Below are 57671 nucleotides of genomic sequence, written 5' to 3'. Positions count from 1 at the left end.
TCTTTAAAGATATCTCATGGCATACACTATTTTTAATTGGTGGTTTAACGCCTTTAATCTTGATTCCATTCATGGCGATTATCTTAAAAGATAAGCGTACAGAAAAAGTTCAGGCAGAAACCAAGGAAACGGTTCCACCGATGGGGCAAATCCTTTTTGCTGAACAGCGTTATAAGTATACATTGCCGCTCTGGCTGAGTTTCTTCTTTACCTTAATGGTGAACTATATTCTGATCAGTTGGTTGCCTAACTTGCTTATGGAACAAGGGTTGGAAAAGCAACAAGCTTTTATGATCATGTTGATGTTCCAAGTGGGCGCAGTGATTGGTACGCTGGGTTTAGGCTACTTGCTGGATCGCCTAAAATTATGGCAAATGGCAGTGATTATCTATTCAGGTTTGTTTGTGGCATTGTTTGTGCTGTTTACAACAAATTCCATTCCTGTACTCATTGCTGCAGGCATCATGGGCGGAATTTTCTCTACAGGTGGTCAATCGATTTTGTATGGGATCTCTCCAATTTTCTATACACCAGCTGGGAAAGTGACAGGTGTGGGAAGTGCAATTTCATGGGGACGTTTGGGTGCAATGACAGGTCCATTACTTACAGGCAAGATTTTGGCGCTAGGTCTAGGAACGACAGGTATTTTAATTGCAAGTGCGCCGGGTATTGCTTTGTCGGCTATCGCGGTGGCTGCATTATCTGCCTATAAATCATCCCTCAAGAAATAATCGAAATCAGTCATATTTAAAGGAGCTACGGCTCCTTTTTTATTGAATAAATATCTTTAGCTGAAACTAAGTTTTGTTAGAATAAATCTAATATTCATGAATAAATTTACTTCTATGTCTTATCAATTGATCGAACTTGATATTTCTCCTTCAGATAACATTCAGTGTCCACATTGTCAGCAGCAAGTGATTGATTGGTCAGAAGAGCAGTATGTACAGCCATGTGAGCATGTGCTGTTTATTGCAATGGATATTGGTTTTGAGTTTATTACCGATGAATTTGAGCAAACTATGCAGCATACAGTCGATGACTTGCATGCCAATGATGATCAATATCATATGTTTACTGAAATTACCGCCTCAAGTTTCCCTGAGTTTCTGATATATAAGTCTGATTTAGGGGTGGAAGGTTATTCACGTTATGTCGGCTTTACGGCATAAAATATTGCTAAAAAATCTCAAAATAAAAAAGCCAGTTAAGTGACTGGCTTTTTTAATGAAAATCAGAAAATTAACTTTCTAATTCTTCTTCGACATCATCTTCGGCACTGTCCATACCGAGTTCTTTAAGTTTACGGGTTAAGGTATTACGACCCCAACCTAAAAGTTCTGCAGCATGGCGCTTACGCCCACGTGTTTGCTGTAGTGCTGCATTGATGAGGGTGCGTTCAAACATTGGTGTGGCAATGTCGAGAATTTTCATCTCACCATTTTTAAGTTTTTGTACGGCCCATTGACCAAGTAACTCATCCCAGTGATGCACACCAATACGATCAATCCCTTGAGCAGCAGGGTTGCCATCTGTGCCTTGAATTGGAATCTGTTTTAATTCAGACGGTAAATCTTCTGGATAAACTTCACGGCCTGTGATCATAACCGTTAACCAACGACAGGTATTTTCAAGCTGACGCACATTACCTTGCCATGGCAGTTTTTGCATGTATTCTTGCGTTTCAGGACGCAGAATCTTCGGACTTACCCCAAGTTCTTTGCCTGCACTTGCAAGGAAATGCTGTGCAAGCATCGGAATATCTTCACTACGATGTGCAAGTTTTGGAATATGAATACGAATCACGTTTAGACGGTGGTACAAGTCTTCACGGAAGCGACCTTCATGTACTAACTTTTCTAAGTCTTGGTGCGTTGCAGCAACGATACGGACATCCACCTTGACTGGGATGTGACCACCGACACGGTAGAATTCGCCATCCGCTAAAACACGCAGTAAACGTGTTTGAGTTTCAAATGGCATGTCGCCAATTTCATCAAGGAAAAGAGTCCCGCCATTGGCTTGTTCGAAACGCCCTTGACGCTGTGTGTTAGCACCGGTGAATGCGCCTTTTTCATGACCAAATAATTCAGTTTCGATCAAATCTTTTGGAATTGCTGCCATATTGAGCGCAATAAAAGGTTTGTTGCCACGTGGTGAATGCTTATGCAGCGCATGCGCAACCAATTCTTTCCCTGTGCCTGATTCACCATTAATTAATACAGTAATGTGTGATTGAGAAAGACGACCAATGGCACGGAAGACTTCCTGCATAGCAGGAGATTCACCAATAATCTCTGTAGATTGAATCGGTTGAACGGTTTTAGCAGATTCTTGTTGTTGTAATTTGGCGATATGTAAAATTGCACGGTTTACAAGGGCTAAGGCTTCATCAATATCAAAAGGTTTTGGTAGATATTCAAATGCACCCGTTTGATAGCTCGACACAGCAGATTCTAAATCTGAATGTGCGGTCATGATGATCACAGGTAAGTCAGGGTAGTTGCCTTTGACTTTACCTAAAAAGGTCAGTCCATCAATACCTGGCATACGGATGTCCGTCAAAATAACATCTGGCGCATCGACACTTAACTGATCTAAAGCGGATTGTGCTTCTTCAAAACTGGTAACATCAAAACCTTCTTCTTTGAATGTTTTTTCCAGCACCCAACGCATGGCGCGATCATCATCGATGACCCAAATCTTATTACGCGACATGATCTGACTCCCAAGGTAAATATAGGCTAAATACTGTTTTTCCTGGAACTGATTGGCATTCAATCATTCCGTTATGTTGATGCATAATATTTTGTGCAATGCTAAGGCCGAGACCTGTGCCTTTCGCTCGTCCTGTCACTAAAGGATAAAATACGGATTCTAATATTTCTTGTGGGACACCCGGTCCATTGTCCTCGATGTCAATGCGTACCGCAGAACGTTTTAATACACCATTGATGGTGACTAAGCGTTGAATACGTGTGCGCAAGGTCAGTTCTGGTTGATGCTCAACAAAGAACTCTTTATTTTCAGTCATCGCCTGAACAGCATTAACACTGATATTCAGCATGACCTGAATTAATTGATCACGATCTGCCAGTACATCTGGTAAAGAAAGGTCGTAATCACGGGTGATTTTAATTTTCTTTTTAGTTTGGTTGACGATCAGTGAACGAACACGTTCAAGGGGTTCATGGACATTGACTGGTTCGTAACTTGGTAATTGTCTTGAACCAAGCATAGTGTCAGCAAGATTACGTAATCGGTCTACTTCACTAATAATAATGTCGGTGAATTCGCTGTACTTCGGATCATTTAAACTACGCGCTAAAAGTTGTGTCGCCCCACGGATACCACCAAGTGGATTTTTAATTTCATGAGCAACACCACGAATCAGTTGTCGTGCAACTTGATGTTGTTGAATCAGGTTTTCTTCTTTAGAGATTTTTAACATTCGGTCGATTTGATTCAGCTCAATCAATAGCAAAGGGTGGTAGGGTTTACCTGAGTTGAGCTGTGACACGGTGTAATCAACATGAATGTCTTTAAAGTTGACATTAATCGTTGCTTCTCGGCGCGTATAGTGCTGACCGGAAGTTAGTGTATTCATTAATGCATCATGCGTATTGAACTCATCATCGGGCATATGGAGTAAATTTAATACAGGCTGACCTGATGCACGAAGTAAGCTGATGTCAAAAAGCGCTTCACAAGATGAATTTAAATAAAAAATATTCAGGTTGCTATCGACCAATAAAATGGCAGTGGTTAAATTATCCACTAAAAGCCGGTAATCAATCGTCATAGTCTGATCCATTAGCGAGAGGTTCCTGTCTTAAAATGGCGCAATGGCATCTTCATAAAGCAAATCGTTCAATCTAATAAGGTTCGAATTGATGCAAGTTATGCAAGATATAAGCCAACTATTTCAGAAATACGCTAAGTTTTGATGCTTATTTGAATAAATGCGCTTATTTAAGACTTTAAATAAAGTGTATAGCTGATTAAAAACAGGCTGTAAATCTAAAATGCATTAAAATGGTGCAAATGAAATTATATGGATGAATTTATAGCATTATTTTGGTGCGTGATATAAAGAGTGGCCTTTTCACCTGTTTTTATGTTTTGAAAAGACATACAATACGCGGATTATAGTGGAGCGCAGATTCATGAAATCCCCCAAAGTCGGTTTTGTTTCTTTAGGTTGTCCTAAGGCATTGGTAGATTCCGAACGAATTTTAACTCAGTTAAAGACTGAAGGTTATGATGTAGCATCAGATTATGATGGTGCCGATTTAGTAGTTGTAAATACATGTGGTTTTATTGAATCTGCAGTACAAGAGTCGCTAGATGCCATTGGTGAAGCGATGAGTTCAAACGGTCGCGTAATTGTGACTGGTTGTTTAGGTAAAGACGAAGACAAAATTCGCCAAATGCACCCAAATGTCTTAAAAGTGACAGGTGCTGCGGCATATCAAGAAGTGATGGAAGCTGTGCACGAATACGTGCCTGAGCCACCGAAACACAATCCGTTTATTGATCTAGTACCTGAACAAGGTATTCGATTAACACCAAAACATTATGCTTATTTGAAGATTTCAGAAGGTTGTAACCATCGTTGCACATTCTGCATTATTCCGAGCATGCGTGGTGATTTGGTTTCTCGTCCAGTAGGTTCAGTATTGACTGAAGCTCAAGCGCTGAAAAAAGCAGGCGTAAAAGAAGTCCTTGTGATTTCTCAAGATACATCGGCTTATGGCGTAGACACCAAATACAAATTGGACTTCTGGAACGGTCAGCCCGTTAAAACCAAATTCTATGACATGTGTGAAGCATTGGGTCAATTGGGTATCTGGGTGCGTCTGCACTATGTATATCCATATCCACATGTAGACGCTGTGATTGACTTAATGGCACAAGGCAAAATTTTGCCGTATTTGGATATTCCATTCCAACACGCAAGTCCTAAGATTCTAAAACTCATGAAGCGTCCTGCGCACAGTGAAAATACACTAGAGCGTTTAAAAGTTTGGCGTGAGAAATGTCCTGATCTTGTGATTCGTTCTACATTTGTTGTGGGCTTCCCGGGTGAAACTGAAGAAGACTTCCAAATGTTGCTTGATTGGTTAAAAGAAGCGCAGCTTGATCGTGTGGGTTGTTTTACTTACTCACCAGTTGAAGGCGCGACTGCAAATGATTTGCCAGATCATGTGTCTGAGGAAATCAAACAAGAGCGTTATGAACGTTTCATGCAAGTTCAGCAAGAAATCTCTGCTGCGAAATTGCAAAGCCGTATCGGTCAGAAAATGACAGTACTGGTGGATGATCTTGAAGAAGAGTTCCCAGTTGCTGTTGCACGTTCTTATGCAGATGCACCTGAAATTGACGGTAATGTTTTTGTTGAAGATATCGATAAGTCAGTGATTAAAGCAGGTGATTTACTTGAAGTAGAAATCACAGATGCAGATGAATATGACTTATTTGCAAAACTAATCTCGGTTAAGTCTGCTTAAACGATTCATTAAAAATAATTGAAATTAAATAATTCGGAGTTGATGATGCTTGATTCTAAAAAACCACGTTTTGGTCGCATCCTGCTTAAGCTTTCAGGTGAAGCTTTAGCGGGCAATAAAGAGATGGGTATCGATGCACAAGTGCTCGATCAAATGTCACTCGCAATTGCGCACCTTGTTGGTTTGGGTGTTCAAGTGGGTATCGTTGTCGGTGGTGGTAACCTTTACCGTGGCAGCCAGTTACAAAAAGATGGTTTGGTTGGCCGTGTAACAGGTGATCAAATGGGTATGTTGGCCACTGTAATGAACGGTTTGGCACTTCGTGATGCTTTGGTACGTCGTAATATCAAAACTCGTCTAATGTCAGCTTTACCCATTGGTGCTGTAGTTGAATCATATTCTAGCCGTGATGCAATTCGTCATTTAACTCGTGGCGAAGTTTGTGTATTTGTTGCAGGTACGGGTAACCCATTCTTTACGACAGATACAGCAGCATGCTTACGCGGTATCGAGATTGAAGCCAATCTTATCCTTAAAGCGACGAAGGTTGATGGTGTTTACAATAAAGATCCAAGCAAATATGAAGATGCAGTGAAATACGATGCATTAACATTTGACCAAGTTTTAGATGAAAAACTGGGTGTGATGGATTTAACTGCGATCTGCTTGTGCCGTGACCACAACGTTCCACTTCAAGTATTTGATATGAACAAATCTGGTTCATTACTTTCAGTGGTAATGGGTGAAAAAGAGGGTACTCACGTTACGAACTAATGTACGTGGGCCCTAAAGCTCTTTATACTACAAGCTATTTTAGAATTTACATCTTTTCGAATTAAGTAAGGAAGATCACATGATTAACGATCTTAAAAAAGACGCAGAAGACCGTATGAACAAATCTCTAGATTCTCTAGAGCATGGTTTTGCCAAAGTTCGTACAGGGCGCGCGCACCCATCAATTTTAAATGGTGTTATGGTTCCTTACTATGGCTCTGATGTGCCATTAAACCAAGTGGCGAACGTAGGCGTAGAAGATTCACGTACGTTACTTGTTCAGCCTTTTGAACGTTCAATGGTTGCTGCAATTGATAAAGCAATCCGTGAATCTGACTTGGGCTTAAACCCGATTACTGCTGATGCCATTCGTGTTCCTATGGCTGCATTAACAGAAGAAACACGTAAAGACATGCAGAAAGTTGCACGTAACGAAGCTGAAAATGCAAAAGTTGCGATCCGTAACATCCGTCGTGATGTTTTGGGTGATATCAAAGCATTGTTGAAAGAAAAAGAAATTTCTGAAGATGATGAGCGTCGTGCGGGTGATGACATTCAAAAAATCACAGACAAATTCGTTGCTGAAGTTGAAAAACGTCTGGCTGCAAAAGAAGCTGAATTGATGAAGGTCTAAGTTTTAATGACCTCATCTGAAGAAACTTCCCGTCTTCCAAAACATGTTGCCATCATTATGGATGGCAACAATCGTTTTGCCAAAAAGAATCAAATGCAAAAAGGTGAAGGGCATCGTTCTGGAAAGGACATCCTAGATCCCATCGTTGAACATTGTCGTAAAAGAAATATCCAAGCACTGACCGTTTTTGCTTTTTCGAGTGAAAATTGGAATCGTCCTCAGTTTGAGGTTGATCTGTTGATGGCTCTTCTCGAAGAAACCATTCATGAGCAGTTGCCGCGTATGGAAAAATTTAACATTTCCCTACGTTTTATTGGTGATCGTTCTCGTTTATCTCCTAACTTACGTGACTTAATGTTGCAAGCCGAACAAAGGACTGCTAATTTCGACAGCATGACTTTAACTATTGCAATTAGTTACGGTGGTATGTGGGATATGGCACAGGCTGCAAAACAAATCGCAGCAGATGTTTTAACTAACAAAATAAATCTTGAAGCAGTGGATGCTGAAGTCTTTGGTCAATATGTCAGTTTAAGTGATCTACCTCCGGTAGATTTGTTAATTCGTACAGGTGGTGATTTCCGTCTTTCGAACTTCTTGCTTTGGCAAGCTGCTTATGCAGAACTTTATTTTACCCAGACATTATGGCCTGAATTTACCATTGAAGAATTTGACGATGCACTAGCGGTATTTGGTGGTCGTGAACGTCGTTTTGGTAAGACCTCAGAGCAGATTCAACAAGAGCAGTTTGAGAATAAATAAATGTTAGAGCGGATAATAACCGCATTGGTACTGGTTTCAGTTGTATTGAGTTGCATGTTTGCAACCGAGTCTAAATACCCAATGCTTGTGCTGATGATTATTGCATCAGCTGTCGCGGGTTATGAGTGGTTTAAACTCATGCCGCGTAATACACAAAATGTGATTAAACCTTTCGCTTGGGGCTATGGTCTAGTCACTGCTATTCTTTCAGCACTAGCATTGCATTTTACTGATGTTGCATTACTGCTTTGGGCAGCTTCAATCTTTACTTGGATCTTAAGTGTCTATTGGGTGAAGTCTTATCCTGAATACGACAACTGGTATAACCCAAGTCTGAGTGGTATAGGCTTAGTCTTGGTTCCTGCTGCGGTAACTGCTATTTTTTCTGTGTGGATGAACTCACCTTGGTGGCTCATGTATCTGTTCCTGTTGGTATGGGGTGCAGACAGTGGTGCATACTTCGTGGGACGTAAATTTGGTAAGAAAAAACTTGCACCAGATGTGAGCCCAAATAAATCGATCGAAGGTTTATATGGCGGTCTATTCACTGCAATGCTAATTGTTATTGTTGTTGAAATTATTTATCTTGATTTAAGCATCGCTGAACATATTTTATTTTTAATACTTTCAGTAATAACGGTATTTAGTTCAGTACTTGGTGATTTATTTGAATCGATGATCAAGCGTCGTGCAGGGATCAAAGATTCTGGTCGTATTCTTCCGGGACATGGTGGTGTGCTGGACCGTATCGACTCGTTGCTTGCTGCAGCACCTATCTTTGCAGCAGGTATGTATGTTTTAAAATTAATTGGCGTAGATTTATAGATGTCACAATCTGTTTGTATATTGGGTGTAACAGGATCCATTGGTCAAAGTACTTTAAAGATTCTGCAACAGCACCCCGAAGAGTATTCAGTTTTTGCAGTCACTGCACATAGCCGAATTGTAGAACTTGTCGAAATATGCAAACAATATCGACCGAAAATCGCAGTTGTTCCATTCAATAAAGTGGATGAACTGCGCCAATTACTCGTAGCTGAAAAATTAACTGATATTGAAATCCTGCATGATGAAGCCGGATTAATCGCAGTAGCAGAACATCCACAGGTTGATGTGGTCATGGCAGCTATTGTGGGTGCGGCAGGGTTGCTACCTACATTGGCTGCTGCGAAAGCAGGTAAACGCGTGTTGCTTGCAAATAAAGAAGCGCTCGTGATGTCGGGTGACATCATGATTCAGACCGCACGTGAAAATAATGCTTTGTTGTTGCCAGTCGATTCTGAACACAATGCAATCTTCCAATGCTTGCCTGAAGCTTATCTACAAGGTGAACGTCATGGTCAGCCAAAACTAGGTGTCAAACAAATTTTACTCACCGCGTCTGGTGGTCCATTTTTACATCATAGTTTAGAACAATTACAAAGTGTGACGCCTGCACAAGCCTGTAAGCATCCAAATTGGTCGATGGGGCAAAAAATTTCTGTTGATTCTGCAACGCTGATGAATAAAGGCTTGGAATTGATCGAAGCCTGTCATCTTTTTGCAGTTGAAGAACAATTTGTAACAGTTGTTGTCCATCCACAGAGTATCATTCATTCAATGGTTCAATATGTAGATGGTTCGACTTTGGCGCAAATGGGTAATCCTGATATGTGTACGCCTATTGCTCATGCATTAGCATGGCCGAAGCGTATTCAAACACATGTGCCTCCATTAGATTTATTTATTCATTCTCAGTTAAATTTTGAACAGCCTGATATACAGCGATTCCCAGCGCTAAAATTAGCACGTCAAGCCATGAAGGCTGGAGGCTTAGCTCCTACGATTTTAAATGCAGCCAATGAAATCGCCGTGGCAGCATTTTTGCATGAGAAAATTGGCTTTACTCAAATCCCTCAAATTGTTGAACATGTGTTGGGGCAAGTTGAAAACTCAGCTGCAAATAATATTGATGTTATTTTGCATGCAGATAAATCGGCACGTATGGTTGCTGAAAAAGCAGTATTGAATTCAGGAAGTTAAGACATGAATGCCTTGTTTATGATTATTGCAGCAATATTGCTACTTGGACCGCTGATAGCGATTCATGAATTTGGGCATTATTTCGTTGCACGTAAACTGGGCGTAAAGGTTTTGGTGTATTCGATTGGTTTTGGCCCAACACTACTTAAGTGGACGTCAAAGAAGTCGGGTATTCAATATCAACTGTCTGCATTACCACTGGGTGGTTATGTCAAAATGTTGGATGAACGAGAAGGTGATGTCGCAGCAGAAGACTTACCAAAAGCATTTAACCGACAACACCCTTGGAAACGTATTGCAATTGTTGCGGCAGGGCCACTCATCAACTTGGCTTTTGCAGTAGTGTTGTTTTGGATTTTATTTTTACCAGCTCAGGAACAGCTGAATACGCGCGTAGGTAAAATTTTACCGAATACGCCTGCAGCAGCTGCGCAAATGCAGTCTGGTGATAAAATTACTGCCGTAGATGGCACTCAAGTATCCACTTGGGAGCGCTTGAATTATGCCTTGGTTGATCGTGTAGGTGAAACTGGCAATATTCAAATTCAAGCTGAACGAGCAGGGCAAATTCAAAACTTCAGTTTACCTATTCAAAGTTTCTTACGTGATCAAACTCAGTCACCACTCGATGTTCTAGGTTTTACACCGTATCGTCCTGAAATTCCTGCAGTGGTTTCAAAACTCAGTGAAGATGGCGCAGCGATTCGCCAAGGGATGCAAGTGGGTGATCGAATTGTTTCGATTGATGGCGTAAAAATGAAAGACTGGTTTGATGTTGTACAAGTTGTACAAGCTTCTCCAGAAAAGTTACTTAAAATTGATGTTTTACGACAAAATAAAATTGTGCATTTAAGCGTGATGCCGCAAGGTAAGCGTGACCAAATGGGTAAAGTCACAGGGCTTTTAGGTGTACAAAGTGATCCGGGTAAAGTCAATATTCCAGCCGAATACAAACAAACCATTCAATACACGCCTGTAGAGGCGATGGGCAAAGCGGTAGAAAAAACAGGTCAAATATCTAGTATGATCCTGAATTCTATTGTAAAAATGGTGCGTGGTTTGGTTGGTTTAGATAATTTATCTGGTCCGATTACTATTGCGAAAGTGGCTGGACAAAGTGCTGAGATGGGGTGGCAAACCTTCATTTCATTTATGGCACTGATGAGTGTAAGTTTGGGTATTTTAAATTTACTACCGATTCCTATGCTCGATGGCGGTCATTTAATTTACTATTTTATTGAATTAATTCGTGGTAAACCTGTTTCTGAACAAATACAATTGGTTGGATTAAAAATTGGTATGGTATTGCTGGGTAGCATGATGCTACTGGCTCTATTCAATGACATTATGCGTTTATAAGAACGTTATACGAAATAAATTAACAGCGGAAAAGACTGGCATGCAGCACAAACATTTATTTATGCCATTGGCACTGGTTAGTGCTATGGCCGTAGCACAACAAGTATATGCAGCAGATGATTTTGTAGTACAAGATATTCGTGTTGATGGCTTAGTGCGTTTAACTCCTGACAATGTAGCCGGAATGATCCCATTCTCCGCTGGTGATCGTGTCAATGATCAAATCATTTCAAACTCAATTCGTAGCATGTTTGCATCGGGTTTGTTTGATGATGTGAAGTCTACACAAGTCGGTAATACCCTTGTATATACAGTGGTTGAACGTCCAGTTATTTCTAAAGTTGAGCTAAAAGGCAATAAACTTATTCCTAAAGAAGCCTTGGAAGAAGGCTTAAAGAAAATGGGTCTGTCCGAAGGTGAAGTTTTAAAGAAATCATCTTTGCAAACGGTTGAAACTGAATTAGAACAACAGTACATGCAGCAAGGTCGTTATGATGCTGATGTCAAAGTTATTACAACCGCTCAACCAAACAACCGTGTTAATGTCTTAATCGAGTTTGAAGAAGGCCAATCTGCCAAAGTATTTGATATCAATATCATTGGTAATACGGTCTTTAAAGAAAGCGAAATTAAACAAATTTTTGCATTAAAAGAAAGTGGTTGGAACTCGATCATTTCTCGTAATGACCGTTATGCACGTGAAAAGATGGCTGCGAGTTTAGAAGCTTTACGTGCGATGTATCTCAACAAAGGTTACATCAACTTTAACATTACCAATTCAAGTCTGAATTTGAGTGAAGATAAAAAACACGTCTTTATCGAAGTTTCGGTGGATGAAGGTGAACAATTTAAGTTTGGTAAAACTCATTTCTTAGGTGATACGCTTTATACGCAAACTGATTTAAACGCTTTAAAACTCTATAAAGATGGCGACTTATATTCACAAGAAAAAGTGAATGGTGTGAAACAACTTTTACTTCGTAAATACGGTAACGCAGGTTACTACTTTGCAGAAGTGAACATTGTTCCTGAAATCAATAAAGACACCAAATTGGTCGATTTAAATTACTATGTGAATCCGGGTCAGCAAGTCACTGTTCGCCGCATTAATTTTACAGGTAACTCGAAAACAGCTGATGAAGTTCTACGTCGTGAAATGCGTCAAATGGAAGGCGCATTAGCAAGTAACGAAAAAATTGATTTGTCTAAAGTGCGTTTAGAGCGTACAGGCTTCTTTAAAACCGTTGATGTTAAACCTGCACGTATTCCGGGTACGCCAGATCAAATTGATTTAAATGTGAATGTTGAAGAACAGCATTCAGGTACAAGTACTTTGGCTGTTGGTTTCTCACAAAGTGGCGGTGTAACTTTCCAAGCAGGTTTGAGTCAAACCAACTTCTTGGGTACAGGTAATGCAGTTTCTATCGATTTGTCACGTTCTGAGACTCAAGATTACTACAACCTCAGTGTAACTGACCCGTATTTCACTATTGATGGTGTACGTCGTGGTTATAATATGTACTACCGTAAAACCAAGTTAGATGACGACTATAACGTTAACAACTACGTCACTGACAGTTTTGGTGGTGGTATCAACTTTGGTTATCCGATCGATGAAAACCAAAGTATCAGTATGGGTTTAAATGTAGATCAAACCAAGGTAACAACAGGTGAGTATGTATCTACATATGTGCGTGATTATTTGAAGGCAAATGGTGGTAAAACCATTGATTCTAATTCATTTAATACATGTTCAATTGTAAATCCTGATCCTAGCAATCTTGAATGGACATGTCCTGAAGCGAACATAGTTAATAATGATTACGAAAGTGCGTTTGAAGGAAAGTTTTTAACCTATAACTTAAACCTAGGTTGGTCGTATAACACGCTTAACCGTCCTGTATTCCCAACATCAGGTATGTCGCATCGCGTAAATACTGAAATTGCTTTACCAGGTAGTGATGTTGAGTATCAAAAAGTCACTTACGATGCACAAGCTTATTTCCCACTAGGTAAAGACTTTGTGCTCCGTGGCTATGGTAAGTTGGGTTATGGTAATGATTTACCGTTCTATAAAAACTTCTATGCAGGTGGTTTTGGTTCGGTACGTGGTTATGACAACAGCACCTTAGGTCCAAAATATGACGGTGTCTATTATGATGCTCGTGGTGAAAAAGATTATGACCCAGAAGAAGTCGGTGGTAATGCTTTAATTCAATTTGGTACTGAATTAGCTTTACCTGTGCCATTTAAAGGCGATTGGGCGCGTCAAGTTCGTCCAGTATTATTTGCTGAAGGCGCACAAGTATTTGATACCCAATGTGACGTTCCTAAATCTAGTGAAGACCGTCAATACTGTAAAGATAACTACGGCTTTGATATGAATAACATGCGTTATAGCGTTGGTGCAGGCTTTACTTGGATCACGATGATTGGTCCAATTTCACTGAGTTATGCATTCCCGCTTAATGACAAAGCTGGCGATGAAACAAAAGAAATTCAATTCGAGATTGGTCGTACCTTCTAAGTACGACCCTTCTGGGAATAACAAAATTACAGGTTGATAAGATGAATAAATTATTTACTGGTTTGGCGGTATTGGGTATGTCATGTTCTGCTGTGGTACATGCAGCAGGTTACGGTGTGGTTGATTTAGAAAAGGTGGTGGATCAAAGCACTTATATAAAACAACAAAATGCTCAAATTCAACAGCAATTGAAACCACAAACCACTAAAATTGAATCACTGGCTAAAGAGCTGGAAGCAATGCAGCAAAAAGCTCAGCAGGGTGGTGATAAGTTGACTGCTGCGCAAAAGCAGCAAATGGGTCAACAGTATCAAACTAAACTTAAAGAGCTGACTGATTTACAGCAAAAAGTTCAAGCTTCGGTTCAAGGGAATATTCAGTCTTTAAATCGCACGATGGATACACGAATCAAGCAAGTTGCAGAACAATTGCGCACAGAAAATAAGTTAGATGTTGTTTTGAATAAAAATTCAGCACTTGCGTATGACCCTAAGTTTGATTTAACTGATAAAATGATTCAAAAGGTTAATGCAATTAAATAATCAATGAATTCTCAAAAATTCAGTTTAGAAAAGCTTGCTCAACTTGTTCAAGGTCAATGTATTGGCCAGCTAGATTTGCTATTCAGTGGAATGGCAAGTTTAGAGAGTGCTCAACCGCATCAGCTTGCATTTTTAAACGCAGATAAGTATCTGAATGAAGCTCAACAGTCTCAGGCTGGTGCGCTGATTGTGACTGCAGAGATGCAGTCACAAATCCCTTCACAGCAAAACTTCATTGTTGTACCCAATCCGTATCTGGCTTTCGCTATTCTGACGCATGTTTTTGAAAAAAAATCTGTAGAAACAGGAATTGAAAGTACTGCCCAAATTCATCCTTCAGCAATCATTTCTGATACTGCTTATATTGGGCATTATGTGGTGATTGGTGCGAATAGCGTGGTGGGTGAAGGAACTCGCATTGAATCACAAGTGAAGATTGATCATGGTGTTGAAATTGGTAAAGATTGTTTTATCGATTCGCATGTGACGATTACTGGTGAAGCTAAGTTAGGTGATCATGTACGTATCCATGCAAATACGGTGATCGGTGGTGAAGGGTTTGGTTTTGCGCCTTATCAAGGGAAATGGCATCGTATTGCTCAATTAGGTTCTGTACGCATCGGGAATGATGTGCGTATTGGCTCAAATTGTAGTATCGACCGTGGTGCTTTAGATGACACAATTTTGGAAGATGGTGTCATTATTGATAACCTTGTGCAAATCGCGCATAACGTCAAAGTTGGTGCAAATACAGCAATGGCTGCGAAATGTGGCATTGCAGGTAGTACAACTATTGGCAAAAATTGTGTGCTAGCAGGGGCTGTTGGTATCGTAGGTCACATTAATATTGCAGATAATGTGACAATTACTGGTATGTCAATGGTCACAAAAAGTATTTCCGTTGCTGGGAGTTATTCTTCAGGTACGCCAATGCTTGAAAGTGGTTCTTGGAAAAAGGCAGCAATCCGCTTTAAACAATTAGCAGATGTGCCATTGACCCAATTGGTCAAACGACTTGATCATATGCAGTCTCAAATTGAGTCCCTTGAATCAACATTTAAATTGCGTAAATAATTATGATGACAGAGTCGAATACCCCAGCTTTCACAAAACCTGAATTACCAATGACTATTCAGACTATTCGTGAATATTTGCCACATCGTTATCCGTTTTTATTGGTTGATCGTGTTGTTGAAGTGACTGACAACGGGATTGTAGGCTATAAAAATGTAACGATTAACGAAGAATTTTTACAGGGTCATTTCCCTGAATACCCAATTATGCCGGGTGTGCTGATTGTTGAAGCATTGGCGCAAGTGTCGGGTATCTTAGGTTTCATCATGAATAATGAGAAACCTTCAGCGGGTTCGTTGTTCTTATTTGCTGGTGCAGAAAAGGTCCGATTTAAAAAACAAGTCGTTGCAGGCGATCAACTTGTATTAAAATCAGAATTAGTGATGCAAAAGCGTGGCATTTACAAATATAATTGTGTTGCCACTGTAGATGGCGTAGTCGCAGCAACCGCGGAAATTATGGTTTCGCATCAGAAAACAGAGACAGCATGAGCAATAACGAATTAATTCATCCTACCGCCATTATTGACTCATCAGCAGTAATTGCTCCGGATGTGCAAATTGGACCATATTGTATTATTGGTCCTCATGTCACAATTGGAGCGGGTACTAAACTGCATTCACATGTTGTGGTGGGTGGTTATACCCGTATTGGTCAACATAACGAAATTTTTCAATTTGCCAGTGTTGGTGAAGTTTGCCAAGACTTGAAATATGCTGGTGAAGAAACGTGGTTAGAAATCGGGGATCATAACTCGATTCGTGAACACTGTAGTTTACACCGTGGTACTGTTCAAGATCAGGGTCTAACTAAAGTTGGAAGTCATAATTTATTGATGGTCAATACACATATTGCACATGACTGTGTGGTAGGTGATCACAATATCTTTGCTAATAACGTCGGCGTTGCAGGCCATGTCCACATCGGTGATTATGTCATCGTAGGTGGTAACTCTGGTATTCATCAATTCTGTAAAATCGATTCTTACAGTATGATTGGTGGTGCATCTCTTATTTTGAAAGATGTACCTGCTTATGTCATGGTATCTGGTAATCCAGCCCATGCTTTTGCCATGAACATTGAAGGAATGCGTCGTAAAGGTTGGTCTAAAAATGTGATTCAAGGTTTACGTGAATCCTTTAAATTGATCTATAAAGATGGATTAACGACGAATGAAGCGATTGAACGTATTCGTACTGAAATTTTGCCTGAAGTGGCAGAAGCGCAATTGTTGATCGACTCACTTGAGCAGTCTAAGCGCGGTATCGTACGCTAAATGCTGCGAATAAAAAAAGACACCTTATAAGGTGTCTTTTTTTTTGCGTTAAAAAAAAGTCCTATTTTTTAACAAAGCCTGCTTCTTCAGATTTTGGATACTTTTGGGTAAGCTTGGTTTTGAGCTGCGTTGCTAAACTGCTGTTTCGATCTACGTCTTTTGCAATGCTATACAGTTGATATAACGCTCTAGGCGCGCGGGTCGACTCAGGGTATTGATTTACCACGATACTATAGTTCTTTTTCGCTTCTGCGTAGTTGGTCGGTTCAACAGCAAGGTTGAACTCAGCTAACCAAAAATATGCATTGCTGATGTAGACGCTATTAGGATTATTCTTAATAAAGTTTTTCATTGGTGCAATGGCTTTTTTCGCACCACCTTGTTTATATGCATCTAAAGCAACGGTATAAGCTGCTTTCTCAAGCTCAAGTGAGTCACCACCTGCATTTACAGGTTGTTTTGCAGATGAGCTTAATGTTGCTTGGGTCGTAGGTTGTTTAGCTGGTGTAGGGGTTGTATTAGCTGCTGCTGGGTGCAGTACCTTGTTGGTTATCCTCCGCAGCTTCTGTGTCTTCACTCGGATCTACTTTTTGTTGGAGTAGCTCTAAACGTTGATCTAAATCTGCATAGCGGTTTGTAAGTTCACTTTTTAATTGTTCGATAATATTGTCTTGCTCTTCCATTTTACCGCGTAAGCTACGCAATTCATTTTCGAGCTGTTGGTTCTTCTGCATGAGCTGCCAATTTAAATTTGTTGGCGTAGGGGTAGAGCCAGCACCTGTTTGAATGGCTGTATTATTTGCTGTATACACAGTGCCATTATCTGCGCCACTCAAACCGCGAGATTCAATTGGAATATTGGCAAATAGCGTACCTGAGCAAGTCAATGTAAGGGCACACAATACATGCTGTTTAAACATCATAAAAATTCCATGTAGTTGCAAGCATGTCCGTATTGAATAGTTTTATTACAGACTGCTTTAGATAAAACGATAAGCACATTAAAAACGCCAAAGTTCTGAATTGCAATAAGCTTTTACAATCTTGTTGTGTATTAAAGTAAAAATATAGTGATGATGTTTCACGTTTTCTACATCATCGACCATCATATTGATTTATAAATAATCAAACAGTGTTTTCTACTCAGGAATTCTTGGTTTTAGTCTTGCATGTTTATCAAAAATCTCTATACTCTGTTCTTGCAATGGTAGCCCTGCCGGTTACTTCGCAATTGTACTCTACAAACCCCGCCAGGACCGGAAGGTAGCAACGGTAGTAGAAATATGATGTGCCGAAGTCTTGCTGGTAGGGTTGCCACCAGTTTCAATCATAATAAATTAAACGTCCTCTCATTTTTTTTAATCCTAGATTCTTCTTTATTTTAGTTTTATTAATTCTTTATTTAGATCTATATCTTTGTTATTCGGCATCAAATTCTTTACGTGCAATCACTTTAAAAATCGTATCGAGATCGAATCCTCGATATTGTAAAAAACGTATTTGTTTGGCTTTTTGTTTTGGATCACGTTCAACAGCTTTGCCAAATTTTTTGATCTTGAGCTGGTAGGCTTCGGCGACCCAATCTGTTTCTTTTAATTCATCCTGAATTAATTCACTGTCTACTTTTTTATTTTTTAAAGCGAGCTTTATACGGTTGGGACCTTTACCTTTACGCTTTTGACTCGACAACAGCATTTCTGCTACACGCTGATCGCTTTGATAGTTCTCACGTGCGAGTTCTTCCACCAAGTGTATGACTTCTTCACGACTATCCGCATACAGTGCTAATTTCTCGATTAAATCCGCTTTTGAGTATTCTTTACGTGTGAGTACTGCAAAGGCGTAGGAGCGTAAACGAGAGCCGCGCAGTCCTGGTTTTTTTTCAGCATGAACATCTTTACCATTGGCATCAAAATGCAACGCAGAGTGATCGGTCACCGAAGTATTGTCATGTGAAATGTCAGTTTGTGCAGTATGATTTGCGCAGGTAGGTTCTTCAGCTTCTGCGAACTGTTGTTTTAGTGCTTCGTAGTCGAGCAAGAGTGGAAAATGGTCTTTAGTCATGGGGTCATTTTAATACAAATTTTGAGTGCAAAACAAAACGCCCCGTAGGGCGTTTCGTCTACTATTAAAGTATGCTGTAATTAAGCATCTAAAAAGTCTGGTTCTTCTTCGTCTTTGTCTTCTACAGGTGCTGTACCCGTAGTCAGAAGTTGTTCACGAATCAGTTTTTCGATAGTTTGCACAAGTTCAGGGTGTTCTTCTAAGTGGCGAATGGTATTGTTTTTACCTTGCCCAATCTTGTCACCTTGGTATGAATACCAAGCACCTGCTTTTTGAACAATTTCTTGTTGTACTGCGAGGTCAACAAGCTCACCTAAATGGTTCACGCCTTTACCATAAAGAATTTGGAAAATCGCTTCACGGAATGGAGGAGCCATTTTGTTTTTCACAACTTTCACTTTGGTTTCTGAACCAATGATTTCGTCGCCTTCTTTCACTTGACCAATACGGCGGATATCTAAACGTACAGATGCATAGAATTTAAGTGCATTACCACCAGTTGTGGTTTCTGGGCTACCAAACATTACACCAATCTTCATACGGATTTGGTTAATGAAGATCACCATACAGTTCGAACGTTTCGCATTACCGGTAATTTTACGCAGTGCTTGGCTCATCAGGCGAGCTTGTAAGCCCATGTGTGAGTCACCCATTTCGCCTTCAATTTCGGCGCGAGGGGTCAGTGCAGCTACAGAGTCGACAACGATCAGGTCAATGGCACCTGAACGTACCAGCATGTCTGCAATTTCAAGTGCTTGTTCACCATTGTCTGGCTGTGAAACAAGTAAGTTATCAATATCTACGCCAAGTTTACGTGCGTATTGAGGGTCTAATGCATGTTCAGCATCGATGAATGCACAAGTACCGCCAGCTTTCTGACATTGTGCAATAGCTTGTAATGTCATAGTCGTTTTACCAGAAGATTCAGGACCGTAGATTTCTACGATACGACCTTTAGGCAAACCACCAATACCTAGTGCGATATCTAATGTTAAAGAACCTGTAGAGACAGCTTCAACTGCCTGTACGGTATTATCACCAAGACGCATAACGGTGTTTTTACCAAACTGCTTTTCAATTTGGCTTAAGGCCGCATTTAACGCCTTGCTTTTATTATCATCCATCTTACAACCTCAATACGATGTCACGAAACAATATACTCAAGTGGATGTATTCAGTTTAAATCTGTTCCACGAGTGTATAGTGACAGAAATCATCCTTTTGTTCTATGAAAATCACAACAGGTGCGACATGTTGTGACGCTTTAACTTAATCATCATTATAAGACCATTGCTGGTCAAACTGTTGATCATTTTCTCTTTTAAATTTACCAATATCTCGACGATCTTTTTTACTTGGTCGATGATCTGGCCGAGCTAGATTATGCAATTTTCTTTGTGATGCGAGCAATTCCCGTTTTGCAATACTGACCTCAGTTTCATCATAAAGCAGCTGAGCGGTTGGGGCAGGCCCACGAACATCCGACAGTGCTTTCACCACCACAGTTTTTTTCTCAAGGCCTTGTGCAATGGTTAATTCCATGCCTACACGAACTTCACGAGAAACTTTAACGCGTTCGCCATTATGATGAACTTTACCGCCTTCAATCGCATTTTTGGCAATAGAGCGGGTTTTAAAAAAACGTGCAGCCCACAACCATTTGTCTATACGCATACCAACCGCATCTTCGGCTAGATTTGATTTACGCATATTTTTTCTGTTCCTCGGCTTGCTCAATCATTTGAGCTTCTAAAATAGGGATTAAATCTGTTAATGCGGACAGCATTGGGTAATTGCAAGTCTCGCGAGGCGCTTTGGCAGATGAAGGCTGCTGAATCGAATAGAGCTGTTCGATCCCAAAAAGTTTTGCACCATTGAGCACTTTTTCAGTGTCATCAATGAAATAACAGTTTTTTGCATCGAAGGAATGTTTGCTTGCTAATATTTGCCAAAACTCAATAAACTCTTTGGCATGACCGAGCGTTTCTGAACTGACGATCACATCGAAAAAATCACGAAGACCGGTTTCTTCAAGTTTGAATTGTAAGCCAGCATAGTCGGCATTGGTCGCAAGCCAAATAGGATAGCCATTTTCTTTTAGATAGGTAAGCAGCTCAATGCAACCTTCACGTTTAGCCACTTTGGCTTTTTGTTCTATTTGCATTTCCAGAACATCAACGCCAACTTGTGACGTCCAAAAGCGAGAGGAGTACCATTTTAGGGTATGATTATGCTGTTGATAAAAACTAAATAGCGTTTGCTTGCTTTGTTCGAGTGAGCACTGATGCTGTTCAGCATAGCGAATTGGCAGCAGCTCATTCCAAATGAAATCATCATAGGCAAGATCGAGTAAAGTACCGTCCATATCAAAAATGATCGTCGGCTTTTCTGAGTAATTTGGCATATAAAGGTATTCTATGTTTAAAACAACAACAGCACCGCAAGACCCACTGATTTTGCAGTTGGTTCCCATTGTGACACAAGCTTGCGAAATTTTGCGAGAAGAATATCAGCGTTATTGCTCAGGTGCGGATTTTGATGTGGAACGTAAAAGTGATGATTCACCTGTAACGCAAGCTGACTATCGTGCAAATAGCTATATTACTCAAGCATTATCCAAAGTTTCTAACTTGCCTGTATTGTCAGAAGAAGGTGACAAGTCTGAACGTATGCAATGGCAAAAATTTTGGCTCCTTGATCCCTTGGATGGTACCAAAGAGTTTTTACATAAAAGACCTGAATTTACCATTAATCTGAGTTTGGTAGATGGGGCCAATACCACTTTTGCCATATTGGCGATCCCGGGGGAATATAGCGTATATATTTGCCCCTTTGCGGGACTGCCGCTGAAATATGATAGCCAGTCCACTACATGGTATGAATATGTTCAAACCTCTGCAGAGAGTGTCGTACACGTTGGCTTGAGTCAAAGTGCCAAAAATAAGCCGATTTATACGGACTATCTAGACGCTTTAGAAAAACTCACTCCTTTTCAGGCCTACCATGCTGGTAGTGCATATAAGTTTTGTATGATGTTAGAAGATCGAGTGGATATTTATCCGCGTTTTCATCCGACTTGTGAATGGGATACGAGCGCTGGACAATGTTTAATCGAGCGTATTGGTGGTGGTTTGGTTGATTTTAAAGGTCGCGCATTTCTATATAACCAACGCACGACTTTATTAAATGGTGGATTTATTGCATTTAAAAATGCCGAAATGAAAGAATTGGCCTTAAATGCTTTGGCAAACATGCCTGACAAAACTTGAGCTAAATCGGGTTCATGCTATAGTGTCAGCACACTCCGTTAAATCTCCTGCATTTAAGAACTGTCAATTATGGCCCTAGATTTGCTCCCTCCTAGTATGCTGAAAGCAATAGACTTATTGCCGGATGAAAAGACGCCTGTAACATTGTTTACACGTCATTCCATTCGTGAAGTTGTACAAGGACAAGGCTTGGCCGGTTATGACTTGCAACTGACCCATCAAGGACGTGATTTAGCCGAAGCGTGGGGCAGCTATTTGGTTGAAAATACCGATCGTGTTATTCAGCACTGTATTTCGAGTCCAATTCAGCGCTGTGTGGATACGGCGGCATTGATGATTCAAGGTGCAGATAATGTCACGATTGAACCGAATACCCACCATATCGAGATCATTGAACAAGGATTATTGGTCGAGCCGGGAAGTTTTGTGCTCGATATTAAAAAAGCAGGACCATACTTTCAAAAGCAAGGTGCTTTAGGCTTTATCAATAGTTTTGTGAATAATGCTTTGCCGGGTATGAAACAGCCCATTCATGGGGTGGTAGATGTTTTGGAGTTGATTTACAACACTCATCCAACCAATGATTATGGTCTGAGTCTAGCGGTGAGTCATGATACGATTTTGGCTGCAATTCTTGCCATTATTTCAGGTAAAAATATCGTGACACGCGAAGACTGGCCGAAAATGATGGAAGGTTTATTTGTTTGGTTTGAAGGAGATGTATTCCTTGAGTCAAAACTGAAATGGATTTGGCGTGGAGAACTAAATGAATTAAATATTCGTGAATTTCAGCAGGCTGAGCAGCAACTCTAAGTATTTTTGCGCATACAAAATATTTAAAAAAGGCATCCATGTACGGGATGCCTTTTTTATCTGCTTCAATATTTCATTAAATAAAAGATTAAATATTGGCTTTAATTCGTGCAGGATACTGATTTAAATCAATACTTGAACCGTCGTCACTATAAGGCCAGCGGCTAGTATTGACAGGGAGATGTTGTTGGTGGATTCGACTGTATTTGTCTGCGGCAATCAATGTGGCAATGTCATGATCTTTAATGCTATACGCTTGTACGAGTTCAACTGGATATTGTGTGCGTTCAAAAAATGCAGCTTCCGTTTCCCCTTGATGCAGCGCAAAGATGCGTTCTACAGCCGGTAAATACACGCCATATGCTAACCATGAGTCTACGCCTTGAGAGGCTTGAATCTCAGCGGTTGATTTCATATTTGAAATGACTTTACCTAAAATGTCTTTTTCACCTTTCGATGTAAAATATTCAATATATTGATTTTCTGCTTCTGCAAATTTTTCTAATGATGGCAAAAATTGGTTAATCGACATTTTTATCCCTCTTTTCATTTGTACAGCAATGGCTGCCTAGGATGAAAATTAAAATACCATAAAAAATATATGGGATTAAACCATTTCTAAAAATTTTTATTTACAAAGTTTCTAAAAATATCCTGACAATTTTTGTCGGGAATATACGATTGTATTTAAAGGCCTACATCTTAATTTTAGTTGAAAAGTGAAGTACCTGTCACACCAATCGTGATTCAGACAATACTAAATATTTAGATTTTATTTGAATTGTTAAAAAGTGACAAAACACGGCAATTGAATAATTAAATAAAAGAAAATAGCATTAACTTTTTTATAAATTATTGATTTATATATTTTATATAAGTCTCTTTATTGGATTTTATTGTGGCTAATTGGGGAGTGGTAGTGAAAAGTGTGATAGGTTTTTCATATAACAAGTTATCAATTTGTATTGTGTCATTGATGTTAGTTGCTTGTGGCGGCGGAGGCGGTGGTGATAGTTCAAGTGGTTCTGCATCAACTTCAAGTTATCCAGAACCGACCCAAGACATAGTCGATGATACCAGTATTGGCTTTTATGACTACGATGCAAATGATGCTGTTCGTGAAATACGAAATGATTTAGTCGGCAACTTTTCAGCGCAAGTTCAATTTGGTCAAAGTCATGTCGTCGATCCGAATGCGAACGAATCCAAGAAAATGCCACGGTTAACCAGTGAAAAAGAAGCGCTGCTTATCGTGATGCCAACACTTGATATGCAAAACATCAAGCAACTCAAAGTAGAAATCTATCAAAACAACCGCTTAATTCGTACCGCGACATTGGATGATCCGACGCAAATGCCTGTTTCAGACCAGAGTGGGCAAAGAGGTCGTCCAGATGTTTGGTACAGTAAACGCGCGTGGACCACGAAGCTCAATTGGGATGAAGTTAAACCCGGTCTAAGATTAAAATTTATTGACGCAAATAAAGTCAGCGGTGAATTGGCTGAGGATAAAATCGATTTTGCTGCACCAGGTGAATTGGTTTTAAATAATATCCGTGTTGGTATGTTGGCAGATAAGCCAAATTCTACCGGCCACTATATGCTACTAGAGCCTGAAAAAGCGGGCACAGATTATTTCCAAACCATTCCTGCAGCAGAAATGACGGTTGCACAATATGATGATATTCAGTTAACACGTGCAATGGTATCTTCAGGTGTTATTTATGACAGTAAAAGTGCCGGAGATGGTGGTGTTTATGCAGGAGACATGCGTGAGGATGTCGGTAAATCAACCTTTAGTGTTGGTATAAACCTTGCTAACTGGGGTATTACCAGTGCATCTATGGCCAACCAAAGTCAGCCACAATTAACCCAAACAGTAGTTGTCCATCATACGAAGGGGAACTATGCCAATGGTGTGCATACTCATGGACTGAGTGGTGGTAATGGCATGCTCACGTTTTATGATTCTGTAGGGAATGAATTTAGCCATGAAATTGGCCATCACTATGGTTTAGGACATTACCCTGGTCAGGTAGGTGACAATCTATTTTGGGCTGCACATCATGCGGACAGTGGATGGGGTTATATTGCCAATCGCAATATGATGCGCGGAAATCTATCATGGACGGCGACATGGAAGTGGGATGGAGCGAATGGTATCCCAAATTTTAAAAATTTGTTTCCGTACGGAAAAGATGCCATGTCCGGCGGGTATCCTGATAGTAATGTATCACGCTACACACACTATACGGGTTACAGCACATTCCTGAAAATTCAACCACACTTTGACCGTTATGTCTGGGATGAAACTTCGCCTACCGGCTACAAAAAGTGGAACAAAACCACTCGTGAAATGGAAGTCGCTCAACCGAAGATGCCAAATTCTACGGCTCCGGTTTGGTATAACGCAGATCAAAATTATCCACGACCACGGGTCTTTGGTCAGCCTGTTATTACCATTTTAGGGGGCTATGATCCAGTCAATCAAGTTGGTTTGTTGTATCCTGCTGCACGTTCAAACTGGGGCAATGTGTATGACTTAACTGCTGCCAATACCACTTTAGACCAAGCGGCATGTTGGTTGAATGTGCAATACACGAATAAAGTCAACAATATTGCTTTAGCACCTGCACGATTAGGTAGTAATGCCAATAAACTGCATGTCAATTTAGCTTTGGCAGATCAACCACAGAAGGTCAATTTATACTGTAAAAAAGCAGGTGAAGAAGCCAAGTTATTAGCAAATATTGATATTCCAGTTTACAGCACAGCGATCAAGCCGGCTGTCAAAATTGGACGTCAGCATGGTTATAGTGCATTGCGTGCTATCGAACTTCCTCAATTAGAAAGTGCTTTGGAAGCGCAAGCTGCAAATGCTGTTGTTGCACTAAATCCAACTGAAAAAATGCTGTATGAGTCCTATAAAAATGACAAGTCATTGATGAATAGTGTGGCGCGTCAGCAATTAACCCGTTATGAGTCGCAACAAAACACAGCATACCGACTAAATCGTTGGATGAATGTGTATGCACAAGACCTAACCAATCAAGTTCCTGAGGCACAAAGCGCACTCGAAGCATTTATGACAAAGCTTTCAGTATCTCAGGAAGGTTTGTTTGATCAGGCAACATTGATCAAAAATGGTAATAACTGTTTGAAAGCAGAAACATTAACCGATGGAAAATTAAACTTATATATTAGTGGTCCAAGCGGATGTACTGCGGACGAATCGGAACAGTGGGTATATGATGCGATTGGTCGGATACACAGCAAGTCAAATCCAGATCAATGCGTAACAGGCAACGGTGGTTCAGCTAAAGTGACGCTAGAACGTTGCGTGTTAAACCAAACCAACCAAATTTGGACCATGGACCCTGCGACTACAACGATTCGTCAAAGTGGTCAATGTATGGATTTAAATACGGGACGTTTGCAAAATAACCGTGCGGATTTAATTCGATATAGCTGTACCAATGGTGGCAATCAACGTTGGACAAATTTGACAGCAAGCCAAAACTTATTATGGACATATTTATCAGCGACGAACATGAAACTGATTAATAAATAATCTGTAAATAGAAAATAAGGTCCAATAAGGACCTTATTTTTTTGCTTTTAAAAATCGATAGGCACAAAAAAAGCCCTAAGAAGGGCTTTTTTCATCGCAACAAATTAGTTAGCTAAAGCTTTAACTTGTGCATTTAAACGGCTCTTATGACGAGCAGCTTTGTTTTTATGGATGATGCCTTTATCAGCCATACGGTCGATTACAGGAACAGCTTTTTTGTAAGCTTCTGTAGCGACAGCGTAATCACCAGCAGCAATAGCAGCTACTGTGCGTTTAAGATAAGTACGAACCATAGAACGTAAGCTTGCGTTGTGTTGACGTGCTTTAACGTTTTGACGAGCACGTTTTTTTGCTTGAGCAGAGTTTGCCACTCGTGCACTCCTTGAAATAGATTGGTCTGGGCGGGCTGAAATTACATCTGAAAACCAACATCAGAAGAACTATCACCAGCCCGTAAACAAGTGCCATATTGTGATTAAACTAAGCGCTTAAGTCAAGTCTTGACATGCTTTGACAACATTTTAGATGCAGAAAAATTTTAAAGAAAACGTTAGATTAGTCTAAAGTTATTGAGATTGTATGAAAAATGACTAAAAGTATAGAGAATGCAATTGTCATTGGGGCAACAGGATTGGTCGGGCGGGAATTGGTTCGTCAGCTCAGTCAAAATACAGGATGTAAGAATATTACGGCTGTGGTACGTCAGCGTGACCATGAACTGAATGGACTGGCAAAAGTTCAACAAATGGTGATCAGTGACTTTCTTTCTCTGACTCAGGATGATGTGAGAGATTATAGTCATGCCTTTAGTTGTTTAGGCTCGACCATTAAAAAAGCAGGGTCTAAAGATCATTTTTATCAGATCGATTTTAGCATCAATGCGCATTTTGCTGAATTATTAGAATATACAGAAACCCATTTGATCATAGTTAGTGCTATGGGCGCTGACGCCAATTCCGCATTTTTTTATAATCGAGTCAAAGGGGAATTGGAATATTATTTAAAAACCTTAAAGTTAAATCAACTTTCGATATTAAAGCCTTCGCTGTTACTTGGCGAGCGTCATGAATCTCGGCGTTTAGAAGATGCGACACAGAAACTTTATATGCGCTTTTCGCATTTTGTACCAGACCGTTTCAAATTTAAGCCAGTGACAGCACAGCAAGTGGCTCATACTATGGTCGATGCAGCACAAACTCAGACTGAAAAGTTCGAGATTTATGATAATTTACGCATACTAACAATTAAATGAGGGAAATACCGTGTCTACAGTTCCATTCGTCACCTGTGATTTACTTGATGATCATCCAGATAAAGAATTACAAGTGGTGATCCCGTCGTTGGATGGTAAATTCTTTCAAAGTTATGGTGCACGAAAAAGTTTTGGCGGTCAGGTGATGACGGTCAAATGTTTTGAAGATAACTCTCGTGTTAAAGAATTATTGGCAACCGATGGTACGGGTAAAGTATTGGTTGTGGATGGTGGTGCGTCGATGCGCTGTGCCTTGATGGGTGATATGATTGCTGAATCTGCAGTTAACAATCATTGGAATGGCGTCATTATTTACGGCTGCGTGCGTGATGTTGATGCGATTGCCGAACTTGATTTAGGTGTGCATGCTTTGGCTGCGATTCCACAAAAAAGTAACCGCAAAGGCGTGGGTGAAACAGATATTCCATTAAGTTTTGGTGGTGTAAACATTCAGTCTGGTGATTTTATTTATGCTGACAATAACGGCATTGTTGTTTCAAAAGAGCAATTGGTTGTTCTTTAAGTGGGTTTGAGTTTTTAGTCATGGAATCAGTTGGCATTGCTTACTTATATACGACGATATAAATCTGGAAAAAATACAAACTTCAGCTGAGGACTCTCGGCTGTTGTATAAAAATACGAAATAAAAGAAGAAAGGAAGAATATATGTTGTTGCATCAATTAAAAGTGGCGCAAGCGTTGCTCTCAGGCGTAGCAGAGGGCGGACGAGGTACAAATGGGACGCCTTATCCCAAACAACCTGATAAAGCCCTTAAACTGTACGAATTTGAAGGTTCTCCGTATTGCCGTCGTGTGCGTGAAGTTTTGACCACACTTAATTTGGATTATGAGGTTTACCCATGTCCCAAAGGGGCTAAAAAGTACCGTTTAGAGGTACAGAAATTAGGTGGAAAACAGCAATTCCCTTTCTTGGTGGATGACAATACTGGGGATCGTTTGTACGAATCTCAGCAAATAATTCATCATCTATTTAAACATTATGGCAAAACAGGTCAGACTCCTAGGAAATATGCCAATTATCCTAAAATTCCGTATGTTGCCTATGTTGGAACCTTAATTAATGGGGCTCAAGGCGTGTGGGTGCACCGTAAAGTCATTCATCGTGATGCTCCAAGTCAACTCTTAGAACTATGGGGTTTTGAAGCGAGTCCATATACACGTATCGTACGTAGCGCATTGTCTGAAATGGAATTGGCATATATCTTTCATAATGTGGCTAAGGAACGTTGGCAAGATCAGGGATTAGCGGTAATGCGCTTAAGACCTGGTAAATATGTACCCCTGAAAGGTGGCAAGCGTGAACAAGTGTTAAAAATCATGGGGAACAATATTCAAGTGCCATATTTGAAAGATCCTAATACTGGTGTAGAACTTTTTGAATCTGAAAAAATTGTAAAATATCTGAAGAAGCAATATTTGAGCTAATCTCACTCAAGTTTAAGCTAAGTGCAGTGTATAGTCAGACTGATGGCTATACACGTATTGTAATGTTAAATGGATTTAAAATTAGAAGAAAAATGCATCATAGCTGCATCAATTGAATTAGAATAAATTGTTAAAAAATAAGAAATTTACTTAATTATAGGGATATCCTAAAAGGATTAAACTCATTAATGTAAAAGACATTTCATTTTTTCGGGGGAAGTAAATCATGTCACCACAAGAAGTCATACTACCCGTACCGGTGCTCGTCGTTGAAGATGAGGAAATTATTCAATTACGTTTACGTCAAATTTTGACAGAGCTGGGTTATAAGCGTGAAGAGCTTATCTTCACCAAAAATGTTAAAGAATCTATTCAAGCCGTAGAGACCCAACCGATATCCTTAGCCTTAGTTGACTTAGGTTTGCCTGATGGTAGTGGTATCGAAATTATTGAAAAAATACGTTCCCTCGAAAGTAATACCATGATCTTGGTTGTCTCTGCATGGAGTACACAAGAAAGCTTATTTGCCGCAATTAAAGCAGGTGCAACGGGCTATGTATTAAAAGAACGTGATGATGCTGAAGTACTTTTATCTATTCGGAGTATTTTACGTGGTGGGGCGCCGATTGACCCATTTATTGCACGAGAAATCCTTAAACAAATATCCGAAGCCGAAGCGCCAAGTCCAGAACAAACAGTCGCCGATGAAGCAGACCTGAACCTCTTGACCAGTCGTGAAAAAGAAATTTTATGTTTGGTTGCTCAAGGTTTGAGTAACCGTGAGATTGCTGAACAGCTTTTTGTTTCTCGCTATACCGTAGAAAGCCATATTAAACATATTTATCGCAAATTAGCCGTAACGAAACGAACCAAAGCCGTGAGTACAGCAAGATCTATGGGTATTCTATAATGCGTAAAGGAGGATATTTTTTCTTATTTATCCTCTGTTTAGTATGGGGGAGCTTGAGTCATGCAGAGCAAGTATTCCCTGTAAATGATCAATGTAATGTAACTGTGAATAGCATTTCACGGGTGAAAACACCATCCAATCAAGAATTACCCAGAACGGGATGGAAAACCACACAATTACCTGATCGTTGGAAAGAAGATAAAGACTGGGAAGGTTATCAAGGTGGTGCTTGGTATAAACTAGACTGGTCTTGGTACTGTAAAAATAATGCCCGTTTGGCAGAACCCATCGTACTATATATTGATTATATCATTAATACGGGTTCAGTCTTTCTGAATGGCGACTTGCTGTGGACCAATAAAAATCTTCAAGAACCGATTTCTAAAAGTTGGAATGTTGCGCGCTATTGGATTTTACCGATAAGTGGAATCAAACATGATCATAATGAAACTTTGATCTATGTGTATGGCTACTCGAGTCTAAATGCAGGATTAGGACCAGTTAAATTTAATAATGTAATGGCAACGTTGGAGCAGGCCGAAGAAGCCACATGGACACGTCGAACCATTTTACAGTTAAATATTTTTCTTTCCGGGGTCTTGGGTCTAATTTGCTTCATTATTTGGTTGATGCGTCCTCGTGATACCAGTTTTGGCTGGTTTGCGCTTTCAACAGTGTTGTGGATTTTATTTCTCAGTAATGCTCTGACTACTGAAACCTTTCCATACCCAGATTCGATTTTTTCCACCAAAGCCAATTTGATATTTTCAATGCTGTACTTTCAGTGTTTTAGCATCTATATCTTGCGCTTTGTTGGACGTAAATTTCCGCGAATTGAATTGTCCTGTACTATGCTCACTGCGGCTCTGATTGGTGTAGTATGTATTTGGCCATTTGAACAAAATGCGGAAATTTCGAGCCTTATTTTCTTTTTGTATTGTGCATTCTTTTTTATCACTTACCTCTATCTGTGTAAAATTTGTTTCAAAGAACGAAGAAAGGACTATATTTTATTAGCAATCTGTTTGACTGCGATAATTGTGATAGTCATAGCTGACATCATGGTTTTGGTACTCTTTCCAAAAGAAAATTTTACACCTTTATCACCCTTTACTTCACCGATTATAACCTTATTTATAGTGGTGATCTTGGGGGCGAGACTCAATCGAAATATACAGAAAATTGAAAAATATAATGATGATCTGGCATTTGAAGTTCAGAAAGTCAGTGATGAACTATGCAGTAGCTTGAATGATAAACATCAGCTTGAACTGAGTAATGTACGCCTGCAAGAACGAATTAAATTATCACATGATCTGCATGATGGTCTGGGCGCATCCATTGTGCGCTCGATGATCTTGGTTGATCAGTGTGAAAGTAATATTCCAAACAAACAGTTCTTGTCGATGTTGAAATTACTTCGGGATGATTTAAGGCAAATTATTGATAGTGGATCATCTTTAGACAGTAAAGTGCCAGATTCACCTTTGCTCTGGATCGCACCTGTTCGACATCGCTTTAGTCAGTTGATGGATGAAGTGGAAATGAATGCCAAATGGTGTATTCCTTCGCAGTGGGCGATCAAACCAACGGCAATTCAGTGTCTGACTTTAATACGAGTGATTGAAGAAAGCCTGACCAATATTGTGAAACATAGCCAAGCAAATCATGTCAATGTCACGCTGTCACAGTTCGAAAATGGCGCATTGTTATTAACTATTGAAGATGATGGTGTCGGTTTCGATGTTGAGAGTGTTTCAAATCATGGCATGAGTATTGGGATGCGAAGTATGAAAATGCGTGTAGAGCGGATAGGTGGGAATTTCAAAATTCATTCTCAGCAAGGCTGTACGATTATTCATACAGAAATTAATTTAAAATCAGCTGCATAAAATAATATGTTGAAATAATAAAAATGATGATCAATTAGATATTAAATAACCTAAAGCGCATTGCATTGTTCTGCTGTGTCACTTTTATCGCCGCTTGTGGTTCGCAGGATCAAGCGCCTAAACCGGGTGAGTATGGGCAGATTTTGTTCCAACAATCAGTGTTAAGCACCGAAGAAATTCAGCAATTACTCACAGAAAGTCAAAGCCATACAAATGCATTAAACACTAAAAATTTTGCAGTGGATTACACGGCGACATCGAGCCAAAACCCATATCGTGCAGTCTTGTTGGTCAGAGGTAGGGCAATGACCAGTGGCGAGGTATCCGTTAAATTTCAAATTGATAACTACAATGCTGCTATTCAACAAACCTCAAGCAATCTCATGCAAATGGACGCAGGTGTTGATCAGGTTGAACGATTAGAGACATTGGATGCAGGACAAGAATTTACTTTTGTCATGGATGGTGCACCTTTTTCAGTCAATGCTGCCAACGACCCAAATAGCATGACCAGTCAACTGAGTTTGTTAGAGTCGAGGAATGTGGAGTTTCAAAGTATTGAATTACAAATTTGACAAGGCAAAGGCAGTCAATACGGTGTAATGCGCTATCTTTGGTTTATTGGATTGGTGTTATTGATTGTATGGGTTTATCGCGTCATCGTGGAGAAAAAAGCCGATCAAGTCGAAGATTTTTTAAATCGTAGAAAGCGAAAATAATGCTATTCAGTAGCATAAAAAGGGAGCGTGACGCTCCCTTTTTTATTGATTTTATTCAGCTTCTGTTGGGACGAGCATGAGTACAGATTCATTTAATAGCATGGAAATATCTTCTAAAATATCAGCATCATATAAAGATTCGTCTAGCGCTAGACTTTGACCATCGGCAATGGTTTTTAAATGCAATGCAAATTCGTCTGAGATACAGATTCCTTCACCATTTGCCCAAAACAAAATATCACCATCTTGCTCTGTGTAAAGTAAGCGTGAAGCAGGTTCTAACATGAGTTGATAGCCTTGATCTAGAGCTTCCTCTAAATCACCAGTGCCGATTTCTTCTGCTTCAGGAATATTGTCAGGATATTTAGGTTCTGACATTAAGCTCATGATTGCATCTTCAAGTACGGTTGAATTTTGCAATTGTTCAAATAACTTTTCTTTTAAATACTCAAGTTCATTTTCAGTCACTTGGCCAATCGCACTGATTTGGTCACGTAAAATGTCAGTTAATGGATTTTTAAGTAGAGGATTGTCTGTGAATTTGTCTGTCACTCGATCCATCATTTCAGTGACATTTGGCATGCGGAAGCCAAATGAATACGTCAGACATTCATCTTCAGCTACGCCATAGTGTGATAGGCCTGGTGGTACATAAAGTAAGTCGCCGGGAGCAAGCACTTCATCAAAATGAACGTCCATTTCTGGCAGTAAGCGAAGCGGTTGACCTTCGACAAATGAAGTATCTGCATCACACATCTGACCTAATTGCCAACGGCGGTGACCATAGCCTTGTACGAGGAATACATCGTAAAAATCAAAATGTTGTCCGACAGAGCCACCTTTTTGTGCATACGACACCATGATGTCATCACGACGCCATTGCGGAATAAATGAAAACTGCTTCCAAAGCTCGGCTAGGTCAAAAGAATAATGATCGACAGCTTGAACCAATAAAGTCCACAGTTTCGGCATTTTTTGAAAATCAGCTTTAAGTAGTGGAGAAGATTTTACTGTCCATTGGTTAGGATCACGATCTTTTTGTTTGATGAGACGTGCAGTGACGTTATCTTCTAAAGCCAATTCAAGAATGTCTTTGGGTTCTAGTATATGGGCAATTTCAGGGAGTGCATTACGAACCAATAATGGTTTTTTCTGCCAATATTCGGCAAGGAATTGTTCAGCGCTGATACCGCCGAGGATGTCAAGAGAATGAGCCATAGCTAAATACATACAATTTCAATGGATATATTGTCCCTTGAGATTCCAGTTTTTAGCAAGGCTCTATTTCATTAAATTATTTCGATTAACTTGAGACTATTTTAAAGGATTGTCTTTGAGATATTGCATGACTAATTTTTCAACTTCCAAATCATAGCTATTGGCAGCAGCCGTAGTCGCTGAAAATTTCATGAATTGCTCAAAATGTGCATTGGTGTCAATTTTAGTATTTTCTTTGTCAGACATTAATTTGAAATGATTCGGCATGACTTTTGCCATCATTTCAACATTTTCGGTTTGTAGTTTTAGAAGTTTTTTCACTTCAACTGTTTGTGGTTGAATGCTTTCAAATTTTTGTTTGCCTAGAGCAACCAGTTTATTGATTTGTTGTTCTGGCGTGCTACTACCACCGGTTTTGGTTTTAGTCCCTAGCTGTTGAATGATTTGCTCCTGCATTGCAGCGCCTTGTTGTTCTAATTCAGCAAAGATAAATTTATATTGAACCCATTCATTGACTAAGTTTTTATTGTATTGCTGAGAGTTGGTCACAGTTTGATTCACTGTATTGGTATGACCGTTTGTCGAACAAAATAGAAGGCTAATGCTAATGAGGCTAGATGAAATTAAATTAAACGTTTTCATGTTTTCAGTTCTTGGTTGTAATAAATAAGTAAGTGACTTTTTAATCATTAGCCCATAAAGAGCTAATGATGTGTTTATTATGCTGTAACAGATAATAATTTTAAAATTATGGGACTAAGATCTTAAGCTCACGCAAAATATTGCAGAGTTTAATCATCGGCATACCCATGAGTGTAGTTTGGTCTTGCCCGATCATTTCTTCAAATAAGCTAATCCCTAAACTTTCACATTTAAAACTGCCAGCGCAGTGTAACGGTTGTTCAACCTGAACATAACGTTCAATTTCAGGCAAGCTTAGTTTGCGAAATTTCACTTTATAGTGCTCGACAAGGGTTTGTTCAAAACCTATCGATTTTTGTTGGACACTGAGTGCAGTACTGAAATAAACGATTTTGTCAGAATTGGCTTGAAGCTGCTTGATGGCTTTTTCATCGCAAAGCGGTTTACCGATAAAAATATCTGGTGCGCCTTCGCGCCATGCGACTTGGTCAGAACCAATCACAATCGCGTCTGGGTGTTGGTTTGCAATCGCTGAAGCTTTTTCAAATGCCAGTCGCTTCGCTAACTCATCGGCGTGGTTCTCACCGCGAGGTGTTTCGTCTATATCTGGTACGATTGAGTGATAATCAATCCGTAAACGGTCCATCAGGTCTTTACGGGTTTGGCTGCTCGAAGCCAAAATGATTTTGGGAGTACTCATTACACTGCATATTCCATAAGTACATCAAGCGGTACATAAGACAGCGCCGCTTGGTGACACGCTTGTATTTTAATAGGTGGGGCAAATCCTTCTTGATACGCTTCCACCCAGCGAGTCACACAGATACACCAGAAGTCACCAGGTTGTAGTCCTGGAAAACCAACTTCGGGTAAGGGTGTGATTAGGTCATTGCCAACTTTTTGGGAAAAGTTTAAAAATTCAGATGTCATTTGTGCACACATCGTATGCTGACCAAGGTCTATTGTTGCTGTATGGCAAAAGCCATTTCTAAAATATCCGGTAATCGGATCAAAACAACAGCTTGCCAAGGGTTCGCCTAAAACATTTAAACGATTAATATTTGGGTCTGGATGAATCGACATAAGCGCTGAATCTTTATAAGGCTTTTCGCTATCATAACAAAACTTTGGCTCTACATAGCTTTTCTGCAAAAGAAGCTAACGTTTTTCTGCATAATCATTTAAAATCGTCGCGTTTTGATATCAATAAAAGAGAGTAATGCATGAACTTTCAGCGTATGACTGACCTAGATTTGGCGGGTAAACGTGTTCTGATCCGTGAAGATCTTAACGTACCAGTTAAAAATGGCGTGATTACAAGCGATGCACGGTTACGTGCGGCGTTGCCAACAATTAAAGCAGCTGTAGAAAAAGGTGCTGCTGTAATGGTGTATTCACACTTAGGTCGTCCTGTTGAAGGTGAGCCTAAAGCAGAACAGTCTCTAGCACCTGTAGCCGCTTATTTAACAGAAGCTTTGGGTCAAGACGTTCAACTGATCACTGACTATTTGGATGGTGTTGACGTTGCGCCAGGTCAAGTGGTTTTACTTGAAAACTGCCGTTTCAACGTAGGTGAAAAGAAAAACAATCCTGAATTATCTGCTAAATATGCAGCACTTTGTGATGTCTACGTTATGGATGCATTTGGTACGGCTCACCGTGCAGAAGCATCGACTGAAGGCGTAGCACGTTGTGCAAAAGTGGCTGCTGCAGGTCCTTTACTTGCTGCTGAGCTTGATGCGCTAGGTCGTGCACTTAAAACTCCTGCAAAACCAATGGTTGCGATTGTTGCAGGCTCAAAAGTTTCTACTAAATTAGATGTATTAACTTCACTATCTGACATCTGTGATCAATTGATCGTGGGTGGTGGTATTGCCAATACATTCTTAGCTGCTGCGGGCTTTAATGTTGGTAAATCACTTTGTGAAAATGACCTGATCGACACAGCAAAAGCCATTGCTGCAAAAGTATCTGTACCACTTCCAACAGATGTTGTTGTTGCTGATGCTGCTGAAAGTGATTTTGCAGACTTCCTCGGTTCATTAGCTGCTGCTAAAGCTGTTGTGAAAAAAGTTGAAGATGTAACAGATAACGACATGATTTTGGATGTAGGTCCTGAAACTGCCAAAGCATTTGCAGAAATCTTGAAAACTTCAAAAACTATTCTATGGAATGGCCCAGTAGGTGTATTTGAAGTTGATCAATTCGGCGAAGGCACAAAAGCATTGTCTTTAGCGATTGCAGAATCTGAAGGCTTCTCGATCGCGGGTGGTGGTGACACGCTTGCTGCAATTGATAAATATGAAGTTGCAGACAAAATTGGTTACATCTCGACTGGTGGTGGTGCCTTCCTTGAATTCGTTGAAGGTAAAACTCTTCCTGCTGTAGCAGCGCTTATCGAACGTGCTTAATGAAGCATTATCAATAAGATAATACAGTATTAAAAAAGGTTGGCTTCGGTCAGCCTTTTTTTATGGTCTATTCATTTTGCCGTCATCAAAGTGCAATATTTCTGCAATAAAATTCATCGCAACACCTAATTCGCAGTAGTAGGAAACAACGATGAACTTAAAACTTGCACTTGCTGTACTTTTAATTGCTCCATTAACTTTGACAGCTTGTGCTAAAAAAGAGTCTGCACCAACGGAATCAGAAGCATCTGCTGTTGCCGTAGACAATGCTCAAACAACGCCAGAACAACAAAAAGCCATTGATGAACTTGATAAGCCAGTATTGGATGAAAAGAACCAAGATGTTCCTGCTGAAATTGCAAATGCACCTGCAGACGAAGCAACAGCTGACGCTGAAACAGCCGCTTCAGCAGCAGCAGCTCACTAAGATTGTTGTCTTTATTTAAAAAGTCCCTGCAAATGCAGGGATTTTTTTTTAAATAGTGTTATTTGTTGCTGAATTGAAATGATTGAGCATGTAGAATATGCGGCATTACCTGGGAGGATATTATGGCTCTTATTTCATTGCGCCAGCTCTTGGATCACGCCGGCGAACATGCTTACGGCGTACCAGCATTCAACGTAAACAACTTAGAACAAATGCGTGCAATTATGCTTGCAGCAGATGCAACAAATTCACCTGTAATTGTACAAGCATCTGCGGGTGCACGTAAGTATGCAGGCGCTCCGTTCTTGCGTCATTTGATTTTGGCAGCAATCGAAGAATGGCCACATATTCCTGTGGTTATGCACCAAGACCATGGTACTAGCCCTGACGTATGTCAACGTTCTATTCAACTTGGCTTCTCATCAGTGATGATGGACGGTTCTTTAGGTGAAGACGGTAAAACGCCAACTTCATACGAATACAACGTAGACGTGACTCGTCGTACTGTTCAAATGGCACATGCGTGTGGCGTTTCAGTAGAAGGCGAAATCGGTTGTTTAGGTAGCCTTGAAACTGGTATGGCTGGTGAAGAAGATGGTGTAGGCGCTGAAGGCGTACTTGATCATTCTCAGCTTTTAACTTCAGTTGAAGAAGCGCGTTCATTTGTAGCTGATACCAATGTTGACGCACTTGCAATTGCAGTGGGTACTTCACACGGTGCGTACAAATTTACTCGCCCACCTACAGGTGACATCTTAGCGATTGACCGTATTAAAGAAATTCACGCTGCTTTACCAAATACACATCTTGTAATGCACGGTTCAAGCTCTGTGCCACAAGAATGGTTAGCTGTAATTAATGAATTCGGTGGTAACATCGGCGAAACTTATGGTGTTCCAGTAGACCAACTTGTAGACGCAATCAAACACGGTGTTCGTAAAATTAACATCGATACTGACTTACGTCTTGCATCTACAGGTGCTATGCGCCGTATGATGGCTGAAAAACCAGCTGAATTTGACCCACGTAAATTCTTCTCTGCAACTGTTGATGCAATGAAACAAATTTGTATCGATCGTTATGAAGCATTTGGTACAGCGGGTAATGCTGACAAGATTCGTCCAATTTCTTTAGAGAAAATGGTGAGTCACTATAAATAATTTGTCTTGAGATAGATTATTTTTGAAGAAAAGCCCACAATTAAGTGGGCTTTTCTTTGATTTGAACTTAGAAAAATTGCTTTAAATACAACTCAAGAATAAGAGCGTGTCATGGAATTGATCTTTGCTGCCGCGATTTGCAGTGTTCTCGTTTCAGTAATTCTAAAACTCTGTCGTGATCGGGGTTTTAACCCTGCACAAATGATCACATGGAATTATGCATCTGCGAGTATTTTATGTTTTCTATGGTTTAAGCCGGATCTAGCCCATATTTCGATTAATAAAACGCCGTGGGTTTTAATTGCGGCTTTGGGTGTATTACTGCCGACGATTTTTTATTGCTTAGCACGCTCACTGCAAACAGCAGGTATTTTAAAAACCGAATTGGCTCAGCGCTTATCTGTTGTGCTTTCTCTTAGCGCAGCCTATTTTATTTTCAGTGAATATTTTAATGCCATTAAGCTCATTGGTATTGCACTTGGTGTACTTGCGGTATTGCTGATTTTATTTTCACAGCGTAAGGGAAGCATTGATGGAAAGCAGGGGATTTTATTTTTATTAAGCGTTTGGGCAGGCTATGCACTGATTGATGTGCTATTAAAATTTGCTTCAGGTTTAGGCATGCAGTTTGCGGTGACTTTAAATCTGGTGTTTATTTGTGCATTTTTACTTTCGAGTATTTATAACATCGTACAGCACGGCAGTTTGGGGCAGACCAAAAATATCCTCGCTGGATTGGGCTTAGGTCTCTTAAACTTTGCCAATATTGCACTGTATGTGAAAGCCCACATGTTGCTTAAAGACACACCTGCAATCGTATTTGCTGGCATGAATATTTTGGTCGTGGTTTTAGGTGTGGTTGCGGGCCTCATCATCTTTAAAGAAAAATTGAGAGTCGCAACCGTATTTGGTTTGATTGCAGGGATCATGAGTGTGGTTTGCTTAGCATATGCCATGTCTGTCTAAGATAATTTTTAGCAAAAACGATCGGGTGTTGTAGTAAATCATCCCACTCAGCCACGCCCATGAGCAGTCCTTGATCTCGACAGGTTGGACACTCAGGGCAGTGATGATCAGTATATTGATAAGTATGCAGATACATTTGATGGCAATGACCGCATTCAAACTTCATCGGCATTTGTAGTAAATATGACATGTCCCACCTCTGCTTGAATTGTTGTTTTGATTCAAATTATTCAGCAAAGTTCAGACCAATTTATAAAATTTCTATTTTCTCACATTGTTACTAAATATGTCGTTATTAAAAAAGCCCTCGTATTGAGGGCTTTTAGTTTTAGATGTTTACTTAACGTGTGAGTTGTTGAAAACGTTGTAAGGTATTTTCAAAATAACATTTACCCACAGCAACAGGGTGCTTCAGAAAATCTTGAGTTTCAATGGTGCCTTGTAACTGACCCGGTTGTTTACAGTTTGGGCAGTTTGGATAGCTATGGAGCATATCGCCCGCATATTTTTGTAAATAAACCGTATTGCACGCTTCGCAATGAAATTTCATAGGTAATTTTATAGCTGTAGGCATAGGGAGAAACCTGAGTATATTTTGAGCAGAATATACTCGATAATTGTTTAAATAATAAGTCCCGAAATGACAAAAAAGAGGCAAAATTGCCCCTTTCGTCGGTTTTATGGAAAGCTTAGAGGTGTGTAAAAATTTCTTCAGCATTCAGACGTGATTTAGGTAATTTCGCATTGAAATCATTTTCGCTACGATAGCCTAAAGTCATCAGTACAGAAGGAATCAAGTTTTGTTCAACTAAGCCCAATTCTTCAGTGATGATCGCTTCGTCAAATCCACCAATCGGTGTTGCATCCACACCTTCAATGCCTGCTGCCAAAAGCATTTGACCTAAAGCAATAAATGTTTGGTTTTCAGCCCAACGTTGAATATCACCTTTTTCATTACGATAATAATCGACATAACCTGTACGGCTGTCTTTTTGACCTTGTTTGGCTTTGTCATCTTTAAAGCGACCACTACGATCATCCTGATTTAAAAGATTATCTAAATGCTCTGCAGTGATGTCTGCTTTAGTACAGAATAAAATCGTATGTGATGAATCTAAAACTTTTGGGGCATTGTAGGCATATTTTCCTACTAAGGCTTTGGCAATGCGTTGTTTGGCTGCATCATGATCTGCAATAAAAAAATGCCAAGGCTGAATATTAATGGAAGATGGTGTTAAACGGAGTATTTGTAATAAACGCTCAAATTGTTCCTGTGGAATTTTTTTAGCAGGATTATATGCTTTCGTGGTATAGCGTTGTTTTGATACGTTTAACAGATCCATCGAATATCTCCAGATATAGTTTGCTGTAGTTTAGCGGATAAATGGCCAAATGGTCTAAGGAGAAAATTTTCCAAAGATAGATCTTAGTCGTATATGCTGTACTCATTGGCTAAAAATTAACAGATTTAAGCTGTATGAAGTGCGAATTAGAGTTATATAAAATCATAAGATAGATAAATGCTATTGGTAGTTTTTGCCAAAAGGCGTTTAATCAATTGTAGTTAATCATAGTTTAAGCATGAGACAGCAGCGATGGATTACACCAATCATTTCAAGAAAAAATTAAAAACCGAACAGCAGATTGGTTTATGGGTCGGATTAGCCGATGCTTATGGGACTGAAATAGCTGCAAACGCAGGTTATGACTGGTTGCTAATTGATGGCGAGCATGCACCAAGTGACTTACGGACGACATTGTCGCAATTGCAAAGTATTGCAGCATATCCTTCGCAAGCCGTAGTTCGACCTCCAATTGGTAGTGTGCAACTGATTAAACAATTGTTGGATATCGGTGCGCAAACCTTGCTGATTCCTATGGTTGAAACTGTTGAACAAGCTCAACTTATGGTTAAGGCAGTACGTTATCCACCTGAAGGTATTCGTGGAGTAGGTGCAGCATTAGCACGTGCAACACGTTGGAACAGTATTCCTGACTACTATGCAACTGCACATGAAAATATCTGTTTACTGATTCAGATTGAGTCGGTTGAGGGGATTAAAAACTTAGATGAAATACTGAAAATTGATGGCATCGATGGGGTATTTATTGGTGCGGTGGATTTGTCGGCGACGATGGGTTATCAGGGGAATTCGAACCATCCTGAAGTACAAAAAACCGTGATTGATGCAATTCAGCGTATACGTAAGGCGGGTAAAGCCGCAGGTATTTTGTCGACACAACATGATGTGACTCAGAAATATATCGAGTTAGGCACAGAATTTGTTGCCGTGGGTGTCGATACCAGTGTGCTCATGAATTCGTTACGAGAGCTTTTATCGAAGTATAAAACCGATACCCAAGTAATGAAAACAGAAGGTGGTTACTAAGCGGTACAGCCTTGGTTATATTATTTACTGTGTGGGTAATTAATTTACTCGTTGGTTAAAAAAATTAATTCAATAATTTTAGCAAAAGTAGTGGCTTAGAGTATATATAAGTCCTACTTTTGCTAATCAAAGCGCAATATTGTATACTTCTGCTTAACTCGAAGCGGGTAATGTTCCTGCTTATCTTTTTTTATTTAGCTGATTGTGATTTATCTGTATTCAAGCTTCTGACTTGAATCTTATCTTTGTAACTACAGAATTATTATTCCAAACCCGATTGATTAATCTCTTTGTTCTGTCACAAAAAGCTCACATGTTGAGTAAATCTTTTGAATATTTTAAATACTTGGCAAACTGCCAAAGCCGTAAATGGCGACGAAATTAATGTAAAACTGGTGCCTTTGAAACGTCAACAAAATACCAATGCTGGTTTAATTTGGGTTGATGTTGGGCAAATGATTGAATTAGAAACAGGCGAAACCTTTAACCTGAATCTAGATGGCAAAAGCTTCTATACTGGCCCAAACCAGCTATATCGCTTAGCTTAAATGAAAAAAACAGCAGATGATCTGCTGTTTTTTTTTGCTTAATTAAAAATCTACGTTTGCATGGTTTGGATACGTACATTAATCAGATATGATGGTAAATTTTTCTAAAGGCTAACGATTAGAAAGCTATGGACTAGTAAGACCAAATTTTTAATTTTAAATCACTCACAGATGGGTTTTCATTAAACTCTAATATTTGAGCTTGTTCTGCACGCCAGTCCCCTAAAACGATACGCGGTTTGCCATGCACATCATGTATTTGGGGGCGGTGGGTATGTCCATGAATCAGTAGATCGGCTAGCTCTAAAGCCTTTTCTACAGCTTCGGCATTTACATCCATGATGTCATAGGATTTAACTTGCTTGGTTTCTGTACTTTTTTTGCGGAAGCCATTGGCGATTTTTTGTCGAAAGCTAAGCGGTAAGCTCTTTAAGAAACCTAATAGGAAAGGATTACGAATCACTTTACGAAACTTTTGGTAAGACACATCATCGGTGCAAAGTAAATCGCCATGTTCGAGACGAATTTTATAGTTGCCAATGTGGAGATAATCCACGTCTTGTAATAATTGACCGTGAAATTTATCTAAAAACTTTTGACCCAATGCAAAATCACGATTACCTACTTGGAAATAAATTTGATTTCCCAAAGCAGTGAAATCTTTTAGTGCTGTAATGATTTCGTCTAACCATGGGGCAGTGAAGTCATCACCAATCCAAGCATTAAACCAATCACCTAAAATATACAGCTGGGTATTTTGAGTTTTGTATTGTTCTAACAAAGCTAAAAACCCCCGAACGAGTCGAGGGTGTTCAGGTGACAAATGTAAATCAGCGATAAACAGATAGGTCACGAATCTTTTCCTTTGAATCTCCCTAAATCCCTCTTTAAAAAAGAGGGACTTTTCCTCCCTTTTATAAAGGGAGGTTAGGAGGGATTCTTATTCAGAAATGATTTTAGCTGATTCGATTACAACGTTCTCTAGAGGAACGTCTGCGTGGTAGCCACGGTTACCAGTACGAACGCTTTTGATTGCGTCAACAACGTCAAGACCTTCAACTACTTTACCAAATACTGCATAGCCCCAACCTTGCGCTGTTTTACCAGTGTGGTTAAGGAAAGAGTTGTTTTTCACGTTAATGAAGAATTGAGCTGAAGCAGAGTGAGGTGCTTGAGTACGTGCCATAGCGATCGTACCAACATCATTGCTTAAACCGTTGTCAGCTTCGTTTTCAATAGAATCACGAGTTGTTTTTTCTTTGAAGTTTTCATCCATGCCGCCGCCTTGGATCATGAAACCATCAATAACACGGTGGAAAATCACGCCGTCATAGAAACCATCGCGAACATACTGTAAGAAGTTTTCAGCAGTTTTAGGTGCTTTTTCAGTGTTAAGCTCAAGAACAATACGACCTTTATTGGTGTTTAATTCGACTTGAGGAAAACTCATTGTGTAATCTCCTGTACATGGACATGAAAGCCATGGGTTTTTTGGTTGTGAGAAGCATAAGCAAACTGTAAACTACAAGGCAAGTAAAAACGTTACTTTCTTTGTTAAAAATGAAGAAAAGCGTTTTAATTATCCTAATTTTATCTTTATAGAAGTGATTTTATTACCATGAAGCCAAACGATGTTGTTTCATCCCTGCCTAACAATCCGACAACCAAGAACAATGCCCCTGTCGAAGCTGCGCAGCAGGAACAACAGCCAGGCTTAGATTTTGTACGTCAGGTCATTACCGATGATTTATCAGCAGGTCGTACAGAACAAGTTGTAACACGTTTTCCACCTGAGCCAAATGGCTACCTACATATTGGTCATGTAAAAGCTATTTGTCTGAACTTTGGTATTGCTCAAGAATTCGCAGGTCTATGTAACCTCCGTTTTGACGATACAAACCCAGATGCCGAAGAGCAAGAGTATGTAGACGGTATTGCCAATGACGTGAAATGGCTAGGTTTTGAGTGGAATGGCGAGCCACGTTATGCATCGAGCTATTTTGATCAGCTTTACACTTGGGCAGTGCAATTGATTGAACAAGGTGATGCCTATGTGGATTTGCAAAGCCCTGAAGAAATCAAACTAAACCGCGGTAATTTTGTTGAGCCGGGTAAAAACTCGCCGCAACGTGATGCTAGCGTAGAAGAAAACTTAGCGCGTTTTGAACAAATGCGTAATGGTGAGTTAGGAGAAGGTCAGGCAGTACTACGTGCCAAAATTGACATGACTTCACCTAACATTCATATGCGTGATCCTATTTTGTATCGTATTTTGCATTCAGAACATCACCAAACTGGTGATAAATGGAAAATGTACCCAATGTACGATTATGCGCATCCATTATCAGATGCCATTGAAGGGGTTACGCATTCACTGTGTACACTAGAGTTTGTTGATCACCGTCCATTCTATGACTGGGTTGTAGAGAAAGTTAAATCACCATCTGTACCACGTCAGTACGAATCAAGCCGCCTAAATGTAGATTACACCATTACCTCTAAACGTAAATTACGTAAATTGGTTGAAGGTGGATTTGTGAATGGTTGGGATGACCCACGTATGCCGACCGTTGTGGGTATGCGCCGTCGCGGCTTTACCCCAGAAGGTCTGCGTGACTTCTGTAAACGTGTAGGTGTAACGAAAGTCGATGGCAGTATTGTTGATGTTGCAATGCTTGAATATTGCATCCGTCAGTCTTTAGAAAATACTGCTTCACGTGGTATGGCGGTGTTAAACCCACTGAAAGTGACTTTAACCAACTTGCCTGAAGCAATGGATTTGGTACATGCACGTCATCCAAACGTGGACATGGGTGACCGTATTATTCCGTTGACTCAAGACATTTACATCGACCGTAAAGACTTTGAAGAAGTTGCACCTAAAGGTTTTAAGCGTCTGATCCCGGGCGGTGAAGTGCGTTTACGTCATGCGTATGTGATTAAGTGCGATGAAGTGATTAAAGACGAGAACGGTGAAGTGGTTGAATTGAAATGTTCAATCGACCCTGAAACTTTAGGTAAAAACCCTGAAGGCCGTAAAGTGAAAGGTGTTGTACATTGGGTTTCTGCAAGCAAAGGTATTGCTGCGGAAGTTCGTATTTACGACCGTTTATTTACTGAGTCAGACCCTGAAGTGGGTGATGACTTCCTTGCAAACTTAAATCCTGAATCACTGAAAGTGGTTCAAGCGGTCATTGAGCCTGCATTGGCAGAAGCAAAACCTGAAGATCGTTTCCAATTTGAACGTGAAGGTTATTTTGTTGCAGATCAGTTTGATCATACAGCGGAAAAACCAGTGTTTAACCGTATTCTAGATTTGAAAGACAGCTTCAAACCAGGCAAATAAAATCTTAGCTTTTAAATGGATTCATCTTTGAATCCCCAATAGGTTAAGATCAAGTAGGTTAAGATTAAGCTCAACTTCGGTTGGGCTTTTTTCATTGTTGAAATTGTTCATTAAGGCAGTACAGAGGGGAAATAAGTGATCATTCGAAATAAAAATAATAGTTTTAAACTTTTATTTGCATGGCATGGCACGATACTCCCAAAAGTCATGCCTGCGTTGGCTGTCGTCGTGAGTTTGTCGGCGATTTTGGTGTATCTAAGCGCTGCACACTACCTGAATACGCCTGAAGTTCCAGCCATCGGATTTACCATCTTTGGGGTGATTCTGTCGATTTTTTTGAGCTTTCGAAATACTGCCTGTTATGACCGTTGGTGGGAAGGGCGCAAGCTTTGGGGCTCATTGATTGCCAATACACGCCACATGATTCGTGATAGCCATGTCCTTGAAGATGAGCAGAGAACCGTGTTGATGTACCGCATCATGCTGTTTTGCAATTTGTTACGTGATCGCTTACGCTATGAATCACAAGATATTGCACATTTTAAAGACGGCGTAGCTTTGACGGATCAGCAATGGCAGCAATGCCGAGACAATATCAATGCACCACAGTATTTACTTGAAATTATTCAAAAAGATTTAGTCAAAGCCTATAAGCAAGGTCAGATTACAGACATTATCTACAGCACGCTTACACGTCATACCGTAGCGATGGGTGATATCCATGCAGGCTGTGACCGTATTATGACCACGCCATTGCCATTTTCATATTCGGTGCTTTTACATCGCGCGGTGTATTCATTTTGTCTGATTTTGCCATTTAGCCTAGAGGCCAGTTTAGGGATTTGGACACCTGTCATTGTGGCTTTGATTGCGTATTTATTTTTAGGTTTGGATGCGTTAAGTGCAGAGCTGGAGGAGCCTTTTGGCTTGCAGGAAAATGATTTGCCGCTGGACTCGATTGTACGAAACATTGAGCGTGAAATGTTTAGCAGCCTAGAGGTGGAGCTTCCGCCATTGATTAAGACTTTTAACAGTAATTTAAGATAAATTCTTGGCCTAATTTTCAGATAAATTAGGCGATACATACCACGCATATTGATGCTGAAAAAAATCGTCCAAGTGTCGCATAAAAGCCTGTACTTTAGGCGGAACAAAATGTCGATGCGGAATTACCACATAGATTGCAGTACTTTGAAGAGGGATCTTGGGTAGAACTTGGATGAGCTGGCCAGATTGTAAATCTTCATCCACATGCCAGATGGAGTGGTTTGAGATGCCTAAACCTGCAAGTGCTGCTTGGCGTACACCTTCACCTGAGTTGATATGAAATTGCCCTGAAACGGGTATTTTTATGCTGTATTGATCTTGGAAGAATGTCCAATATTGCGAAACGCCTTTAGGGTATTTCTGTAAAATGCATTGGTGCATAGAGAGCTCTTCTAGAGAGCGAGGTTCGCCATGTTGCTCGATATAGTTTGGCGAGGCACACAAAATACGACGGTTTAAGCTAAGTGGTTTAGCAATCAGCGATGAGTCTTCTAGTTGACCAATACGTATCGCAACATCGATACCTGCCGAGACCAAATCTAAATTTTGATCGGTCTGTTCAATATCCAAAGTCAATGTTGGATGCAACTTGGCAAAGGCTGCAAATACTGGCCCTAAAATACGATTTCCAAAAACTTCTGAACATATGATTTTTAATACGCCACTGAGTTGTTGTGGTTCAGGCTGAAATTGGCTCAGTAGCGAATTAAATTGTTCGAGTAAGGGAAATCCTTGTTGCAATAAAACAGCACCTTCCTGTGTTAAATGTAGTTGCCGTGTGGTGCGATGAAATAGGCGTAGCCCTAAACTTTGTTCAAGTCTGTGTAGACGGCTACTAGCGACAGAAACAGAGAGATTGGCTTCTTTGGCGGCTTGACTGATTGAACCCAGTGTCGCCATTCGTGTGAATAAGTCGAAATCTTCAGTCAGCATTATCAATATAATCAAGAAAGTCTTTCTTGATATTCAGGGTTTTTCTGATAAACATCTGTACTTATTCTGTGTATAAATCAAACACAGGAAATCACCATGAATTATCACAATCTAGGGCAATCTGGCTTGCAAGTATCAGAGTTTGGCTTTGGTGCAGGTACATTTGGCGGGCAAGGCCCAATTTTCTCTGCATGGGGGCAAGCGAGCTTAAATGATGCTCAGCGCATGATTGATCTCTGTATTGATCAAGGCGTGAATTATTTCGATACCGCAGATGCTTATTCAAATGGTGTCTCTGAGCAGATGCTCGGTGCATTACTTCAATCAAAACGCCAAGAGGTGATTATTTCCAGCAAAGTGGGTATCCGATTGAATGATGGAATCAATCAAGGTGGATATTCTAGAAGCTATTTAATTCAAGCCGTAGAGGCGAGTTTAAAGCGGTTAGGCACAGATTATATTGATGTGCTGCAACTGCATCAGTTTGATAGCACGACGCCACTTGAGCAGCTGATGCGCAGTTTAGATGACTTGGTAGGTAGTGGAAAAGTTCGCTATATCGGTGTGTCGAATTTTTCAGGCTGGCAGCTCATGAAAGCGCAGTCGATTGCCCAACAGCAGGGCTATGAAAAGCTAAGTGTGCATCAAGTCTATTATTCTTTGATTGGACGTGACTATGAATGGGAGTTGATGCCTGCGCAGCATGATCAATAGATTGGTGCAGTGGTATGGAGTCCGCTAGGCTGGGGGAGATTAACAGGAAAATTTGATCGTGAGCATGCGATTCCAAAGCAAAGTCGACTACATGAGACAGCACAATTCGCACCACCAGTTCAACACGAAAAGTTATTTGCAGTGTTAGATGTAATGCAAGAAATCGCCATGGAAACAGGGCACTCTATTCCACAGATTGCATTGAATTGGCTGAAAACCAGACCGACAGTGTCTAGCATTTTGATAGGCGCACGTAATGAACAGCAACTGTTGGATAACCTTGCGGCGAAGGAATGGTCATTAAGCGTAGAGCAGTTAGCCCGATTAGACGCAGTCAGTGCAGTGTATCCACCTTATCCATACTATCCCTATTGGAATGGGCAATTTATAGAGAAGAATCCCACGCTAGTGACATCAGCATTTATTACAGAACATACAGCAGAATAGGGCAATAACAATTCAGTGGTAGGCAATGATCAGTGCTCTGTGCTATCACTGAATAAAATTAAAATACTGTAGGAATGCTGATGAGTGTCGTGATTGAAACCCAGATGTTAATTCGTAAGTCCATCAATATCGTATTTAATGCTTTTGTTGATCCTTTAATAACACAGCATTTTTGGTTTAGTGCATCGAGTGGATATCTAGAAGAAGGTAAAACGGTGCAATGGACTTGGCAAAAATATAATGCAGTCGCCGATGTAGACGTGCTGAATATTAAGGAAAACAAATTAATTCAAATACAGTGGGGAGAACCAAAAACTCAGGTCGATTTTATTTTTGAGCAAATTAGCCCGATGGAAACCTATGTCCGCATCAAAAATTCAAAGATTCCTCTGCAAGGTCAGGCATTGATTGATTTTATTATCGATAGTACAGGTGGTTTTACAACGGTTTTGGATGCAGCCAAAATTTATTTAGAACATGGCCTGCAAAGCAATTTGGTTGAAGACAAATTTCCACCTTTTAGCAATGCGAACTTTTAGCAATGTGAAGAGTGACCAAGATTAAGTATTACATCTGATACGCTAAAATAAAAAGCTTGTGTATTAGCGCAGTATTTCTAAGCAATGTGCTGATGTATTGAAATTTGATAAAGCCACGGTTCAATGCTGCTACAGTGAATTAACGATTCTTATGTTCTTCACGCTTTAAATAGGTATAAACCGGCATTTGCATTTTGGCTTTTTCACGCAGTTTCTTTTTGATATAGAACACCAGAGCAAAGCAAGTAGTGGTCACGGTCAGCATCATGCTACTCATAAAACTCATCAGAGAACTGACATAGCCAATCGTGGTGAGTCGGTTCATCATACGGAACACTTGAGGACTACTTTCAACGCCGGTAATGGCCCATGTGCATAAGTGTTCACAGTTATTAATAATCAGATGATAGTTGTTTTCATGCATGCGAGAGCGCATACGACGCACCACTTTACGACCTTTAAATTTTGGATTGCTATATGACTGAACGATAATTTTTTTGCCGTGGCTGAATTTTTCGATCGAAGTCATTTCAATCGGATGTTTTTTGAAAAGGTGTGCAAAACCAGAGTAGTGAATGACTCTACCGCGGCCGGCATATATGCCATGATGGCTATAACCGAAGTGTTTAACAATCAGATGTGTTCCAAGAGGAAAACCATCTTTCTGCACATGCATGTATTTACCAGTCCTACTTTAAATCCGAATTATTTTTAAAGATTAGTCTACTTTTAATCTGTGAATTAATCGACTATTTTAGCGATGATTTAGCTAAAATTTGTTCGATTTTTAACGTGCGCTATGGATAGGGTCATGCTTGGTCTTCAATTAACCTCAATGTTTAAAAAAATGCGCTTTATGATGCTGCTCGGTCTGATTTTCTCACCGAGTATTTCCTATGCCAATATTCAAGCGAAACGTGTCAGTCAGCCTATTGCCGTGGATGTGGTTGAAATTTCCGATCTGAGTCAACTGAAGCTCTATTTATATGATACACAGCAGCAGCCATATCAAGACCTACAGCGACTAAAGCAGGTATTAGCGCGTAAGTGTAATACGATGAACTTCGCAATGAATGCCGGGATGTATCATGCAGACTTAGCACCTGTTGGTCTATACGTTGAAAATGGAGTGCAGAAAAAAGCCTTGAATCGTGCAACACGAGGCTTTGGTAATTTTTTAATTCAGCCGAATGGTGTTCTAGCATGGAATGGCAAGCAAGCGGTGATATCAACCACACAAAAATATGCTTCCACAGATTTTAAGGCACGTTATGCAACGCAGTCAGGTCCAATGCTGGTGGTAGATGGAAAAATCAATCCAAACTTTATCCCACAGTCAGATTCATTGAAAATCCGCAATGGTGTGGGGATCAAAAACGGCAAGTTGTATTTTGTGATCAGTCGTGAAGGCGTGTCGTTTTATGCATTTGCACAATATTTTAAGCAGCAATTATCGATTAACAATGCCTTGTATTTAGATGGATCTGTGTCTAGTGCAGATATCCAAGCGTTGAATAGACATGATTCGAGTTTAAAACCTTTAGGGCCAATTGTAGCGTATACAACAGGATCTCAATGCAAACAATAAAAGCCCGAATAATCGGGCTTCATCTGTACAGTGTTTAGATTGATAGAAACAACTGTTTATTTGCCGACTAAACCTAAAAAGGTACTTTGGGTTTGGCACATTTGAATGGCTTGTTCTTTAGATTGTTTTTTAATACTTTCTTCAAACTGTTTTTTCTGTTCTTTGATTTGTTCTTCGTTTAAGCCCATTTGTTTCGATAGGGCTTCGAGCTTATCCCAAGATTCTTCGCATTCTTTGGGGATTTGGCTACAAGCACTTAGACTAAGTATGCAGCAGGCAATAAGGCAACTTGTTAATTTATTCATGTTCATTCCTTTAATTTTTATATCAATGCTGTTTAGAGGTCATCTGCCTCTTATTTGATGCAATATTAGGTTTTATTGTCGTGTGTTTAAAAATAGACATTACTGATTTGCCTTGGAGCATAGCATAAAAGCTGTAAATAGTGATGTGGCCAATCCACAAACCTGATCTGTAAATAAGCGGCATACTTTTGATTAGACTAAAAATGAAAAAGGCACTCTGTAAAACAGAATGCCTTGTTTGAACATTGAATGTTCAGACTCTACTGTAGAGGTAGATGCTGGATTTCATTTAATTCCTTACGGCTATAACCGCGCGAAGCGAGTACTTTTTTAATACCGAGGATAACATCTTCATCCGTTGCCTTTGTAAGAGCAGCAATAAGCTGTTCATTGGTTTTACAAGAGCAATCATTTTCAACACAGGCAATTTGATTCTTATGCCCGTTTTGCTGTTCATTAGCGAACAACTTATGCCAAAAACTCATAGAGCCTTCATTTGCGACCTAACATAGGACGAAATATAACCAATCCAATAAATAAAGCAAGACTACTAAAGTGAAATTTTAGCCACTTGAATCATCATTTTTTCGATTAGACTTTTAAAATCTTTAACTTATTTGTTCTTAAAGCTGTTCATAAATATGCATGTGACGAGAAAATAAAGCTTTTTTAGAATATAAAAAAGGAGCTTTTAGAAAGCTCCTTTTATGACAGCAACATGACTTGAAATAATTTGTTTAAATCTTCTCAAGAAACACGCCAGACTCTACATGGTGTGTATAAGGGAACTGATCAAATAAGGCAAATTTGCTGATTTTATGCGTTTGTGAAAGTAGTTTGAGATTGTCATGCAAAGTATCTGGGTTGCATGAAATATAGATAATGCGTTCAAAACGTTGCAACAGTTTTAGTGTTTCATCATCGATACCTGCACGCGGTGGATCGACAAATACTGTATTGAAGTTATAGCTCGTAATTTCAATTTCAGCTTCTTCAAGGCGGCGGAATGTACGTTCAGCATTGTAGGCTTGGGTGAACTCTTCAGCTGATAGACGAGCCACTTGGATATTATCAATGCCATTTTGCTCAATATTCCACTGTGCGGCATAGACTGAAGACTTGGCTAATTCTGTTGCCAAAACGCGATTAAAGCGTGTTGAAAGAGGCAGTGTGAAATTACCATTACCACAGTAAAGCTCAAGTAAGTCTTTATCAGAGTGATCGGCAGCCTGACATGCCCATTCCAGCATTTTTTGACATACGCCGGCATTTGGCTGAGTGAAACTACTTTCAATTTGTTTGTACTGATATTTACGGTCAAAAACTTGGAGTTCTTCAACCACATAGTCATCAGTTAAAATCACGCGCTGACCACGACTACGACCATAAATCTTGATATTGAGCTTTTCAGATAGGGCTTTGGCAGCTATTTCCCATTCAGCATTGAGCGGGCAGCGGTAAACCAATGAAACCAGCATTTCGCCTTTCAGCGTTGCCAAGAAATGAACCTCAAATAAACGGCTCGATAAGATCTCTTGTGCCTTGAGTTCATTTAATAATATTGGCATTAAGTCATTAATGCTTTTATCTGCAATCGGGAAATCTTTAATTTCTACAACTTGTTTTTCATTGTCTGCATTGCGTTCAAACATTGCATAGAACATATCATTTTCAGTATGCCAAATTCGGAATTCCGCTCGCATACGAAAGTTTTGTTCAGCAGAAGGAAAAACTTCTAAAGAGGGAGGGTTGTATTCTGAAAATTGAGCCGTAATGCGGGCAACTTTGGCATCAAGTTGTTGCTGATAAGTTGAAGTCATATGCAGTAAAAAATCGCAAACATATTAAAAAAAGTCATGTTAGCAAAATTCACCTTATAAGACTAAATTAATTCCACTTTTGGCTGTATTTATCTGTCGAGAGGATGAGTCTGAATGCGCTAAACAGAATATTTATCTAGGGGTAGTTAAAAAAACGCTCAATCTTTATGGAACATTCATAAAGATTGAGCTAAGTGAGGAACTGATTAGTTGGAGTTCAATTCAGTGTTTAATTCATTGTCATTAAGCTGGCATTACCACCGGCTGCCGCTGTATTGACACTGATTGCCCGTTCAATCACGAAACGTTCTACAGGGATGTCATATTGGCCTGAAGCTAAATGTGTAATGCCAATAATTGCACCTTCACGAGACGCGATGACTTGTTGAATTTTTAATAACTCAGCTTTTTCACCATGATGTAAAACCGCATCAAAATTGCCATGATAAATATCCGTGATCACTTTAAATTGGTCTACGAGGACTTTTGGCATGCTATTTAAGTGTTTCAACACAAAAGTATTGTCTGCAAGTACAACAGGCTGACTACCCACCGATAAAATCGCAGCAATTTGATTCAGTTGATCTGCATCATTGTTAGCCAATGAAAGCACACCCTTACGTGCCAAAATGGCATATTGGTTGTTTTCACCGGTTGGGCCTTGTAGCTCAAAACTTTGTCCAGCGGCTATGGCCTGCGGTGCTTGAATCGCAATGCCTGAAAAATGCTGCTTCGCCCAAGTGTTAAAAGCTTCATATGCAGGGAAGTGTGTAGCTTGCGTTTCTGCCTGAGCCGCATAAGGTGTAGCCAGTTTTTTCTCAGAAACTTGATGCATTAAACGGTAAAGATATAAAGGACCGCCCGCTTTTGGACCAGTACCTGATAAGCCCTCGCCGCCAAAAGGTTGTACACCAACCACAGCGCCTACAATATTACGGTTAATGTATAGGTTGCCAACTTCTGCATGACCGATAACTTTTTGAATCGTGTCATCAATACGTGTATGCAAGCCCATGGTTAAACCATAACCTTTGGCATTGATTTGCGTTAATAGGTTTTCAATCTCACCATATTTGTAGGTGATTAAATGCAATACTGGCCCAAAAACTTCGTGTTCTAAATCATTTAAATGTGGAAGTTCAATTAAAGTTGGTGCAACAAAAGTTCCCGTACTTAACGCATTGCTATCAGCATTAAACATGATTTGATGTACGGGATAGCCTTTGCTACGCATCTTCTCAATATGTTTTTCAATATTTTGTTGTGCTTCAAGGTCGATCACTGGGCCAATGTCAGTTGCTAAAAGTGCAGGATTTCCGACACGAAGTTGCTTCATCGCACCTTGTAACATGGTACGGACTACGTCCACATTATCTTCTTGCACACAGAGAATACGCAGGGCAGAACAGCGTTGACCTGCACTGTCATAGGCAGAGTTAACGACATCCAATACCACTTGTTCTGTCAATGCTGATGAGTCAACAATCATGGCATTTTGACCACCAGTTTCAGCAATCAAAACTACACTTTCGCCAAATTGGTTTAAGCGCTGTGCCACGGTTTTTTGCAAGATACGTGCGACTTCGGTTGAGCCTGTAAACATGATGCCTTGGACACGTGAGTCCGCGCTGAGTTTGGCCCCAATGGTTTCGCCACGGCCAGGGAGAAGTTGCAATACATCGAAGGGAACACCTGCTTCCCATAAAATATGTACAGCTTGAGCAGCAATCAGAGGCGTTTGTTCAGCAGGCTTGGCAATCACGGTATTACCTGCAACCAAGGCTGCAGCAATTTGACCTGTGAAAATAGCAAGCGGGAAGTTCCATGGGCTAATGCACAGCACAGTACCTAGGGGTTCAATTTGCGTATTCTCTGCTAGATCAATTATTTGAGCTGCATAATAACGTAGGAAATCTACAGCTTCACGGACTTCAGCAATAGCATTGGCATAAGTTTTACCACTTTCACGTGACAACAACACCATCAGAGATTGCAATTGTGCTTCCATCAAATCCGCCGCACGGTTTAAGCATGCTGCACGCTGATCTTTGTCTAAAGTTTTCCATGAAGCTTGGGCATTTACCGCATTATTGAGAGCGATTTCCGCTTGTTCTAAACTGGCTTCGCTGACACTACCGACCACATCACTATGGTTTGCAGGGTTTGTAATGTTGATACTTGCAGTATGAATTTCTTCTAAATTAGCGCCCATTGCACTAGCATGCCACTGGGTATGTGCATGCTGTACTGCCGTGGTATTGAGCTGAGATAAGTCGCGATCATTGGCTAAATCGAGTCCTTTTGAGTTGCGACGTTCTGAGCCATACAAATCTTGCGGAAATGGGATGGATGGATGCTTAGCGCCAGTCACACCTTCTTTTTCAGCAGCCGCTAATATCGTCTGTCTTGGATTTTCAATTAAATCTTCAATTTTTAAATTTTTATCTGCAATACGGTTGACGAAAGAGGTATTCGCACCATTTTCCAGTAAACGTCGAACTAAATAGGCCAATAAGGTTTCATGGTTACCCACCGGTGCATAAATACGGCATGGCACACCCAGTTTGTTGTCAGATTTCGAACCCACCACTTGTTCATAGAGGGGTTCACCCATGCCGTGAAGGCACTGAAATTCATACTGGCCTGGATAGTAAAGCTCTGGCTGTGCTAATTGGTAGATCGTAGCAACAGTTTGCGCATTGTGTGTTGCAAACTGAGGATAAATTTGCTCAGGTGCAGCCAAGAGTTTTTTAGCACATGCAATATAAGATAGGTCGGTATGAACTTTGCGCGTAAATATAGGATAGTCACTCATACCCTCAATTTGCGCTTTCTTAATTTCGCTGTCCCAGTATGCACCTTTCACCAAGCGAATCATTAAACGTTTTTGGCTACGCTTAGCGAGGTCAATAATATGGTCGACCACATAGAAACAGCGTTTTTGGTAGGCTTGAATCACAAATCCAATACCTTTCCAATCCGCTAATTTAGGCTCAAAACACAGGCGCTCAAGTAGTTCCAATGAAATTTCAAGGCGGTCAGTTTCTTCGGCATCAATGTTTAGACCAATATTGTAATGCTTGGCTAATACTGCAAGTTCAAGCACTTTGCCATAAGCTCGTTATGTACACGATCGATCTGCGAGCGTTGGTAGCGTGGGTGTAGGGCAGATAATTTGATCGAAATACCTGCACCGTTATAAACATCTTTACCTTCAGAGGCTTGACCAATCGCGTGGATCGCATCGGTATAGTCTTGATAATAACGTTCTGCATCAGGTTCAGTTAATGCTGCTTCACCTAACATGTCATATGAATAGCGGAAGCCTTTGTCTTCTAATACTTCTGCATGTTTAAGCGCTTCATTGATGGTTTCACCTGTAACAAACTGTTCACCCATCATACGCATAGCCACGTCTACAGCTTTACGGATAATGCCACGTCCACTGCGTGCTAAAATACCGGTGAGTAGGCTAGACAGACTTTTTTGTTGAGGGGTTTCCATCAGTTTGCCCGTCAGCATTAATCCCCAAGCAGCAGCATTTACGAACATGAGGCTACTTTGGCCAACATGATCTTTCCAGTTACCTTGGTTGATTTTATCTTTGATCAGTAAATCACGTGTTGCTTTGTCTGGAATACGGAGTAGCGCTTCGGCTAAACACATGAGCGCGATGCCTTCCTGAGAAGACAATGAAAACTCTTGTAGCAAGCCTTGCACAATGCCTGCTTTACCTGTACCGCTTTTACGTTCACGTAATGAATGGGCTAAGTCAAAAGCCAATTGTTGAATTTGATCGCTGATCGGGGAAGGGATTTCACTGTGTGCTAATAAGTTTTCAATGCACTCAGTTTCAGCACGACGCCATGCTGTATTAATCGATTGTTCAAAGCTATTCTTTTCTTTAAATTCAGTGATGTAGTCATCGCTTCCCGTGACTTCAAATACTTTTCCATTCATGTTTCAATTTTCCGTGTCAAAGTTCTATGACGAGCAAATAAATCTTGAGCTTGATCCTTTATTTAATTTATCATCACAGAATATTTAGCGAATAACTCACTATAGTTTTAATAATATTTAGAGAAAAATTCAGATGACTAGCCCATATTTGAGCTTAGACCGTATAGATATTCGAATTTTAGAGCTGCTGCAAGAAGACGGAAAATTGTCCAATATTAAGCTTGCGGAAATGGTGAATTTATCACCCACTGCGGCGTTGGCACGTGTGCAAAAATTATCGAAAGAGGGCTTTATTTTAGGCTATGAAGCACGTTTAAATCCGGTCTTACTCAACAATGGATTTGTGGTTTTTGTGGAGATTTTACTAGATAAAACCACACCCAATGTATTGGAAGATTTTTCGGATGCAGTGCGTCAAATTCCAGAAATCGTAGAATGTCACATGATCAGCGGTGGTTTTGATTTTGTGGTGAAAATACGCTGCGCAAATATGGAAGAATTTAGAAAAATTTCAGGGCAGGTGCTTTGGCAATTACCTGGTATCAAGGAAACGCGTAGTTATCCTGTGATGGAAGTAATCAAAGAAAGTATGCAAATTAAGCTGAAACCTGCGGCTCGGCCGAAGTAGCTAATCATCAATAATTGAGTATAAAAAAGGGCATTTAGCCACTGCTGTCCCATAGTTTGCTTTAAATAAAAAAACCTGAGTCCTAACAGTTAAAATATGAGTGCAAACAAACACTTTAACGACCAGGATTCAGGTTTTGTCACATCAGAATACCGTATTTCATGAG

55 protein-coding genes, 1 other RNA gene and 3 pseudogenes (1 of these 59 running past the window's edge) are annotated in these 57671 nt (G+C 40.1%); 36 read left to right on the top strand and 23 right to left on the bottom strand.

Annotated features, from left to right (window positions below):
* Both mhpT and FTU83_RS07235 read left to right on the top strand, forming a co-directional pair.
* Nucleotides 1-731, top strand: the 3' portion of a protein-coding gene (gene mhpT, locus FTU83_RS07240; protein WP_180010134.1) for a 3-(3-hydroxy-phenyl)propionate transporter MhpT. 475 nt of this gene lie to the left of the window's left edge; the window shows 731 of its 1206 coding nt (coding positions 476-1206); the start codon falls outside the window, past its left edge; it ends in the stop codon at nucleotides 729-731.
* Nucleotides 732-845: 114 nt separating this feature from the next.
* Nucleotides 846-1172 carry a hypothetical protein gene (locus tag FTU83_RS07235; protein WP_078193710.1) on the top strand — a complete coding sequence of 109 codons (327 nt, stop codon included), beginning with the start codon at nucleotides 846-848 and terminating at the stop codon, nucleotides 1170-1172.
* Between the two features lie 70 nt (nucleotides 1173-1242).
* On the opposite strand, the gene glnG is transcribed toward FTU83_RS07235, so the two are convergent.
* Both glnG and glnL read right to left on the bottom strand, forming a co-directional pair.
* Nucleotides 1243-2718: a nitrogen regulation protein NR(I) gene (gene glnG, locus FTU83_RS07230; protein WP_168377613.1), complete on the bottom strand. Its 1476-nt coding sequence runs from the start codon at nucleotides 2716-2718 to the stop codon at nucleotides 1243-1245.
* Nucleotides 2708-3814, bottom strand: a complete 1107-nt coding sequence (glnL, locus tag FTU83_RS07225) for a nitrogen regulation protein NR(II) (protein WP_078188727.1) — start codon at nucleotides 3812-3814, stop codon at nucleotides 2708-2710. Before glnL ends, glnG begins: the two co-directional genes overlap by 11 nt.
* Nucleotides 3815-4166: 352 nt before the next feature.
* Here glnL and rimO point away from each other — a divergent pair, with 352 nt between their 5' ends.
* The 12 genes from rimO (at nucleotide 4167) to lpxA (ending at nucleotide 16480) form a co-directional block, all read left to right on the top strand.
* On the top strand, nucleotides 4167-5510 hold the full coding sequence (gene rimO / locus FTU83_RS07220) for a 30S ribosomal protein S12 methylthiotransferase RimO (RefSeq protein WP_078193536.1): 1344 nt from the start codon (nucleotides 4167-4169) through the stop codon (nucleotides 5508-5510).
* 45 nt (nucleotides 5511-5555) lie between these two features.
* Nucleotides 5556-6284 (top strand): UMP kinase, encoded by a 729-nt coding sequence (pyrH, locus tag FTU83_RS07215; protein ID WP_078193535.1) that lies wholly within the window; start codon nucleotides 5556-5558, stop codon nucleotides 6282-6284.
* Nucleotides 6285-6363: 79 nt separating this feature from the next.
* On the top strand, nucleotides 6364-6918 hold the full coding sequence (frr, locus tag FTU83_RS07210) for a ribosome recycling factor (RefSeq protein WP_078188724.1): 555 nt from the start codon (nucleotides 6364-6366) through the stop codon (nucleotides 6916-6918).
* A 6-nt stretch (nucleotides 6919-6924) separates the two neighbouring features.
* A complete protein-coding gene (gene uppS / locus FTU83_RS07205) occupies nucleotides 6925-7680 on the top strand; it encodes a polyprenyl diphosphate synthase (RefSeq protein WP_111883757.1) in 756 nt (251 codons plus the stop codon).
* On the top strand, nucleotides 7681-8505 hold the full coding sequence (locus FTU83_RS07200) for a CDP-archaeol synthase (RefSeq protein WP_078188722.1): 825 nt from the start codon (nucleotides 7681-7683) through the stop codon (nucleotides 8503-8505).
* Nucleotides 8506-9702, top strand: coding sequence for a 1-deoxy-D-xylulose-5-phosphate reductoisomerase (gene ispC, locus FTU83_RS07195; protein ID WP_180003881.1), 1197 nt, complete (start codon nucleotides 8506-8508; stop codon nucleotides 9700-9702). It abuts the gene before it with no gap.
* 3 nt (nucleotides 9703-9705) lie between these two features.
* Complete coding sequence (gene rseP / locus FTU83_RS07190; RefSeq protein ID WP_078193531.1) at nucleotides 9706-11061, top strand: RIP metalloprotease RseP; 1356 nt, start codon at nucleotides 9706-9708, stop codon at nucleotides 11059-11061.
* The gene (gene bamA / locus FTU83_RS07185) at nucleotides 11042-13588 is read left to right on the top strand and encodes an outer membrane protein assembly factor BamA (protein WP_373683921.1); all 2547 of its coding nucleotides are present in this window, start codon (nucleotides 11042-11044) and stop codon (nucleotides 13586-13588) included. Before rseP ends, bamA begins: the two co-directional genes overlap by 20 nt.
* Nucleotides 13589-13629: 41 nt before the next feature.
* A complete protein-coding gene (locus FTU83_RS07180) occupies nucleotides 13630-14130 on the top strand; it encodes an OmpH family outer membrane protein (RefSeq protein WP_180003883.1) in 501 nt (166 codons plus the stop codon).
* A 3-nt stretch (nucleotides 14131-14133) separates the two neighbouring features.
* Nucleotides 14134-15204: a UDP-3-O-(3-hydroxymyristoyl)glucosamine N-acyltransferase gene (lpxD, locus tag FTU83_RS07175; protein WP_180003885.1), complete on the top strand. Its 1071-nt coding sequence runs from the start codon at nucleotides 14134-14136 to the stop codon at nucleotides 15202-15204.
* A gap of 5 nt (nucleotides 15205-15209) precedes the next feature.
* Nucleotides 15210-15695 carry a 3-hydroxyacyl-ACP dehydratase FabZ gene (gene fabZ / locus FTU83_RS07170; protein WP_171263789.1) on the top strand — a complete coding sequence of 162 codons (486 nt, stop codon included), beginning with the start codon at nucleotides 15210-15212 and terminating at the stop codon, nucleotides 15693-15695.
* Nucleotides 15692-16480, top strand: coding sequence for an acyl-ACP--UDP-N-acetylglucosamine O-acyltransferase (gene lpxA, locus FTU83_RS07165; RefSeq protein WP_180003887.1), 789 nt, complete (start codon nucleotides 15692-15694; stop codon nucleotides 16478-16480). Before fabZ ends, lpxA begins: the two co-directional genes overlap by 4 nt.
* Before the next feature lie 61 nt (nucleotides 16481-16541).
* Here the strand turns inward: lpxA and FTU83_RS07160 are convergent.
* Nucleotides 16542-17403: pseudogene (locus tag FTU83_RS07160) on the bottom strand (YbgF trimerization domain-containing protein).
* 291 nt (nucleotides 17404-17694) lie between these two features.
* Between FTU83_RS07160 and ffs the strand changes: the two are divergent.
* Nucleotides 17695-17791, top strand: an RNA gene (gene ffs / locus FTU83_RS07155) — signal recognition particle sRNA small type.
* A gap of 108 nt (nucleotides 17792-17899) precedes the next feature.
* On the opposite strand, the gene FTU83_RS07150 is transcribed toward ffs, so the two are convergent.
* The 4 genes from FTU83_RS07150 to FTU83_RS07135 all read right to left on the bottom strand — a co-directional run bounded on the left by FTU83_RS07150 (nucleotide 17900) and on the right by FTU83_RS07135 (nucleotide 20948).
* A complete protein-coding gene (locus FTU83_RS07150; protein ID WP_180004627.1) occupies nucleotides 17900-18544 on the bottom strand; it encodes a regulatory protein RecX in 645 nt (214 codons plus the stop codon).
* 80 nt (nucleotides 18545-18624) lie between these two features.
* On the bottom strand, nucleotides 18625-19668 hold the full coding sequence (gene recA, locus FTU83_RS07145; protein ID WP_078193524.1) for a recombinase RecA: 1044 nt from the start codon (nucleotides 19666-19668) through the stop codon (nucleotides 18625-18627).
* Between the two features lie 145 nt (nucleotides 19669-19813).
* On the bottom strand, nucleotides 19814-20254 hold the full coding sequence (locus FTU83_RS07140; protein WP_168377604.1) for an RNA-binding S4 domain-containing protein: 441 nt from the start codon (nucleotides 20252-20254) through the stop codon (nucleotides 19814-19816).
* A complete protein-coding gene (locus tag FTU83_RS07135; protein WP_180004628.1) occupies nucleotides 20247-20948 on the bottom strand; it encodes an HAD-IA family hydrolase in 702 nt (233 codons plus the stop codon). Before FTU83_RS07135 ends, FTU83_RS07140 begins: the two co-directional genes overlap by 8 nt.
* Nucleotides 20949-20961: 13 nt before the next feature.
* Here FTU83_RS07135 and FTU83_RS07130 point away from each other — a divergent pair, with 13 nt between their 5' ends.
* Complete coding sequence (locus FTU83_RS07130; protein WP_180004629.1) at nucleotides 20962-21813, top strand: 3'(2'),5'-bisphosphate nucleotidase CysQ; 852 nt, start codon at nucleotides 20962-20964, stop codon at nucleotides 21811-21813.
* Between the two features lie 69 nt (nucleotides 21814-21882).
* Nucleotides 21883-22626, top strand: coding sequence for a histidine phosphatase family protein (locus FTU83_RS07125; protein WP_078188709.1), 744 nt, complete (start codon nucleotides 21883-21885; stop codon nucleotides 22624-22626).
* Nucleotides 22627-22714: 88 nt separating this feature from the next.
* Here FTU83_RS07125 and FTU83_RS07120 read toward each other — a convergent pair whose 3' ends face one another.
* The gene (locus FTU83_RS07120) at nucleotides 22715-23158 is read right to left on the bottom strand and encodes a hypothetical protein (RefSeq protein WP_180004630.1); all 444 of its coding nucleotides are present in this window, start codon (nucleotides 23156-23158) and stop codon (nucleotides 22715-22717) included.
* 444 nt (nucleotides 23159-23602) lie between these two features.
* On the opposite strand from FTU83_RS07120, the gene FTU83_RS07115 reads away from it, so the two are divergent.
* Nucleotides 23603-26197, top strand: coding sequence for a M66 family metalloprotease (locus FTU83_RS07115; RefSeq protein WP_180105992.1), 2595 nt, complete (start codon nucleotides 23603-23605; stop codon nucleotides 26195-26197).
* Nucleotides 26198-26301: 104 nt separating this feature from the next.
* On the opposite strand, the gene rpsT is transcribed toward FTU83_RS07115, so the two are convergent.
* Nucleotides 26302-26568 (bottom strand): 30S ribosomal protein S20, encoded by a 267-nt coding sequence (rpsT, locus tag FTU83_RS07110; RefSeq protein WP_078188707.1) that lies wholly within the window; start codon nucleotides 26566-26568, stop codon nucleotides 26302-26304.
* 215 nt (nucleotides 26569-26783) lie between these two features.
* Between rpsT and FTU83_RS07105 the strand changes: the two genes are divergently transcribed.
* The 6 genes from FTU83_RS07105 to FTU83_RS07080 all read left to right on the top strand — a co-directional run bounded on the left by FTU83_RS07105 (nucleotide 26784) and on the right by FTU83_RS07080 (nucleotide 32272).
* Complete coding sequence (locus tag FTU83_RS07105; protein WP_180004631.1) at nucleotides 26784-27449, top strand: NAD(P)H-binding protein; 666 nt, start codon at nucleotides 26784-26786, stop codon at nucleotides 27447-27449.
* Between the two features lie 10 nt (nucleotides 27450-27459).
* Nucleotides 27460-27972, top strand: coding sequence for a ribonuclease E activity regulator RraA (gene rraA, locus FTU83_RS07100; RefSeq protein ID WP_168377554.1), 513 nt, complete (start codon nucleotides 27460-27462; stop codon nucleotides 27970-27972).
* A 143-nt stretch (nucleotides 27973-28115) separates the two neighbouring features.
* Nucleotides 28116-28895 (top strand): glutathione S-transferase N-terminal domain-containing protein, encoded by a 780-nt coding sequence (locus FTU83_RS07095; protein ID WP_180004632.1) that lies wholly within the window; start codon nucleotides 28116-28118, stop codon nucleotides 28893-28895.
* A 226-nt stretch (nucleotides 28896-29121) separates the two neighbouring features.
* On the top strand, nucleotides 29122-29805 hold the full coding sequence (locus tag FTU83_RS07090) for a response regulator transcription factor (protein WP_078188703.1): 684 nt from the start codon (nucleotides 29122-29124) through the stop codon (nucleotides 29803-29805).
* A gap of 53 nt (nucleotides 29806-29858) precedes the next feature.
* Nucleotides 29859-31697, top strand: coding sequence for an ATP-binding protein (locus FTU83_RS07085; RefSeq protein WP_306669529.1), 1839 nt, complete (start codon nucleotides 29859-29861; stop codon nucleotides 31695-31697).
* 143 nt (nucleotides 31698-31840) lie between these two features.
* Nucleotides 31841-32272: a hypothetical protein gene (locus FTU83_RS07080; protein ID WP_180004634.1), complete on the top strand. Its 432-nt coding sequence runs from the start codon at nucleotides 31841-31843 to the stop codon at nucleotides 32270-32272.
* A 195-nt stretch (nucleotides 32273-32467) separates the two neighbouring features.
* Here the strand turns inward: FTU83_RS07080 and FTU83_RS07075 are convergent, their stop codons facing one another.
* The 4 genes from FTU83_RS07075 to FTU83_RS07060 form a co-directional block, all read right to left on the bottom strand.
* On the bottom strand, nucleotides 32468-33634 hold the full coding sequence (locus tag FTU83_RS07075; protein WP_180105991.1) for a cupin domain-containing protein: 1167 nt from the start codon (nucleotides 33632-33634) through the stop codon (nucleotides 32468-32470).
* Nucleotides 33635-33730: 96 nt separating this feature from the next.
* The gene (locus tag FTU83_RS07070) at nucleotides 33731-34276 is read right to left on the bottom strand and encodes a hypothetical protein (RefSeq protein WP_168379856.1); all 546 of its coding nucleotides are present in this window, start codon (nucleotides 34274-34276) and stop codon (nucleotides 33731-33733) included.
* Nucleotides 34277-34382: 106 nt separating this feature from the next.
* The gene (locus FTU83_RS07065) at nucleotides 34383-34976 is read right to left on the bottom strand and encodes a nucleoside triphosphate pyrophosphatase (RefSeq protein WP_180004636.1); all 594 of its coding nucleotides are present in this window, start codon (nucleotides 34974-34976) and stop codon (nucleotides 34383-34385) included.
* Nucleotides 34976-35359, bottom strand: a complete 384-nt coding sequence (locus FTU83_RS07060; RefSeq protein WP_180004637.1) for a DUF2237 family protein — start codon at nucleotides 35357-35359, stop codon at nucleotides 34976-34978. Before FTU83_RS07060 ends, FTU83_RS07065 begins: the two co-directional genes overlap by 1 nt.
* Before the next feature lie 140 nt (nucleotides 35360-35499).
* Between FTU83_RS07060 and FTU83_RS07055 the strand changes: the two genes are divergently transcribed.
* The 4 genes from FTU83_RS07055 (at nucleotide 35500) to FTU83_RS07040 (ending at nucleotide 39240) form a co-directional block, all read left to right on the top strand.
* Nucleotides 35500-36687 (top strand): phosphoglycerate kinase, encoded by a 1188-nt coding sequence (locus tag FTU83_RS07055; protein WP_180105990.1) that lies wholly within the window; start codon nucleotides 35500-35502, stop codon nucleotides 36685-36687.
* A gap of 151 nt (nucleotides 36688-36838) precedes the next feature.
* Nucleotides 36839-37114, top strand: coding sequence for a hypothetical protein (locus tag FTU83_RS07050; protein ID WP_078193510.1), 276 nt, complete (start codon nucleotides 36839-36841; stop codon nucleotides 37112-37114).
* Nucleotides 37115-37236: 122 nt separating this feature from the next.
* On the top strand, nucleotides 37237-38274 hold the full coding sequence (fba, locus tag FTU83_RS07045; RefSeq protein ID WP_078193509.1) for a class II fructose-bisphosphate aldolase: 1038 nt from the start codon (nucleotides 37237-37239) through the stop codon (nucleotides 38272-38274).
* A 111-nt stretch (nucleotides 38275-38385) separates the two neighbouring features.
* Nucleotides 38386-39240 (top strand): EamA family transporter, encoded by an 855-nt coding sequence (locus FTU83_RS07040; RefSeq protein WP_078193508.1) that lies wholly within the window; start codon nucleotides 38386-38388, stop codon nucleotides 39238-39240.
* A 340-nt stretch (nucleotides 39241-39580) separates the two neighbouring features.
* On the opposite strand, the gene FTU83_RS07035 is transcribed toward FTU83_RS07040, so the two are convergent.
* Both FTU83_RS07035 and nfsB read right to left on the bottom strand, forming a co-directional pair.
* The gene (locus tag FTU83_RS07035; RefSeq protein ID WP_078188692.1) at nucleotides 39581-39814 is read right to left on the bottom strand and encodes a hypothetical protein; all 234 of its coding nucleotides are present in this window, start codon (nucleotides 39812-39814) and stop codon (nucleotides 39581-39583) included.
* 115 nt (nucleotides 39815-39929) lie between these two features.
* Nucleotides 39930-40583 (bottom strand): oxygen-insensitive NAD(P)H nitroreductase, encoded by a 654-nt coding sequence (nfsB, locus tag FTU83_RS07030; protein WP_111883737.1) that lies wholly within the window; start codon nucleotides 40581-40583, stop codon nucleotides 39930-39932.
* A gap of 252 nt (nucleotides 40584-40835) precedes the next feature.
* On the opposite strand from nfsB, the gene hpaI reads away from it, so the two are divergent.
* Together hpaI and FTU83_RS07020 are read left to right on the top strand one after the other, a co-directional pair.
* A complete protein-coding gene (hpaI, locus tag FTU83_RS07025) occupies nucleotides 40836-41630 on the top strand; it encodes a 4-hydroxy-2-oxoheptanedioate aldolase (protein WP_168379673.1) in 795 nt (264 codons plus the stop codon).
* A gap of 329 nt (nucleotides 41631-41959) precedes the next feature.
* Nucleotides 41960-42178: a transposase gene (locus tag FTU83_RS07020; protein WP_111883736.1), complete on the top strand. Its 219-nt coding sequence runs from the start codon at nucleotides 41960-41962 to the stop codon at nucleotides 42176-42178.
* A gap of 133 nt (nucleotides 42179-42311) precedes the next feature.
* On the opposite strand, the gene FTU83_RS07015 is transcribed toward FTU83_RS07020, so the two are convergent.
* Both FTU83_RS07015 and FTU83_RS07010 read right to left on the bottom strand, forming a co-directional pair.
* A complete protein-coding gene (locus FTU83_RS07015; protein ID WP_180004640.1) occupies nucleotides 42312-43031 on the bottom strand; it encodes a UDP-2,3-diacylglucosamine diphosphatase in 720 nt (239 codons plus the stop codon).
* A gap of 87 nt (nucleotides 43032-43118) precedes the next feature.
* Nucleotides 43119-43628 (bottom strand): peptidylprolyl isomerase, encoded by a 510-nt coding sequence (locus FTU83_RS07010; RefSeq protein ID WP_078193500.1) that lies wholly within the window; start codon nucleotides 43626-43628, stop codon nucleotides 43119-43121.
* A gap of 168 nt (nucleotides 43629-43796) precedes the next feature.
* On the opposite strand from FTU83_RS07010, the gene FTU83_RS07005 reads away from it, so the two are divergent.
* On the top strand, nucleotides 43797-45524 hold the full coding sequence (locus FTU83_RS07005) for a glutamine--tRNA ligase/YqeY domain fusion protein (RefSeq protein WP_180004641.1): 1728 nt from the start codon (nucleotides 43797-43799) through the stop codon (nucleotides 45522-45524).
* Between the two features lie 135 nt (nucleotides 45525-45659).
* A complete protein-coding gene (locus tag FTU83_RS07000; RefSeq protein ID WP_180010129.1) occupies nucleotides 45660-46571 on the top strand; it encodes a bestrophin family protein in 912 nt (303 codons plus the stop codon).
* Between the two features lie 9 nt (nucleotides 46572-46580).
* Here the strand turns inward: FTU83_RS07000 and FTU83_RS06995 are convergent, their stop codons facing one another.
* On the bottom strand, nucleotides 46581-47504 hold the full coding sequence (locus FTU83_RS06995) for a LysR family transcriptional regulator (protein WP_180105989.1): 924 nt from the start codon (nucleotides 47502-47504) through the stop codon (nucleotides 46581-46583).
* 96 nt (nucleotides 47505-47600) lie between these two features.
* Here FTU83_RS06995 and FTU83_RS06990 point away from each other — a divergent pair.
* Both FTU83_RS06990 and FTU83_RS06985 read left to right on the top strand, forming a co-directional pair.
* A pseudogene (locus FTU83_RS06990) lies at nucleotides 47601-48665 on the top strand (aldo/keto reductase).
* An 80-nt stretch (nucleotides 48666-48745) separates the two neighbouring features.
* Nucleotides 48746-49204, top strand: a complete 459-nt coding sequence (locus tag FTU83_RS06985) for an SRPBCC domain-containing protein (protein WP_180026256.1) — start codon at nucleotides 48746-48748, stop codon at nucleotides 49202-49204.
* A gap of 139 nt (nucleotides 49205-49343) precedes the next feature.
* On the opposite strand, the gene FTU83_RS06980 is transcribed toward FTU83_RS06985, so the two are convergent.
* Entirely contained in the window at nucleotides 49344-49880 is a 537-nt protein-coding gene (locus FTU83_RS06980; protein ID WP_078193494.1) for a lecithin retinol acyltransferase family protein, read from the bottom strand.
* Between the two features lie 135 nt (nucleotides 49881-50015).
* On the opposite strand from FTU83_RS06980, the gene FTU83_RS06975 reads away from it, so the two are divergent.
* Nucleotides 50016-50792, top strand: a complete 777-nt coding sequence (locus FTU83_RS06975) for a phosphodiester glycosidase family protein (protein WP_257222540.1) — start codon at nucleotides 50016-50018, stop codon at nucleotides 50790-50792.
* A gap of 56 nt (nucleotides 50793-50848) precedes the next feature.
* Here FTU83_RS06975 and FTU83_RS06970 read toward each other — a convergent pair whose 3' ends face one another.
* From FTU83_RS06970 to putA, 4 genes and pseudogenes are all read right to left on the bottom strand, one after another.
* Nucleotides 50849-51097 (bottom strand): hypothetical protein, encoded by a 249-nt coding sequence (locus FTU83_RS06970; RefSeq protein ID WP_078188680.1) that lies wholly within the window; start codon nucleotides 51095-51097, stop codon nucleotides 50849-50851.
* 260 nt (nucleotides 51098-51357) lie between these two features.
* Nucleotides 51358-51582 carry a hypothetical protein gene (locus FTU83_RS06965; protein ID WP_168378613.1) on the bottom strand — a complete coding sequence of 75 codons (225 nt, stop codon included), beginning with the start codon at nucleotides 51580-51582 and terminating at the stop codon, nucleotides 51358-51360.
* Between the two features lie 252 nt (nucleotides 51583-51834).
* A complete protein-coding gene (gene trmA / locus FTU83_RS06960) occupies nucleotides 51835-52917 on the bottom strand; it encodes a tRNA (uridine(54)-C5)-methyltransferase TrmA (RefSeq protein WP_180004645.1) in 1083 nt (360 codons plus the stop codon).
* 229 nt (nucleotides 52918-53146) lie between these two features.
* A pseudogene (gene putA / locus FTU83_RS06955) lies at nucleotides 53147-56877 on the bottom strand (trifunctional transcriptional regulator/proline dehydrogenase/L-glutamate gamma-semialdehyde dehydrogenase).
* Between the two features lie 133 nt (nucleotides 56878-57010).
* Here putA and FTU83_RS06950 point away from each other — a divergent pair.
* Entirely contained in the window at nucleotides 57011-57505 is a 495-nt protein-coding gene (locus FTU83_RS06950) for an Lrp/AsnC ligand binding domain-containing protein (RefSeq protein ID WP_078188676.1), read from the top strand.
* The last annotated feature ends 166 nt before the right edge of the window (nucleotides 57506-57671 follow it).

Origin of the sequence: Acinetobacter sp. YH12152 (assembly GCF_013418285.1) — a bacterium.
GTDB lineage: Bacteria > Pseudomonadota > Gammaproteobacteria > Pseudomonadales > Moraxellaceae > Acinetobacter > Acinetobacter amyesii.
This window is presented reverse-complemented; position numbering and strand designations above follow the sequence as displayed.

Excerpts from the sequence above, each read along its gene's own strand:
- FTU83_RS07235 (WP_078193710.1), top strand. The coding sequence starts at position 846 with ATGTCTTATCAATTGATCGAACTTGATATTTCTCCTTCAGATAACATT.
- glnG (WP_168377613.1), bottom strand. The coding sequence starts at position 2,718 with ATGTCGCGTAATAAGATTTGGGTCATCGATGATGATCGCGCCATGCGT.
- glnL (WP_078188727.1), bottom strand. The coding sequence starts at position 3,814 with ATGGATCAGACTATGACGATTGATTACCGGCTTTTAGTGGATAATTTA.
- rimO (WP_078193536.1), top strand. The coding sequence starts at position 4,167 with ATGAAATCCCCCAAAGTCGGTTTTGTTTCTTTAGGTTGTCCTAAGGCA.
- pyrH (WP_078193535.1), top strand. The coding sequence starts at position 5,556 with ATGCTTGATTCTAAAAAACCACGTTTTGGTCGCATCCTGCTTAAGCTT.
- frr (WP_078188724.1), top strand. The coding sequence starts at position 6,364 with ATGATTAACGATCTTAAAAAAGACGCAGAAGACCGTATGAACAAATCT.
- uppS (WP_111883757.1), top strand. The coding sequence starts at position 6,925 with ATGACCTCATCTGAAGAAACTTCCCGTCTTCCAAAACATGTTGCCATC.
- FTU83_RS07200 (WP_078188722.1), top strand. The coding sequence starts at position 7,681 with ATGTTAGAGCGGATAATAACCGCATTGGTACTGGTTTCAGTTGTATTG.
- ispC (WP_180003881.1), top strand. The coding sequence starts at position 8,506 with ATGTCACAATCTGTTTGTATATTGGGTGTAACAGGATCCATTGGTCAA.
- rseP (WP_078193531.1), top strand. The coding sequence starts at position 9,706 with ATGAATGCCTTGTTTATGATTATTGCAGCAATATTGCTACTTGGACCG.
- bamA (WP_373683921.1), top strand. The coding sequence starts at position 11,042 with ATGACATTATGCGTTTATAAGAACGTTATACGAAATAAATTAACAGCG.
- FTU83_RS07180 (WP_180003883.1), top strand. The coding sequence starts at position 13,630 with ATGAATAAATTATTTACTGGTTTGGCGGTATTGGGTATGTCATGTTCT.
- lpxD (WP_180003885.1), top strand. The coding sequence starts at position 14,134 with ATGAATTCTCAAAAATTCAGTTTAGAAAAGCTTGCTCAACTTGTTCAA.
- fabZ (WP_171263789.1), top strand. The coding sequence starts at position 15,210 with ATGACAGAGTCGAATACCCCAGCTTTCACAAAACCTGAATTACCAATG.
- lpxA (WP_180003887.1), top strand. The coding sequence starts at position 15,692 with ATGAGCAATAACGAATTAATTCATCCTACCGCCATTATTGACTCATCA.
- FTU83_RS07150 (WP_180004627.1), bottom strand. The coding sequence starts at position 18,544 with ATGACTAAAGACCATTTTCCACTCTTGCTCGACTACGAAGCACTAAAA.
- recA (WP_078193524.1), bottom strand. The coding sequence starts at position 19,668 with ATGGATGATAATAAAAGCAAGGCGTTAAATGCGGCCTTAAGCCAAATT.
- FTU83_RS07140 (WP_168377604.1), bottom strand. The coding sequence starts at position 20,254 with ATGCGTAAATCAAATCTAGCCGAAGATGCGGTTGGTATGCGTATAGAC.
- FTU83_RS07135 (WP_180004628.1), bottom strand. The coding sequence starts at position 20,948 with ATGCCAAATTACTCAGAAAAGCCGACGATCATTTTTGATATGGACGGT.
- FTU83_RS07130 (WP_180004629.1), top strand. The coding sequence starts at position 20,962 with ATGTTTAAAACAACAACAGCACCGCAAGACCCACTGATTTTGCAGTTG.
- FTU83_RS07125 (WP_078188709.1), top strand. The coding sequence starts at position 21,883 with ATGGCCCTAGATTTGCTCCCTCCTAGTATGCTGAAAGCAATAGACTTA.
- FTU83_RS07120 (WP_180004630.1), bottom strand. The coding sequence starts at position 23,158 with ATGTCGATTAACCAATTTTTGCCATCATTAGAAAAATTTGCAGAAGCA.
- FTU83_RS07115 (WP_180105992.1), top strand. The coding sequence starts at position 23,603 with ATGTTAGTTGCTTGTGGCGGCGGAGGCGGTGGTGATAGTTCAAGTGGT.
- FTU83_RS07105 (WP_180004631.1), top strand. The coding sequence starts at position 26,784 with ATGACTAAAAGTATAGAGAATGCAATTGTCATTGGGGCAACAGGATTG.
- FTU83_RS07095 (WP_180004632.1), top strand. The coding sequence starts at position 28,116 with ATGTTGTTGCATCAATTAAAAGTGGCGCAAGCGTTGCTCTCAGGCGTA.
- FTU83_RS07090 (WP_078188703.1), top strand. The coding sequence starts at position 29,122 with ATGTCACCACAAGAAGTCATACTACCCGTACCGGTGCTCGTCGTTGAA.
- FTU83_RS07075 (WP_180105991.1), bottom strand. The coding sequence starts at position 33,634 with ATGGCTCATTCTCTTGACATCCTCGGCGGTATCAGCGCTGAACAATTC.
- FTU83_RS07070 (WP_168379856.1), bottom strand. The coding sequence starts at position 34,276 with ATGAAAACGTTTAATTTAATTTCATCTAGCCTCATTAGCATTAGCCTT.
- FTU83_RS07065 (WP_180004636.1), bottom strand. The coding sequence starts at position 34,976 with ATGAGTACTCCCAAAATCATTTTGGCTTCGAGCAGCCAAACCCGTAAA.
- FTU83_RS07060 (WP_180004637.1), bottom strand. The coding sequence starts at position 35,359 with ATGTCGATTCATCCAGACCCAAATATTAATCGTTTAAATGTTTTAGGC.
- FTU83_RS07055 (WP_180105990.1), top strand. The coding sequence starts at position 35,500 with ATGAACTTTCAGCGTATGACTGACCTAGATTTGGCGGGTAAACGTGTT.
- FTU83_RS07050 (WP_078193510.1), top strand. The coding sequence starts at position 36,839 with ATGAACTTAAAACTTGCACTTGCTGTACTTTTAATTGCTCCATTAACT.
- fba (WP_078193509.1), top strand. The coding sequence starts at position 37,237 with ATGGCTCTTATTTCATTGCGCCAGCTCTTGGATCACGCCGGCGAACAT.
- FTU83_RS07040 (WP_078193508.1), top strand. The coding sequence starts at position 38,386 with ATGGAATTGATCTTTGCTGCCGCGATTTGCAGTGTTCTCGTTTCAGTA.
- FTU83_RS07035 (WP_078188692.1), bottom strand. The coding sequence starts at position 39,814 with ATGCCTACAGCTATAAAATTACCTATGAAATTTCATTGCGAAGCGTGC.
- nfsB (WP_111883737.1), bottom strand. The coding sequence starts at position 40,583 with ATGGATCTGTTAAACGTATCAAAACAACGCTATACCACGAAAGCATAT.
- hpaI (WP_168379673.1), top strand. The coding sequence starts at position 40,836 with ATGGATTACACCAATCATTTCAAGAAAAAATTAAAAACCGAACAGCAG.
- FTU83_RS07010 (WP_078193500.1), bottom strand. The coding sequence starts at position 43,628 with ATGAGTTTTCCTCAAGTCGAATTAAACACCAATAAAGGTCGTATTGTT.
- FTU83_RS07005 (WP_180004641.1), top strand. The coding sequence starts at position 43,797 with ATGAAGCCAAACGATGTTGTTTCATCCCTGCCTAACAATCCGACAACC.
- FTU83_RS06995 (WP_180105989.1), bottom strand. The coding sequence starts at position 47,504 with ATGCTGACTGAAGATTTCGACTTATTCACACGAATGGCGACACTGGGT.
- FTU83_RS06985 (WP_180026256.1), top strand. The coding sequence starts at position 48,746 with ATGAGTGTCGTGATTGAAACCCAGATGTTAATTCGTAAGTCCATCAAT.
- FTU83_RS06980 (WP_078193494.1), bottom strand. The coding sequence starts at position 49,880 with ATGCATGTGCAGAAAGATGGTTTTCCTCTTGGAACACATCTGATTGTT.
- FTU83_RS06975 (WP_257222540.1), top strand. The coding sequence starts at position 50,016 with ATGCTTGGTCTTCAATTAACCTCAATGTTTAAAAAAATGCGCTTTATG.
- FTU83_RS06970 (WP_078188680.1), bottom strand. The coding sequence starts at position 51,097 with ATGAATAAATTAACAAGTTGCCTTATTGCCTGCTGCATACTTAGTCTA.
- FTU83_RS06965 (WP_168378613.1), bottom strand. The coding sequence starts at position 51,582 with ATGAGTTTTTGGCATAAGTTGTTCGCTAATGAACAGCAAAACGGGCAT.
- trmA (WP_180004645.1), bottom strand. The coding sequence starts at position 52,917 with ATGACTTCAACTTATCAGCAACAACTTGATGCCAAAGTTGCCCGCATT.
- FTU83_RS06950 (WP_078188676.1), top strand. The coding sequence starts at position 57,011 with ATGACTAGCCCATATTTGAGCTTAGACCGTATAGATATTCGAATTTTA.